This window comes from Amycolatopsis sp. MEPSY49 (assembly GCF_051337345.1).
GTDB lineage: Bacteria > Actinomycetota > Actinomycetes > Mycobacteriales > Pseudonocardiaceae > Amycolatopsis.
This window is the reverse complement of the sequence record NZ_JBDLYJ010000019.1, coordinates 1-46,906: the sequence shown is the minus strand read 5'-3', so window position 1 is coordinate 46,906 and position 46,906 is coordinate 1. Positions and strand designations below refer to the sequence as shown.

The 46,906-nt window shown below is 72.2% G+C and carries 43 protein-coding genes; 19 read left to right on the top strand and 24 right to left on the bottom strand.

Annotation, left to right across the window (positions count from 1 at the left end; genetic code table 11):
- Positions 1-378, top strand: a 378-nt coding sequence (locus tag ABFJ78_RS45590) for a GNAT family N-acetyltransferase (RefSeq protein WP_436393686.1), incomplete at its 5' end; no start/stop codon positions are given.
- Between the two features lie 108 nt (positions 379-486).
- Here ABFJ78_RS45590 and ABFJ78_RS45585 read toward each other — a convergent pair.
- The 3 genes from ABFJ78_RS45585 to ABFJ78_RS45575 form a co-directional block, all read right to left on the bottom strand.
- A complete protein-coding gene (locus ABFJ78_RS45585; protein WP_436393685.1) occupies positions 487-1,995 on the bottom strand; it encodes a DUF6461 domain-containing protein in 1,509 nt (502 codons plus the stop codon).
- Positions 1,996-2,380: 385 nt separating this feature from the next.
- Positions 2,381-3,214: a MarR family winged helix-turn-helix transcriptional regulator gene (locus ABFJ78_RS45580; RefSeq protein ID WP_436393684.1), complete on the bottom strand. Its 834-nt coding sequence runs from the start codon at positions 3,212-3,214 to the stop codon at positions 2,381-2,383.
- Between the two features lies 1 nt (position 3,215).
- The gene (locus tag ABFJ78_RS45575) at positions 3,216-6,155 is read right to left on the bottom strand and encodes a BTAD domain-containing putative transcriptional regulator (RefSeq protein ID WP_436393683.1); all 2,940 of its coding nucleotides are present in this window, start codon (positions 6,153-6,155) and stop codon (positions 3,216-3,218) included.
- Between the two features lie 399 nt (positions 6,156-6,554).
- Here ABFJ78_RS45575 and ABFJ78_RS45570 point away from each other — a divergent pair, with 399 nt between their 5' ends.
- Positions 6,555-7,985, top strand: coding sequence for an amidase (locus tag ABFJ78_RS45570; protein ID WP_436393682.1), 1,431 nt, complete (start codon positions 6,555-6,557; stop codon positions 7,983-7,985).
- Positions 7,986-8,320: 335 nt separating this feature from the next.
- Positions 8,321-9,328 (top strand): ABC transporter substrate-binding protein, encoded by a 1,008-nt coding sequence (locus ABFJ78_RS45565; RefSeq protein ID WP_436393799.1) that lies wholly within the window; start codon positions 8,321-8,323, stop codon positions 9,326-9,328.
- A gap of 84 nt (positions 9,329-9,412) precedes the next feature.
- Here ABFJ78_RS45565 and mdlC read toward each other — a convergent pair whose 3' ends face one another.
- The gene (gene mdlC / locus ABFJ78_RS45560; protein WP_436393681.1) at positions 9,413-10,999 is read right to left on the bottom strand and encodes a benzoylformate decarboxylase; all 1,587 of its coding nucleotides are present in this window, start codon (positions 10,997-10,999) and stop codon (positions 9,413-9,415) included.
- Positions 11,000-11,008: 9 nt separating this feature from the next.
- Positions 11,009-12,271, bottom strand: a complete 1,263-nt coding sequence (locus ABFJ78_RS45555; protein ID WP_436393680.1) for an MFS transporter — start codon at positions 12,269-12,271, stop codon at positions 11,009-11,011.
- A 98-nt stretch (positions 12,272-12,369) separates the two neighbouring features.
- On the opposite strand from ABFJ78_RS45555, the gene ABFJ78_RS45550 reads away from it, so the two are divergent.
- Both ABFJ78_RS45550 and ABFJ78_RS45545 read left to right on the top strand, forming a co-directional pair.
- Entirely contained in the window at positions 12,370-13,446 is a 1,077-nt protein-coding gene (locus ABFJ78_RS45550) for a DUF5937 family protein (protein ID WP_436393679.1), read from the top strand.
- A gap of 47 nt (positions 13,447-13,493) precedes the next feature.
- Positions 13,494-13,889 (top strand): hypothetical protein, encoded by a 396-nt coding sequence (locus ABFJ78_RS45545; protein WP_436393678.1) that lies wholly within the window; start codon positions 13,494-13,496, stop codon positions 13,887-13,889.
- A 75-nt stretch (positions 13,890-13,964) separates the two neighbouring features.
- On the opposite strand, the gene ABFJ78_RS45540 is transcribed toward ABFJ78_RS45545, so the two are convergent.
- The 3 genes from ABFJ78_RS45540 to ABFJ78_RS45530 are packed head-to-tail and all read right to left on the bottom strand — an operon-like array spanning position 13,965 to position 17,321.
- Entirely contained in the window at positions 13,965-15,263 is a 1,299-nt protein-coding gene (locus tag ABFJ78_RS45540; protein WP_436393677.1) for an NAD(P)/FAD-dependent oxidoreductase, read from the bottom strand.
- Positions 15,253-16,107 (bottom strand): alpha/beta hydrolase, encoded by an 855-nt coding sequence (locus tag ABFJ78_RS45535; RefSeq protein WP_436393676.1) that lies wholly within the window; start codon positions 16,105-16,107, stop codon positions 15,253-15,255. Before ABFJ78_RS45535 ends, ABFJ78_RS45540 begins: the two co-directional genes overlap by 11 nt.
- Positions 16,104-17,321 carry an amidohydrolase family protein gene (locus tag ABFJ78_RS45530; protein WP_436393675.1) on the bottom strand — a complete coding sequence of 406 codons (1,218 nt, stop codon included), beginning with the start codon at positions 17,319-17,321 and terminating at the stop codon, positions 16,104-16,106. Before ABFJ78_RS45530 ends, ABFJ78_RS45535 begins: the two co-directional genes overlap by 4 nt.
- A gap of 51 nt (positions 17,322-17,372) precedes the next feature.
- Here ABFJ78_RS45530 and ABFJ78_RS45525 point away from each other — a divergent pair, with 51 nt between their 5' ends.
- The gene (locus ABFJ78_RS45525) at positions 17,373-17,933 is read left to right on the top strand and encodes a TetR/AcrR family transcriptional regulator (protein ID WP_436393674.1); all 561 of its coding nucleotides are present in this window, start codon (positions 17,373-17,375) and stop codon (positions 17,931-17,933) included.
- Between the two features lie 50 nt (positions 17,934-17,983).
- On the top strand, positions 17,984-18,562 hold the full coding sequence (locus tag ABFJ78_RS45520; protein ID WP_436393673.1) for a hypothetical protein: 579 nt from the start codon (positions 17,984-17,986) through the stop codon (positions 18,560-18,562).
- Between the two features lies 1 nt (position 18,563).
- On the opposite strand, the gene ABFJ78_RS45515 is transcribed toward ABFJ78_RS45520, so the two are convergent.
- From ABFJ78_RS45515 to ABFJ78_RS45485, 7 genes are read right to left on the bottom strand one after another with little or no spacing between them, the layout of a single operon-like run.
- Positions 18,564-20,048 (bottom strand): hydroxysqualene dehydroxylase, encoded by a 1,485-nt coding sequence (locus ABFJ78_RS45515; protein WP_436393672.1) that lies wholly within the window; start codon positions 20,046-20,048, stop codon positions 18,564-18,566.
- The gene (locus tag ABFJ78_RS45510; protein WP_436393671.1) at positions 20,045-20,752 is read right to left on the bottom strand and encodes a class I SAM-dependent methyltransferase; all 708 of its coding nucleotides are present in this window, start codon (positions 20,750-20,752) and stop codon (positions 20,045-20,047) included. Before ABFJ78_RS45510 ends, ABFJ78_RS45515 begins: the two co-directional genes overlap by 4 nt.
- Complete coding sequence (locus tag ABFJ78_RS45505; RefSeq protein ID WP_436393670.1) at positions 20,749-21,066, bottom strand: lycopene cyclase domain-containing protein; 318 nt, start codon at positions 21,064-21,066, stop codon at positions 20,749-20,751. The genes ABFJ78_RS45510 and ABFJ78_RS45505 overlap by 4 nt, the downstream gene beginning before the upstream one ends.
- The gene (locus ABFJ78_RS45500; RefSeq protein ID WP_436393669.1) at positions 21,066-21,422 is read right to left on the bottom strand and encodes a lycopene cyclase domain-containing protein; all 357 of its coding nucleotides are present in this window, start codon (positions 21,420-21,422) and stop codon (positions 21,066-21,068) included. The genes ABFJ78_RS45505 and ABFJ78_RS45500 overlap by 1 nt, the downstream gene beginning before the upstream one ends.
- A gap of 1 nt (position 21,423) precedes the next feature.
- The gene (locus ABFJ78_RS45495) at positions 21,424-22,368 is read right to left on the bottom strand and encodes a phytoene/squalene synthase family protein (protein ID WP_436393668.1); all 945 of its coding nucleotides are present in this window, start codon (positions 22,366-22,368) and stop codon (positions 21,424-21,426) included.
- Complete coding sequence (gene crtI, locus ABFJ78_RS45490; RefSeq protein WP_436393667.1) at positions 22,365-23,834, bottom strand: phytoene desaturase family protein; 1,470 nt, start codon at positions 23,832-23,834, stop codon at positions 22,365-22,367. Before crtI ends, ABFJ78_RS45495 begins: the two co-directional genes overlap by 4 nt.
- The gene (locus ABFJ78_RS45485) at positions 23,831-24,913 is read right to left on the bottom strand and encodes a polyprenyl synthetase family protein (protein ID WP_436393666.1); all 1,083 of its coding nucleotides are present in this window, start codon (positions 24,911-24,913) and stop codon (positions 23,831-23,833) included. Before ABFJ78_RS45485 ends, crtI begins: the two co-directional genes overlap by 4 nt.
- 179 nt (positions 24,914-25,092) lie before the next feature.
- Between ABFJ78_RS45485 and ABFJ78_RS45480 the strand changes: the two genes are divergently transcribed.
- Positions 25,093-26,103 (top strand): DUF5914 domain-containing protein, encoded by a 1,011-nt coding sequence (locus ABFJ78_RS45480; RefSeq protein WP_436393665.1) that lies wholly within the window; start codon positions 25,093-25,095, stop codon positions 26,101-26,103.
- A gap of 544 nt (positions 26,104-26,647) precedes the next feature.
- Here ABFJ78_RS45480 and ABFJ78_RS45475 read toward each other — a convergent pair.
- Positions 26,648-27,175, bottom strand: a complete 528-nt coding sequence (locus tag ABFJ78_RS45475) for a MarR family winged helix-turn-helix transcriptional regulator (protein ID WP_436393664.1) — start codon at positions 27,173-27,175, stop codon at positions 26,648-26,650.
- 165 nt (positions 27,176-27,340) lie between these two features.
- Between ABFJ78_RS45475 and ABFJ78_RS45470 the strand changes: the two genes are divergently transcribed.
- Positions 27,341-29,353 (top strand): phosphocholine-specific phospholipase C, encoded by a 2,013-nt coding sequence (locus ABFJ78_RS45470; RefSeq protein ID WP_436393663.1) that lies wholly within the window; start codon positions 27,341-27,343, stop codon positions 29,351-29,353.
- Here the strand turns inward: ABFJ78_RS45470 and ABFJ78_RS45465 are convergent.
- On the bottom strand, positions 29,343-30,269 hold the full coding sequence (locus tag ABFJ78_RS45465; RefSeq protein ID WP_436393662.1) for an AraC family transcriptional regulator: 927 nt from the start codon (positions 30,267-30,269) through the stop codon (positions 29,343-29,345). The genes ABFJ78_RS45470 and ABFJ78_RS45465 overlap by 11 nt on opposite strands.
- Positions 30,270-30,349: 80 nt before the next feature.
- On the opposite strand from ABFJ78_RS45465, the gene ABFJ78_RS45460 reads away from it, so the two are divergent.
- Together ABFJ78_RS45460 and ABFJ78_RS45455 are read left to right on the top strand one after the other, a co-directional pair.
- Entirely contained in the window at positions 30,350-31,126 is a 777-nt protein-coding gene (locus ABFJ78_RS45460; protein WP_436393661.1) for an NAD(P)H-binding protein, read from the top strand.
- 70 nt (positions 31,127-31,196) lie between these two features.
- Positions 31,197-32,522 carry an MFS transporter gene (locus ABFJ78_RS45455; protein ID WP_436393660.1) on the top strand — a complete coding sequence of 442 codons (1,326 nt, stop codon included), beginning with the start codon at positions 31,197-31,199 and terminating at the stop codon, positions 32,520-32,522.
- Here the strand turns inward: ABFJ78_RS45455 and ABFJ78_RS45450 are convergent.
- Together ABFJ78_RS45450 and ABFJ78_RS45445 are read right to left on the bottom strand one after the other, a co-directional pair.
- Positions 32,474-33,976 carry a DUF2235 domain-containing protein gene (locus ABFJ78_RS45450; RefSeq protein ID WP_436393659.1) on the bottom strand — a complete coding sequence of 501 codons (1,503 nt, stop codon included), beginning with the start codon at positions 33,974-33,976 and terminating at the stop codon, positions 32,474-32,476. The genes ABFJ78_RS45455 and ABFJ78_RS45450 overlap by 49 nt on opposite strands.
- Before the next feature lie 111 nt (positions 33,977-34,087).
- Positions 34,088-34,786, bottom strand: a complete 699-nt coding sequence (locus tag ABFJ78_RS45445; protein WP_436393798.1) for an ArsR/SmtB family transcription factor — start codon at positions 34,784-34,786, stop codon at positions 34,088-34,090.
- 80 nt (positions 34,787-34,866) lie between these two features.
- Between ABFJ78_RS45445 and ABFJ78_RS45440 the strand changes: the two genes are divergently transcribed.
- Both ABFJ78_RS45440 and ABFJ78_RS45435 read left to right on the top strand, forming a co-directional pair.
- The gene (locus tag ABFJ78_RS45440; protein ID WP_436393658.1) at positions 34,867-36,051 is read left to right on the top strand and encodes an MFS transporter; all 1,185 of its coding nucleotides are present in this window, start codon (positions 34,867-34,869) and stop codon (positions 36,049-36,051) included.
- A 100-nt stretch (positions 36,052-36,151) separates the two neighbouring features.
- Entirely contained in the window at positions 36,152-37,111 is a 960-nt protein-coding gene (locus ABFJ78_RS45435; protein ID WP_436393657.1) for a threonine ammonia-lyase, read from the top strand.
- Here ABFJ78_RS45435 and ABFJ78_RS45430 read toward each other — a convergent pair.
- Positions 37,108-37,602: a hypothetical protein gene (locus ABFJ78_RS45430; RefSeq protein ID WP_436393656.1), complete on the bottom strand. Its 495-nt coding sequence runs from the start codon at positions 37,600-37,602 to the stop codon at positions 37,108-37,110. The two genes, ABFJ78_RS45435 and ABFJ78_RS45430, sit on opposite strands and share 4 nt — an antisense overlap.
- Before the next feature lie 104 nt (positions 37,603-37,706).
- Here ABFJ78_RS45430 and ABFJ78_RS45425 point away from each other — a divergent pair, with 104 nt between their 5' ends.
- Genes ABFJ78_RS45425 through ABFJ78_RS45400 form a run of 6 tightly spaced genes read left to right on the top strand, consistent with a single transcriptional unit; the run spans position 37,707 to position 42,969 of the window.
- Positions 37,707-38,342, top strand: coding sequence for a helix-turn-helix domain-containing protein (locus ABFJ78_RS45425; protein WP_436393655.1), 636 nt, complete (start codon positions 37,707-37,709; stop codon positions 38,340-38,342).
- Positions 38,343-38,379: 37 nt separating this feature from the next.
- Positions 38,380-39,525 (top strand): NAD(P)/FAD-dependent oxidoreductase, encoded by a 1,146-nt coding sequence (locus ABFJ78_RS45420; protein ID WP_436393654.1) that lies wholly within the window; start codon positions 38,380-38,382, stop codon positions 39,523-39,525.
- On the top strand, positions 39,525-39,776 hold the full coding sequence (locus tag ABFJ78_RS45415; RefSeq protein WP_436393797.1) for a (2Fe-2S)-binding protein: 252 nt from the start codon (positions 39,525-39,527) through the stop codon (positions 39,774-39,776). The genes ABFJ78_RS45420 and ABFJ78_RS45415 overlap by 1 nt, the downstream gene beginning before the upstream one ends.
- Positions 39,773-41,059, top strand: coding sequence for an NAD(P)/FAD-dependent oxidoreductase (locus ABFJ78_RS45410; protein ID WP_436393653.1), 1,287 nt, complete (start codon positions 39,773-39,775; stop codon positions 41,057-41,059). The genes ABFJ78_RS45415 and ABFJ78_RS45410 overlap by 4 nt, the downstream gene beginning before the upstream one ends.
- Positions 41,056-41,967: a dihydrodipicolinate synthase family protein gene (locus tag ABFJ78_RS45405; protein WP_436393652.1), complete on the top strand. Its 912-nt coding sequence runs from the start codon at positions 41,056-41,058 to the stop codon at positions 41,965-41,967. The genes ABFJ78_RS45410 and ABFJ78_RS45405 overlap by 4 nt, the downstream gene beginning before the upstream one ends.
- Positions 41,968-42,969, top strand: a complete 1,002-nt coding sequence (locus ABFJ78_RS45400) for a proline racemase family protein (protein WP_436393651.1) — start codon at positions 41,968-41,970, stop codon at positions 42,967-42,969.
- On the opposite strand, the gene ABFJ78_RS45395 is transcribed toward ABFJ78_RS45400, so the two are convergent.
- The 4 genes from ABFJ78_RS45395 to ABFJ78_RS45380 form a co-directional block, all read right to left on the bottom strand.
- Positions 42,966-43,316, bottom strand: coding sequence for a darcynin family protein (locus ABFJ78_RS45395; protein ID WP_436393650.1), 351 nt, complete (start codon positions 43,314-43,316; stop codon positions 42,966-42,968). The two genes, ABFJ78_RS45400 and ABFJ78_RS45395, sit on opposite strands and share 4 nt — an antisense overlap.
- Complete coding sequence (locus ABFJ78_RS45390; protein ID WP_436393649.1) at positions 43,301-44,203, bottom strand: NAD-dependent epimerase/dehydratase family protein; 903 nt, start codon at positions 44,201-44,203, stop codon at positions 43,301-43,303. The genes ABFJ78_RS45395 and ABFJ78_RS45390 overlap by 16 nt, the downstream gene beginning before the upstream one ends.
- A gap of 95 nt (positions 44,204-44,298) precedes the next feature.
- Entirely contained in the window at positions 44,299-45,738 is a 1,440-nt protein-coding gene (locus tag ABFJ78_RS45385) for a glucuronyl esterase domain-containing protein (protein WP_436393648.1), read from the bottom strand.
- A 123-nt stretch (positions 45,739-45,861) separates the two neighbouring features.
- Positions 45,862-46,906, bottom strand: a 1,045-nt coding sequence (locus ABFJ78_RS45380) for a family 2B encapsulin nanocompartment shell protein (protein WP_436393647.1), incomplete at its 5' end; no start/stop codon positions are given.

The window sequence follows — 46,906 nt, the reverse complement described above, 5'->3', positions numbered from 1 at the left end:
CGCGCCACCGACGAGTACGCCGAGCTCTTGCCCGAGGGCGTGGCCACCCCCGGCCATCACCTCTACACCGCGCGGACCGGCGACCAGGAGATCGGCATGATCTGGTTCGCCGAACGAACCCACGGCGCCGACCGGGTCGCCTACCTCTACGACATCAAGGTCGAGACAGACCTGCGTGGCCAGGGGCATGGTGAAGCACTCATGCGGGCGATGGAGCGCGAAGTCCGCTCCGTCGGTCTGAAAACCGTGCGGCTGCAGGTGTTCGGCAACAACTCGGTCGCCCGATCGCTTTACCGGAAGCTCGGCTACATCGAGACCAACGTCGTCATGGCCAAGGTTCTCGACCAACAAACGCAGGCACGCACGCCGCTACGGTGATCCCCGCGTCGCAAGAGGAGAACGCGAGTTGATCACGACGACCATCAGCTCGCTCGTCGGCAGTAGCGGACGTTCGATCGCCGATGCCGCGATGCCGGGCAACAGCCTTCAGCCAGGGCGGAGAAGTGTGTGATGCGCGTCGAGTCCTTCCGGGGTGAAGGCGATGCCGGTGACGGCCTCACCCAGCGCGAGCAGCCACACGGCGGTGTTGCCCGCTGGTGCTGGAAGGGACGTTGTGTGGGAAGCCAGGGATGCCGGGACGTCGCCTTGGCCCGGCCGGATCACGGCGACGTCGTGCCCGGGTTGGGCGTAGTAGGCCAGCTTGTTGCCGCGCGTCTCCCAGCCGACGTTGAGCACGGTCGTGTGCGAACGAAGGGCGTCGACGATCTCGTGCGCGAACGGGCTCCGGTTGAACGCGATCGCGATCGTCCAGTCGCCTTCGCGCCGCAGCGCGACCTGTGGTGTGTCGGTGAGGGATACCGGTCCCGCGCCGACCGCGATGCCGCCGAACGCCGCCGCGACCGTGTCGAGTGGGACACCGCGTGCGTAGGTGATGGAGGCCGCGAGACCGAGCCAGTGATCGGCGATCCACGCATGGCGTTCCAGCGGGCCACCGGTACCGGCGCGGGCGCCGTCCGCGCCGGACGGTGCCGGCGGGTTTCCCACCAGGTCCAGGAAACCGGCGAGCATCGGGGCCGGATCCAGGCAGTCGAGTTGCTTGGCGAGTTTCGCCGCGTCGATCGTCTTGAACGCGGCAGTGAGCGGGTTCGGCGCGGTTTCCAGCGCGCGTACGGCGTCCAGGGCGAGGAGCCGGAGGCGGTCGGCATCCGGTGCGTAGCCGCCGTAGCGGCTCGCGCCTGCCTCGTAGCGGGCCATCCGGACCAGCTCGTCGAACTCGATCCCGCCGCCGGGGACCCCGGTCAGCCCGGCTGCGGCGACCACTTCGTCGACGGCGGCACGGGCGACTGTCAGCAGCGGCTCGTCCTCGGCGCGATGCAGCGCGGCGGCGAGCACCGGGTGCTGGTACTCCAGCGGTTCGAATCCCGGTGTCACCGGGTGCACGTCCTCGAGGTGTTCGGCGATCGGCGCGACGAGGACGTCGCCGGACAGCCAGTCTTCGGTGAACGGCTGCCCGGTCAGCCGGGCGGCGAGCAGGAGCAGGCCCGTCCGCCAATGACCTGCCTCCCAGTCGATCTCCGCGAGCAGCGGCGCCAGGCAGTCGGGGTCCTCGCCGTTCTTCCACGAGTGGGCGCCCGCTTCGAACGCCGTCTTGATGCGGCCGTCGACGGCGTAGCTGAACCTGGTCAGTGCGTTGATGTTCCAGAAGGTGCTCACCGTCTCGCCCAGCCGTGACACCCGGCGCAGGACCTCGGGCCGCGAGCCTTGGAAACCGTTGACTTCGATCGCGACGACGTACTCGCCCCGGCGGCACACTGCGATCGCGTACGCTTCTTCGAGGTCGTTCCCCGCTTCGGCGAATGGGATGGTCCGGGCCTCGCGCGCAATTCCGCCGAAGCCGCGCACCACGGCGTCGACGTCCGCCGTCTTCACCATGGTCACGCAGGCGGCTTCACCCAGTGCGCTCGTCGACAGCCAGTCGAAATCATCCCCCGTCACCACTCCTTTGTAGCGGCCTGGACGCGGAGTTGCGAGGCGGCACGGCATGAGCGGAGGTTCGCCGTGGGAGAGTGCTTGTCATGACAACCGGGCCGACACCGAGGCGTGAAGTCCACCTCGAGACGGATCGCGTGCTGCTCAGGCCTTGGTGCCGCCTCATCGCCGGATCGATGCGGAGGGGCACCCCACGGTCGCGGAGCTCGAGGACGTAATCCGCGCCGAAGGTGACGTCATCGGCTACTGGGGCCGGGGAAACGCGACCGAGGCCTCGATGGCGATCCTGGACTGGGCCGGAGCCCGCGGGTACGCACGGCTGTGGGCCACCGTCTGGGATTGGAACACCGCTTCCCGTCGTGTGCTGACTGACCTGAGCGCGTGTCGGCTGCTACATCGGGAAGACCGCCCGGAAGGCACCCGAAATCGGCTCGAGGTCCGCGACGAGGCAGTCGAGCTCCTCAGGACTCAAAGCGTTGTATGGCGCCTCCGCGAGCCGGTCGGTCAGCGCTTCGACTCGCTCCTTCGTGGCCCGGCCCTCAGCGGTCAACCAACCGTCGGCCCCGACGAGACCGCGGGCCTTCATCCCGTCGATGACCGCGGTCAACTGCGCGGCCGGGAGGTGCCAGACGCGGCCGAAATCCTTCGCCGGCATCCCGACGGACAAGGCGTGGAGCACGTGCGCTTCCGTCCCGCCGACACCCTCGGCCACCAACGCGACGGTGTGGCCGTCGCCGCGGTGCTCGCGCAGCAAGGTTGCCGCGTGCCACAGCCGGGCCAGCGGCTCCTGCGGCACCGGGACCGCCCGCAAGGCGGCGTACAGGGGGCGTCCCTCGAAAGGCGCGCTGGTCGCCGCCTTCAGCAGGAGGTCGGCGGTGCGGGCGACGCCCGGGTCGGCGGCGCGTTCGCCGAGGATCCGGCGCATGCCCGCGACGCAGCCCCGCTCGCGGGCGGCCAATGCCTCCTGGGGGGTGGTTATCTCCCAGACCCGCGGGATGTGGCGGGCCACCTCGCCCGGGGCGAAGTTGTAGAAGACGGCGTGGACCACCTCGGCGGGCACCGTCGGGCCGAACGGCGCGGCGCGGCCGGCGAAGTAGGCGTCCCACGGGTTGCGCAGGCCCAGCGCCATCAGGGCGTCGTCCGACTCGTCGGCGAAATAGGGCGTCAGGCCGATGGGCTCGACCAGGTCGTACATGCGGCGGGCGACGGGTTCCGGGTGCGACATCTCATCCCCTGTGGGTTCCGGCGGCGCTCCCTCGTGGTGGCCGCTCACCTCCTCCACGAACGGCACCCGGCCGATCCGACAGCAGCCGGCCGAGCAGTTCTTCCACGGCTCGCGCGTGGTGGCTCTTGAGCTCGGTGTAGATGTCCAACGCCCGGTTCGCGTGGTTCCGGCTCGCGACGCGGTCGCCGAGAACGTGCTGGAGCCGGGCGATTCCGTGGTGCGCGTGCGCCTGTTCGAGGGGCAGGCCGATTTCGCGGGCGAGCCCGAGCACCTGCCGGAACCGCTCGAGGGCGCGGTGCGGGTCGGGGTCGGCCGCCGCCATCCGGTTCAGGATCTCCACTTCGAGGCCGCGGTCGCCGGCGAGCTGGGCGAGCTCCAACGCGCGGGTGTAGCAGTCGTGCGCGTCGTCGTGGTCGCCCTGTGCCCGGTGCAGGTCGGCGAGGCTGGTCAACGTGACCCCGCCGAGTCCCGCGGACTTCAGCTCCTCCGCGATGGCGATGCTGCTGCGCAGGTGAGCGATCGCGTCGTCGTGGCGGCCGAGCTTGCGGTAGCAGTCACCCAGGTTGTTGAGAGCGATTCCGTAGGTGGACCGGCCCGCCAGGAGACGGCTGGCGTCGAGAGCGCGGGTGAAGTGCGCCAGTGCCGTCTCCCGGTCACCTCGGTCGTCGTGGATGAACCCGAGGTTGGTGTTGGCCGCGTAGTCGACGAGCGGGTCGCCGTGGGAGTGGTCGAGAGCCCGGCGCAGGTCGCGGAGCGCCTCGTCGGGCCGGCCGAGGCGGATGAGCGCGAACCCGCGGCTGCAGAGTGCGTGGGCCTGGTTGACGGAGCCGGGGGCCGCCGCGTCTCGGGCCGCGGTGTGCAACGCCAAGGCGTCCCGGTAATGGCTGCCGTTGTCGAGGTACCGGTACAGCGTCGTGGACAGGTGCGTGACCGCCTTCGCCTGGCCGAGGGCGGCCGCGTGCCGGGCCGCGGCGACCAGGTTCTCGCGCTCGGCGTCGAGCCAGGCGAGGGCGGCGTGGACGTCGGGCAACACCACCGCGGGACCGGTGGGGGAGGGGATCGGTGGCCGGCGGTGCCGCTCGCCCGGCGAAAACCGTTCCGCGGCCACGGAAGCCACGTAGCAGTAGTGGTCGAACAGGCGGGCCGGCGCGTCCCGCCGCTCGGCTTCCGTCGTGGGGGTGTGCGCGAGTTCGGTGGCGTAGAGGCGGGTGAGGTCGTGCATGCGGTAGCGGCCCGGACGGTGTTGCTCGACCAGGCTGGCCGTCTCGAGGACGGTGAGAGCGCTGCGGGCGGCCGCGAGGGGCAACCCGGTGAGCGCGGCGACCGCCGGCAGCGCGATGTCCGGTCCGGGCGCGAGGCCGAGCAGCCGGAACGCGGTCGCGGCCCCCGGGTCGAGCACCCGGGTGGAGGCGGAGAACACCGTGCGGAGGTTCCACGGCAGCTCACCGGTGTCGAGCGCATCCAGCCGTTCGGCGGGCACGCGCAGTTCGGCGGAGAACGTGGCGAGCGGGAAGTCCGGGCGGGTTGCGGCCCGGGCGGCGACGATGCGCAAGGCCAGGGGCAGGCCCGCGCAGTGTTCGAGCAGTTCGTCCGCGGCGCGCGGGTCGGCGGCCACCCGGGTCTCGCCGACGTGACGGACGAGGAGCTCGCGCGCTTCCTCGGCGGCGAGGACGTCCAGCGGCAGCGCTCGCGCGCCGTGCGTGGCCAGCAGGCCGCCCATCCGGTGCCGGCTGGTGATCAGCACCGTGCCGGCAGACCCGCCGGGCAGCAGGGGAGTGACCTGCGGGGTGTCGCGGGCGTTGTCGAGCACGACGAGCATGCGCCGGTCGGCGACCAGGCTCCGGTACAACGCGGCCCGGGCGTCGACGTCCGCCGGGATCGTCGCGGACGGCACGCCGAGCGCGGTCAGGAATCCGTGCAGCGCCGCCTCGGCCGGCACGACGTCCGCGGCCGGGTCGAAGCCGCGCAGGTTCACGAACAGCTGGCCGTCCGGGAACTCGGAGAGGTGCTCGTAGGCCCACCGCAGCGCCAGCCCGGTCTTCCCGACCCCGCCGCCACCCGACAGCACCCACGTCACCGCGGTCGATCCGGGCCGGTCGAGCGCGGCGAGTTCGCGTGCGCGGCCGACGAAAGCGGCCGGAGCGGCGGGCAGCTGACGGGGCGTGACCCGCGGCGACGCCGGCCGTGCTTCGGCGGGGACGTCGAGTTCGTGAGCCGCGGCCAGGATCTGCCGGTGCAGCTGCCGCAGAGGACCGCCGGGGTCGGTGCCCAGCTCGTCGGCCAGCCGCAGCCGGACGTCCTGGTAGTGCGCCAGGGCCTCGGACCGGCGGCCGCCGCGGTAGAGCGCGAGCATCAGCTGTCCGGCCGCTCGTTCGTCGAGCGGGTCCCGGTCCGCCTGCGCGGCCAGCGCCGGGACCAGGCCGGCGTGGTGCCCGAGCCGCAGCGCGAGGTCGTGACGATCCAGTTCCGCGGCCCTTCGCAGCTGCCGCAACCGGTCCCGCAGCGCGCACATCCAGGGCGTGTCCACGACCGCCATCGGCTCGCCGCGCCAAGCGTCGAGAGCGGCGGTGAACAGTTCCAGGGCACGGCCGGTCTCACCGCAGCCCCGCGCCACGGCGAGGTCGTGTTCGAACCGGTGCAGGTCCACGGTCAGCGGATCGGCGGTCAGCACGTAGCCGCCGGGCTGCCTGTCGATGGCCACGTCCCCGGCGGGCGCCAGGATGCCGCGTAGCCGCGACACATAGCCGTACAACGCTTCCCGGGGGCGACGCGGCAGGCGTTCACCCCAGACGCGGTCGGCGAGCTCGTCGGCGGACACCGGCCGGCCGAGGTCGGCGAGCAACGCCACCAGCACCGCCCGCTGCCGGGCGAACCCGGCGCCCACCGGCTGCCCGTCGACGCGGAGCTCGAGACCGCGCAGCAGCCGGAACTCCACCGGCATGGCGCCCCCTCCGCGCACTCGTCAGATGGCTTGGACCTGCGACTTCAAGGTTTCTCACCAGACTCCCACACAGAGCGGGGCGTGACCATCGGACGCCACGACGAGAGGGGATCCGATGATCGGACTGCTGGAGATCGAAGCCGCCGCCCGGCTCGCCGCCGAACGCGAGCGGGAAAGCGCGGAACGCCGAACCGAAGACGAGCACCCCGCCGGCGATTGAGACGTCCGTCCCGTTGCTCAATCCGGCGTTTCATGGCTTGCGCGTGCGGAGTGGCTTGCCGTCGGCGCTGTGACCTGCGGTAAGTCACCTTCCGCGGCGGCGAAAGCCGACCCTTCGGCTTTTCTGTTGCGCTAACCACAATTTCGTGTCTTCCCCAGCGCGTGGATAGCTTCGCATTCATGGAATGGAGCTTTCACACCGCCGAAGAACTCATTGCCGCATTGCGCGCCGGGGCGGTCACCTCGGCGGAACTGACCGATGAGGCGATCGCCCGCATCGAGCGCGAAGACAAGGTGATCAACGCGATCTGCGTGCCCGACTTCGACCGCGCACGCGCCGCCGCCCGCCGTGCCGACCAAGCCCGCGCGCGGGGCGAAAACCGGCCGCTGCTCGGCGTGCCGGTGACGGTCAAGGAGTCCTACGACATCGCCGGGCTGCCCACGACCTGGGGCATGCCCCCGTACCGCGACCACGTGCCGGCCGAGGACGCGGTCCAGGTGTCGCGGCTCAAGGCGGCGGGCGCGGTGGTGCTCGGCAAGACCAACGTCCCGCTGGGGCTGCAGGACATCCAGAGTTTCAACGACATCTACGGCACCACCGTCAACCCGTGGGACCACGCGCGCACGTCGGGCGGATCCTCCGGTGGGTCGGCGGCGGCGTTGGCCTCCGGGTTCGGCGCGCTGTCCATCGGCTCCGACATCGCCGGCTCGCTGCGCACCCCCGCGCACTTCTGCGGCGTCTACGCGCACAAGCCGACGCTCGGGCTCGCGGCCAACCGCGGCATGGTCGCACCGTCCGAGCCGGCGTTGCCGGTCGACCTCGACCTCGCCGTCGTCGGTCCGATGGCGCGCACCGCCCGCGATCTCGCGCTCCTGCTCGACGTGATGGCCGGACCGGACCCGCTGACGCGCGGCGTGGCCCACCGGCTGGCGCTGCCGCCCGCCCGCCACGAGCGGCTCGGCGACTTCCGGGTGCTCGTCATCGAGGAGCACCCGCTCATCGCGACCGGGGCCGCCGTGCGGGCGGGGGTGAACCGGGTGGCCGACGCGCTCGTCGAGGGCGGCGCCCGCGTCGCACGGCACAGTTCGCTGCTGCCCGATCCGGCCGGAGCCGCGACGCTCTACATGCAGTTGCTGATTTCCGGTTCGGTGGCACGTTTTCCCATCGACTCGCTCGGCCGGCCGAGCGCGGACGACGAGAGTCTCGACGCCGTGCGGCTGCGCGCCATGGCGTTCAGCCACCGCGAATGGGTGGAGGCGGACCACCGCCGCGAGGTCCACCGCCACGGCTGGCGGCAGCTGTTCGCCGAGTTCGACGCCGTGGTGTGCCCGGTCACGCCGACGCCCGCGTTCCCGCACGACCACCGCCCGAATCCGATGGAACGGCGCATCGACATCGACGGCGCCGAGTACCCGTACTTCGACCAGCTCGTCTGGGCCGGCTTGGCCACCATGCCCGGTCTGCCCGCCACCGCCGTACCCGCGGGCCGGTCCCCGGAAGGCCTGCCGGTCGGGGTGCAGCTCATCGGTCCGATGTCCGAGGACCGCACCCCGCTGAGGCTGGCGGAACTGCTCGAGCGGCAGATCGGCGGCTTCCGGGCACCGAAGTAGGACAGGCGTTGTCGAGAAGCGGGATATTCGACAATTTCGATTGCTGGTCCGATTCGGTGAATTCGGCTGCGTGAAGCCCTGATCGTCTTGCATTCACAAACCCGGCTTAACGCTGAGTGAGCCTTTACGGCGAGTGGAGCAGCGCGGGTAGGCCATAGGCTAAAAGAGTGACGCGGATCACTCCTGTAGGTGTTGATCGCCCCCATTGTGAGCGGGCAGTCATTTTCTCTACAGTGTCCCGCGTGACTCTCGGGAATGAGTCACTCACTCCCTCCCACCGGTTCGGTTCACGAGCCGTTACTTTTTCCAAGGAGCAGTCCTTGCTTGCAAACGCCATGAGCAGTGGCCGGGGTCGTACTCGTCGCGCCGTGCTCGGGCTCGCCCTCACCGTCGCAGCCGCCACGGCCCTGACCGGCTGCAGTGCGCTCGGCTCGGACAACCCCGGCACCTCGTCCAGCGGGGGCGGCCTGGAGAAGACGAAGATCAAGGTCGCGATCCTGCCCACCGTCGACACCGTCCCGCTGTGGCTCGCCCAGGACAGCGGCTACTTCAAGGACGAAGGTCTCGAGGTCGAGGCTGTCGTGGCCGCGAGCGGCCAGGCGGCGATGACGAAGGCGATTTCCGGCGAAGCCGACATCGCGATCTCGAGCTACATGCCTTTCTTCGTCGCGAAGAACACGGGCTCGGCCGATCTGGAGCTCGTCGCGGACGCGACTTCGATCAGCCCGAAGTCGATCGCGATCGTCACGGTGCCGAACTCGCCGGTCAAGACGGTCAACGACCTCGCCAACCGCAAGATCGCGATGACGGCCCGGAACACGGCCAGTGACCTGCTGGTCAAGTCCATCATGAAGGACCACGGCCTCGACCCGGCGAAGGTGAACTGGGCCCAGATCCCGTTCCCGAACGTCGCGGCGGCGCTGCAGCAGGGCCAGGTCGACGCGGCTCTGCTGCCCGAGCCGTTCATTTCGCAGGCCGCCAAGGCCGCCGGCGCGATTCCGCTGATCGACGTCAACACCGGCGCCACGCAGGACTTCCCGCTTTCGGGCTACGGCGCGAACCGGAAGTGGGTGCAGGCGAACCCGAAGACCCTCGCCGCGTTCCAGCGCGCGCTGCAGCGGGCGACCAGCGAGACGAACAAGGACCGGTCGAAGATCGAGCCGCTGCTGGTCAAGTACGCCAAGATCGACGAGGACACCGCCAAGCTGCTCACCCTGCCCAGCTTCGGCGTCAAGCTGGATCCCCGGCGCCTCCAGCGGGTGCCCGACCTGATGCTCCAGATGGGCGCGATCACGTCCTCTGTGGACGCCGCGTCGATGATCGCCCCGCAGGCGACCAGCTGACGTAGCGGAAACGCTCCTCGACCGGGCCGGTCCGGTCGGCGACCTCGCGGTCGCCGGCCAGGCCGGCCCGGACGCGTTTCCGGGTCAGTACAGCGACTTTTCCGACGAGGTGACGCGGACGTGCACCAACGTCGGGCGCGGGTCGGCCAAGGCGGCGGTCAAGCCCGGGACCAGGCCGGCGGGCTCGGTGATCGTCACGCCCTGGCAGCCCATGCTCGACGCCAGCGCCGCGAAGTCGATGCCGCCCAGCTCGGTGCCGGGGAGCTTGCCGCCGCCGATCGAGTCGCCGAAGATGCGGACCGCCGCGTACTCCGTGTTGTCGAGGATCAGGATGGTCACCGGGAGTTCCTGCCGCGCGGCCGTCCACAGTGCCTGGATGCCGTACATGCTGGACCCGTCGCCGACGACGCCGACGACCTTGCGGTCCGGCCGGGCGAGCGCCGCGCCGACCGCGCCCGGGACGCCGTAGCCGAGCGTGCCGCTGGCGACCGTCAGGAAACCCGTGTCGGTGCTCTTGATCGGCAGGTGGTCGTGCAGGACGCCGCGGTGGCTGGGCGCCTCCTCGACGACGATCGCGTTGTCCGGCAGCAGATCCGCGAGTGTCGAGTAGACGAATCCGCCGGTCAGCGTTTCCCCGCTTGGCTTTTCGGGCCGGTCGAGCGGTGCCGGCGCGGGCCGCTCGCTTTGGCCGACCGCGTCGAGCAGGGCGCGGATGCCGAGCTTCGGCGTCGCGCGGATGCCGGTGCCTTCGAAGGCGCGGGCGAGGATCTGCTCGTCGTCGTTGACGATGAACAGCGGTGGCAGCGGAGCTTCGCCGCGTCCGCGGTCGACGTGGTAGGTGAAGGCGGGCGCCCCGAGCGCGAGCACGAGGTCGTGGGCCGTGAGCCGGTCGGAGACCGCACCGCGCTCGGGTTCGAGAAAGCCTTGGAAGAGCGGGTGATTCTCCGGGAAGGAGCAGCGCGAGGACATCGGCGCGACGTACACGCCGGCGTTGAGGCGTTCGGCGAGGGTGACGGTTTCCTCGACGGCGGCGTCCTGATCGACCGCGCTCCCGACGACGATCGCCGGTCGCTCGCTCGCTTCCAGGGCGGCGACGAGCTCGTCGATCGCTTCGGGGTCGGGCGCGTAACCGCGGATGCGTGGCCGGGAAATGATCGGGCGTTCGGTGGTGGCGGTCCAGTCGTCGGCGGGAACCGAGACGAAGACGGGACCGGACGGCGCCTGCGTCGCGACGTGGTAGGCCCGGGCGAGTGCGGCCGGGACGTCCTCGGCGGTGGCGGGCTCGATGGACCACTTGACGTAGGGCTTGGGGAAGTCGGGCGCGTCGATGGCGCCGAGGAAGGGGTCGTGGGGCAGGAGGTTCCGCGTCTGCTGCCCGGCGACGATGATCAGGGGGGTGCGGTTGCGGTAGGCGGTGTAGAGGCTGCCGAGCCCGTGGCCGACGCCGCCGGCGGAATGGAGGTTGACGAGGACGGCTTGGCGCGTGGCCTGGGAGTAGGCGTCGGCCATCGCCACGACGGCGGACTCCTGCAGGCCGAGGATGTAGTCGAAGTCGTCCGGCCAGTCGGTGAGGAAGGGGACTTCCGTGGTGCCGGGGTTGCCGAAGACTGTGGTGAGGCCGAGTTCGCGGAGGAGTTCGCGGGTGGCGTCCAAGACCGTGCGCTTGTTCATGGCGACAGACTAATGCTTAGTCTTGCGAAGGAAATCCCCCAAAAGGCCGCCCCGCCGACGATGGTGCACTCGAGTACCCGGCCACAGTGGACAGAGCGGAAAGCGCTCCTTCTCCGTGGCGACGGCGGACGCGGAAGCCAGCGTCGCCGCGGCCAGGCTTCCCCAAAGGACGGCCGGGCCGCGGGCGGCGAGCGCGGTGATGGCCGCGGGGGAGACGGCGAGACCGAAGCCCGTGGAGAGCTGGAAGCGAGCGAGGGCGCGCCCCAGGACGTGGGCCGGGGCGAGGGTCGTGACCAGCGCCGTGGCGCTGCCGGCGTAGATGATCTCGCCGAAGGTGCAGACCACCGACACCACGGCGACGGCCGGGGCACCCCACGAGGTGGCCGCGAGGAAGCCGAGGTAGGACGCGGCGAGCACCGCGCCGCCGAGCGCCAGCGCCGTCCGCCGGGCGAAGCGGGCCATCAGGACCGTGACCGGCACCTGCAGGGTGACCACCAGCACCGTGTTCGCGACGAAGATCGCCGCCGGCCACACCGGGGACGCGTGCAGCTGGGTCACCAGGACCAGCGGGAGCGCGATTTCGGGGACGTTGAGGCAGAAGACGTAGACCACGTTGGCGGCCAGCAGCGTGCGCAGCCGGGGTGCGGGCGCGTCGGCGTCAACCGGGGTGGCTGCCGGCTGCGCGCGAAGGCGCACCGACCACGCCAAAGCCGCAGCGACGAGATAAGCGAGCCCGGTGATGATGGCCGACGCGCGCAACGCCGTCGTGCCGCCCGCCAGGCACGCGGTGGCGAGGAGCCCGCCGGCACCCAGGCCGGCGTTGCGCAGGGCGCGGCCTCCCGCGAGCGCGGCGTCGCGTTCCCGCCCGTGGGCGACGGTGGCCACCAGTGCCGCATGGGCGGCCGGCCACGCCTGGTTGCCGATGCCGAGGAAGAGCGCCGCCGTCGCGAACAGCCCGGCGTGACCCGCGGGCGTCGCGAGCAGCACCGCGACACCCAGGACCCGCACCAGCATCGACGCCGCCACGGCCGTGCTGCGTGCGCCCCGGTCCAGCCAGCGGCCCACCGCCGGCATGCACGCCAGGCCGACGACGACCCCGGCCGTCATCGCGATGCCGGTGGCCGACGCGGACAGCCCCAGCACCGTCACCCCGTAGAGCAGCAGGAACGGCCGCAGCAGGCCGGTGCCGAGCGCGTCCACGACCAGCGCGACGGCGTAGCGGGGGCCGCCGGAAGCCCGGACGAGGGCGTGCGGCCGGATCTTGGTCGTCATGCGTCCACGGTGCGTCCGGCCGGTCGGGTCGCCGCGTCGATTGACGAACACCGTCAACCGGCGTGGTCGCCGGCGGGCCGACCGGCGAGAATGCGGGAATGACGCTGCGGATCGACATCGGCGGCCTGCCGGCCGGGCGGCTGAGGTTCGCGGTCTCCCCGCTGGCCGAGCTGACGGCGATGCTGCACGTCCTCGCCGAGCCCGGGCACCACCCGCAGCTCGCCGGCTGGGCGGCGGACGTCTGGGCCGGGCTGCGGCCGGAGCCGGCCGAGCGGCTCCGGGAGGCGGAGTTCCTCTGGCGGTCCTCGCGAGCCGACTTCCTGGTGCCCGCCCGGCCGCGGGCGACGCTCGCCGAGGAACTGGACGATGTGGACCGGATCGACGACGAAACCTACGTGACCGCCGCGCTCATCACGACGTGCGGCAGCAACCGGGTCCACTTCGGAGCGCCGTCCCCGCTCGCCGACGCGACGGCCCGCGAGCGCGCCCTGGACCTCGCCCAGGCTCGCGGCGCGCTCCAAGAGGCCTTCGCGGAACGGCTGCTCGCCGACCCGGCAGCCGTGCGGGCGCGGGTGCGGGACACGCTCGAACAGTGCGCCGAGGCCTTCTTCGACGCAGCCTGGACGGGCGTCGCCGGGCAACTCGCCGCCGACCTGCGCCGGAAGAACGACCTGCGGAACCGCCAGGGCACCGGCGCGGCGCTCGCGTCGATCTCCAGCGCCGTCACCTTGTCGCCGGACGGCGAGTGCATTGTCGTGGACAAGCTGCAGGACAACGCGACCACGGCTCGCGGCACCGGCGTCACGTTCCTCCCGAGCGTCTTCGGGCACCCGCACCTGGTGGCGGTGCACGCGCCCGGGTGGCAGCCGGTGGTGCAGTACCCGATCGCCGGGTCGGAGCCGGTCTCGCTGGAGACGGTGACGTCCCGGCTGGAGGCGCTGGCACACCCGGTCCGGCTGCGGCTGCTGCGCACCCTGGCCCGCGGCCCGCACACGACCGGCGAGCTGGCCCACGCGTGGGCGCTTTCGCCGCCGGAGGTTTCCCGCCACTTGGCTGTGCTGCGCCGCGCGGGCTTGCTGACGGCCCGGCGGCAGGGCCGGTACGTCCGGTACACCGTCAACCTGCCTGATCTGACGGCGCTGGGCTCCGACCTGGTGGCGGCCGTGCTGCGTTGAGTAACTCCGTTGCTCCGCGGCCTCCGCTGCCGGCACGATCACCGGCCATGACCACGGATCCGGCCGTCAACTTGCGCAACGTCGCGACGGAGTGCGTCGGGCTGGTGGCGACCCGGTTCGGCCGCGAGCTGGACTGGAGTGTGCCCAGCCTCGACGAACTCGACGCCGTGTGCGCGGAACTGCGGTCCGAGGGGCCGTTGGCAGAGCAGCGGTTCGACCTGTGGTGGAAGCTGATCGGGGCGTACACCGGCGAAGTACTCGTCCGCGCGTACGGCGGCGAGTGGACCACCCACGAGGAGACGCCGGGCGCGTTCGTCGTGAAGGTGAACGGGGCTACCGCGTTTCCGTTCGGGATCGCGGAGCGGGTTTTGTCGGGGGAACCGTTCAAGAGCCTGGCGTCGTTCGGCCGCGCTCTGCCCGCGATCATTCACCGAACGCCGTGACCGGTGACGGGCCCCGGCGTCGGGCGGGCCGGGGCCTTCTCTTCGCTCGAACTGCGGCCCGCCCTGCACACCGGCTCAGCCCAGCACCGTGCCCGAGTTCGCGGTGTTTCGCTTGCGCTTACGGGAAAACGCACCCAGGTCGATCTCCGAACCGGTGCGCGGGGCCCGGAACCGAACCGGCACCGCGTCGTGGTCGGCGCCGTTCTCCACCTGGTCGATCAGCTCCGTCATCAGCTGCCCGACGACCGGCGCGTTCTTGAACTGGTTGCCGCTCGTTCCGATCGCGACGTAGAAGCCCTCGAGCTCGGTGCGGTCGTAGATCGGCGTCCAATCGTCGGCGACGTCGTAGACGCCCACCACCCCGCGTGCCCGGTTGGGCACCGCCAGCTCGGGCAGCCGCCGCGCCGCCCGCGTCACCTGGGCCTCGAAGACCGCGGCCGTCGGGTGGATGTCGACGGTGTCCGGGTCGTCGGTCCACTGCAGCGGATCGCACTCCGGTTCCGTTCCGCCGACGAGCAGGCCCCCGCCTGCCTCACCGCGGAAGTAGGTGCCCAGATCCATGTCCGCCACGACCGGCCCGCGATAGCCCGCCGGCACCGGCACGTGCGCCACTTCCTGCCGCATCGGGCGCACGCCGACCGTGAAGCCGGAACCCACGCCGGCCAGCCGGTTCACCGCGCCCGACCACGGACCGGCCGCGTTGACCACGATGGCACCGGAAATCCGGGTGCCGTCCGAGAGCCGCACCGCCGTCACGCGCCCGCCGGCTTCTTCCACCGCCGTCACCGTGCTGCGGAAGCGGAACTCCGCCCCGCACGCCGAAGCCGCGGCGGCGAGGTTCACGGCGGCGAGGCCCGGGTCCGAGACGTAACCGGCATCCGGGGTGTACACGCCACCGAGGGAGTGCTTCGCGTCCTCCCAGAATTCCTCGTCGTCGAGCCGTTTCGGCGGCCAATAGCGGCCGACGTCGATACCGGGAACGCGCTCGGCCAACGTCGCGCTGTCCCACTCCTCGTAGGGGACACCGATCTCGTCGAACAACGGCAGCCACGACGTACGCGGAGCCGCCTCGACGTCCAGCATGACCAGCCCGCTCTTGCGGAACACCGCGAGGTCGCCGACGTCGTGCCCGAGGTGGCCGGCCCAGTCGAGCCAGCCGAAGTGCGCCTCCCACGCCGTCGCCACCCCGGCGGTCGTGGAGAAGTTGAACCGGACGATCGCACTCGATGCCGACGTCGACCCCTGACCGGCCCCGGCGGCCCGATCGAGCACGATCACCCGGTGCCCCGCCCGGGCGAGGTCGAGGGCGATCGACGAACCGATCACCCCGGCCCCGATCACGACCACATCGGCACTCGGGCGCTTACCGGGCACGGCAGGTCCTGAGGTAGCTGAGGAACGAGGCCTGCAGGCCGGTCACGTGCGTTTCGCGCAGGACCGCGCTGGTGACGGCGCCGCCGCGGGCGGTCAGGCGGTGCAGGACGGTGGCCGCGTTCTTCGCGAGGTTCTGGTAGACGGCCAGGTCTCCGAGAAGCTCTTGGTCGTTGACGGTCAGGTGGAGCCGGGCGGATGGCAGGCTGTCGCCCGTCTTCTCGAGCATCGCGAAGATCTGGCTGTCTTCGCCGACGACACCGGGGCTGCCCGCTCCGACGCTCTCGAAGAGCGTGCTGCCGGTGAGCCACGCGTAGAGACTGAAGAGCCCGCCGTACGAATAGCCGAAGAGGCCGTGGCCGCTCGCGGCCGTGCCGTAGTCGCGTTCGATCCGCGGGTGCAACTCCTCGACGAGGAAGCCCAGGAACGCGTCGGCGTGGGTTTCGTTCAATTCGGCGAGGTAGGCGTCGGCTTCCTCGCGGGTCATCGCGCCCGTTCGGATTCCCGTCTCCACGGCGTCGACGAACTCCTGGGCGATGGGCTCGCCGGGTGGCACGAGGTCCCGGTTGCGCAGCCGTGCCCAGTGCTGGGCGTCCTCGCCCGCGTAGCCGACGCTGACCTGGATGTAGGGCTGGATCCGCTGCATGGGGTCTTTCTGGGTGACGATGAGCGGAGCCGTCTGACCCACGGCGAAGTTGCCGTCGAGCACGTACACGACCGGCGCTTGCGTCGTGGCGCGGTCGTGACCCGGTGGCGTGGTGACCCAGACGCCGTAGTCGTGCCCTCCGCCGGAACGCAGCTCGAAGTAGTCGGTGTCGGCGAGGCAGCCCTGCCACATGGTGCTCATCGGATGTCCTTCACGATTCGGCCGGCCTTGAGAACGAGGACGGCGTTGGCGGGATCGGCGAACAGCTCCGGGTCTTCGACCGGGTTGCCGTTCCACAACACGAGGTCCGCCTGGGCGCCGGGAGCGATGACCCCGACCTGGCCGGACAGGCCGAGGATCTCGGCGTTGGTCTTGGTGGCCGCCACGAGAGCGTCCATCGGTGTTTCGAGCTTCGCGCGCAGTCTGAGTTCCTCGCCTCGGCGATCCTGAGCCGGGCCGATGAGATCGGAACCCAGCCCGATCCGCACTCCGGCCTCCTTGGCGACGGCGAGCGCTTCGGTCATCCGCTCGCGAACACCCAGCACGCGATCGCGGGTCGATGCGTCGAGGCCCGCTCCGGCGGTGTCGTGCAGCAGTTGCTCGACGACGGCGAACGTGGGCACCAGGGCGACGTCGTGGGTGGCCATCAGGGTGGCCGTGGCTTCGTCGAGGTCGGTGCCGTGCTCGACACAACGCACTCCGGCCTCGACGGCGTTCCGGATGCCGTCGTTGTTGTGGGCGTGCACCGTCACGTACGTTCCCCGCGCCGCGGCTTCCTGGACCGCGACGGCGATCTCCTCGACGGTGAACTGGGTGTCGGTCAGCCGGTCGTGGGCGCCGACCACGCCGCCGGTCACGCAGAGCTTCAGGAAGGAGGCTCCGCGACGGAAGGCCTCGCGCACGTTGTGCCGCAGCTCGTCCGCGTTGCCGGACATCGTGGACAGGGCGCACAGGCCGGGCAGGTGGTGGCTGCTCCACAGCTCGGTGGGTTCCCACTCGGCTCCGTAGTAGCCGTGCCCGCCGATCTGGCACTGAACCGGTCCGCACGACAGCACGCGCGGCCCCCGGACCTTGCCCTTCGCGATCGTGGTGACGAGGCCGCCGTCGACCCCGCCGGTGTCCCGGACGGTGGTGAAGCCGGCGTCGAGCGTCGCGCCGGCGGCGGCGAAGATGTCCGCCGCGAGCTCGGCGGTGCTGATCCGGAACGAGAACTGCGGCTGGATCGGGCTCGACAGTCCCAAGTGGACGTGGGCGTCGATCAGGCCGGGCGTCATCGTCAAGCCGGTGGCATCGAGGCGCTCGCCGGAGCCACCGTGCTGGGTGATACGCCCGTCTTCGATGCCGACGTCGACGTCGACCGGGTCGCGACCCGATCCGTCGACGACCGTCGCCCCGACCACTTGAAACCGTTCCACGAGTCGTTCCCTCCACTGGCGCGTCTCTTTTCCAATGGATAAACTGTGGGAGTGATCCTGTCAAGCACGGAACGCAACGGCGACGCTCGCGAGCGTCTGCTGGCCCGGCTCCTCGACGCCTTCGGCGAGGCCCTTCCCGCACCGGAGGTGTCGCTCCGCGAGATCGCCGCCAGGGCCGAGACCAGCCACGCCCTCTTGCGCTACCACTTCGGGTCGCTCCCGGGCGTCTTGGCGGCCATGCTCAAGGCGCAGCGATCTCGCGACAACGAGGTGCTGCTCGAGGCCGCCCGGGAAGACACCTTCGACGACCTCGTGATGGCGATCTGGCGGGCCTACACACGCCCGGAGCAGCTGTCGCGGATCCGCGGCTTCTTCCACGTCGTGGGACTCGCCGCGTACCGCCCGGAGGACTTCCGCGAGTTCATCGACTCGCTCGACGACCTGACCAAGACGCTGGCGTCACTCGCGGAACGCGAGGGGCTCGACGCAGCGGAAGCGCTGACTTTGGCCACCGTCACCGTGGCCGCGATACGTGGCCTGCTCTTGCAGGAGGTGCTGACGCCGACCGGCTACTCGGAGGAGGCGGTCGCCGTGATCCTGCGCATGAGGTGACGGCGACCTTCACGCACCGACCCGGTGAGCACCGCGGCTACGCTGGCACGATGAGCAGTTTCCCCGCCTCCGCCGGCCGGGTTCGTGACAGCGGCCGCGCGTCGCGGGACCGGTTGCTCGCGTTGCGCGAATGCGTCCTCTGCTTCCAGCCCTACGGTTTCCGCGCGACCTGGCACCACCTGATCGTCGGTGCGGGCGTGCCGCGGAACCTCGACGACGACCCGCGATCGTTGGTTCGTGCGGTGGACGAACTGGAAGAGGCCCGGCTGGTCTGGCGGGCGCAGAGCGAGGACTACGCCGCGCGCCGTCGCCGGGAGAAGGCCGACGGGCGCCGGGACGCCTCGCGGGCCGACCACTGGCGCAGCTGGGCCGGGCTCATCGCCTACTGTCCCGATTTCGAAAAGCACCCCACCGAACGGCTGGCCGTCGTCGTCCGGCGGGTGATCGCCGCTTACGAGTCCGGTGTCGATCCGCTGGTCACCTGCCGTGCCTGTGGGTCGTCGCCGACCACGGACGCCCCTTGTCCGAGCTGCGGGGTGGATCCCGCCGGTCCGGCCGCGAGCCGCCCCGGGATCCGGGTGCGCACCTCGTACCGGTGGCGCGCGGTGTGGCAGCGGACGGCGCGCTGACTCACGCCAGGCGGTCGAGCAAGCGGAGCCGGCCACGGTTGGGGACCGACCGCAGCGGGTGCCCGGCCACGCCCCATCCCGTCAGCAGCTCGTTCGCCGCCGCCCAGCCCGTCGTCGCCGCTCTTTCCATCAGCGCCACCGGCAGGTCCACCCGGATCGCGTCGCCCGCCAGGACCAGCGACGGCTCCGGCGTCACCACGCCCGGCCGCGAGGCGAACCCGCCGACCGGGAACAGCGGACAATCCCGGCGCGTCACCGTGATCTCGCCCAGCACCCGCGCCGCCGCCGTCTCCGGGTACAGCTCGTGCAGCCGCGCGTCCAGGCCCGCGCCGTCCGAGGACGCGTACGCGTGCACCTCCACCACCGAGCCGCCCGTGCGCGCGGCCCAGCGGCGGGCTTCGCCCTCGTACCGGTTCAGGACGCTGATGTTGTCCAGCGGCGGCAAACCACCCGTCCCGAGGAACGCCGGCCTCTCGGCACGCACCGGACGGTCGAGCCACAGCCGGCGGACCACGAACGGCGGTGCCGTGCGCAGTCCCGCGATCGCCGCCCGCCACGACGGCGTGCCCAGCCCGGGTGACGCCGCCACGATCCGGCGCAGTCCCGCGACGTCGCACGCGAGCACGACCGCGTCGAACCGGGCTCCGTCGACGACGAACCCGTCGTCGTCCCGCGAGATGCCGCGCACCGCCGTGCCGAGGCGGATGTCCGCGCCGCGCCCGGAAAGGTAGTCGCCGAGCGGGTTCCACAGCGCCTGCGGGAACGGCTCGGCCGGCACGTCGAAGAGCAGCCCCTCCGACGAGCCCAGGAAGTACAGGTGGAACATCGTCGCCAGCTCGGCGGCGGAAAGCTCGCCCGGGTCGGCGAAGAAGCTGCGCGAGAACACCTCGAACGCCAGGTGCCGCGCCGCCGCGGGGAAGTTGATGCGGCTGAGGAACGTCGCCGCGTCGAGGTGGTCGAGCTGTTCGTAGACGCGGGGAACGCTGACCGTCGCCAGTGGCAGGGCCTGCCGGCCGGCCAAGCGCACCAGATCGCGCGCCCGGAACGTCGGGCTGCGCAAGGCGAACGCCAGCGCGTTCAACGGCGGTGTCAGCGGCAGGCCGGCGAACGTGTCGGTGCGCCCGTGCGGGTCGACCAGCGGGTAGTCGGGCACCGGCACCAGCCGCGCCAGGTCCGGGTCGGTGCGCGAAAGCAGCGCCCGCAGGTTGTAGTACTGGCGGAAGAACGCGTGGAACCCGCGGCTCATGGTGACTTCGGTGCCGTCCGGCAGCCGCTCGGGCCAGCCGCCGGCGCGGCCGCCCAGGTGGCCTTCCCGCTCGAACACCGTGACGTCGACCCCGCGCTCGGCGAGCCCGGTCGCCGCGGTGAGCCCGGCGATGCCGCCTCCGATCACGGCCGCGCGCGGACGGCGGCCGAGCCGTCCGGCGTCGGGAAGCCCGCCGGGCGCGGGGTGGGTCTCCGCCCGGCGGTCGCGACCCGCGATCACGGCGCGGTGCCCAGTACCGTGTGGACGATCCCGCGGGACCAGCCCGGCATCGTGCCGGTGCGGACGTCGGTGAACCCCGCGCGCGACAAGCGCGAGCACAACTCGGTGACGCCGTCGAACGCCACGACGCTGCGGCGCAGGTGCCGGTAGAGCGTGGCGTCGCCGGTGGTGACCCGGCCCAGTGGGATGACGATCGCGCCGCACACCGCGTTCCACACCCAGCGTGCACGGCGGGAGTCGCGCACGGAGTACTCGTGCAGCGCCAGCTGCCCGCCGGGCCGCAGCAAGCCACGCAACGTCCGCAGGGTGGCGTCGGGATCGTCGACGTTGCGCAGCAAGTACGCGGCGAGGATCGCGTCGAACGGGCCCGCGACTCCCGCCAGTTCCTCCACCGGTGTGTGCCGGAACTCCACTGTGGACGGCCAGGTCTTCGCGCGGGCACGGGCGAGCATCGCGCCCGACGCGTCGATCGCGGTGACGCGCGCGTCCGGGACGATCGCCAGCAGCGCGGTCGTCGACGCGCCCGTGCCGCAGCCCGCGTCGAGGATCCGCCGCCCCTGGTGCCCCGGCCGGATCAGCCGCCGCGCCGAAAGCCGCAGGTCGCGGTGGTAGCCCGGGTTCAGCCCGACGAGCCGGTCGTAGGCCGCCGCGCCCGCGTCGAACGCCGCCGGCACTTCGGCTCGGGGCAGGCCGTTGCCTTTCATGCACTGTCCTTTCGCGACTTCCCGCGCTCCCACAGGAGCAGGACCGCGGTGACGAGGGCGTAGCCGAACAGGAAGTCCTCCACCGGGATGTCCCACGGGAACCGCCAGCCGGTGATGCCCGCGGGGGAGTAGCGGACGATCGGCGCCGACAGCTTCGTCAGCCACCCGTCCACCGGGATCTGGAAGGCGATGACGATCACCATGGTGACCCAGTACGTGGTCCGCCGGAGCAGCCCGGTGCGCAGGAGGAAGACCTCGGCCGCGACCACCGCCAGCACGGCGGCGACGGCGGGAACCGTGTAACCCCACGGCATCAGCGCCGCACCCGCCGCCGGTCGAGCAGCGGCCGGACGAGCCGGCGCAGCAGGTTCCCGGTCAGTTCGACGGCTTCGTACGTCAGGACCCCGCAGACCGGCACGACGACGAAGAACAGCACCTCTTCGAGCGGAATCCCGAAGGGCGCGCTCAGCCCGGTGACGAACGCCGGGTCGAAGTCCCAGACGCCGGCCGCGATGGCCAGCGCGTCCCATATCAAAAACGCCACGGCCACCGGCAGCACCGCGCGCGCCAGCCGTCGCGGCCGGCGGTAAACGCGGGCGCCGGCCAGCTCCAGCGGCAGCGTCACCAGTACGCACGCGCCGAGGACGACCAGGTATTCCCATTGGCCCACTTCACGTCACCGCCCGGTGGCGCCGCCGCGCCCATTGCGCCCGGACGAGCGCGTCGCCGGCCGCGGCCAGCCGCCGGTACCGGGGCACGCGGGCCCGTCCGGCGAACACGTTGTAGTCCAGGGCTTCGATGCGGTCCAGAATCCCTCCGTAGAGGACATACGCGGTCCGGACGCACGGCCGCGACGCCGGGTGCAGCATGGCGATCCCCGGCCGGGCCTCGGCGTAGACGCGGCGGGTGGCCGCGACCTGCTCGGCCAGCGCCCGCCGCACCGCCGGGTCGAGCCGGCGCGTCCGGGCGCACCAGCCGAGCCGGTCGCGGTCGACGCCGGCCGCGGCCAGCTCGTCGGCCGGCAGGTAGACCCGGCCGCGCTCGAGGTCCTCGGCGACGTCGCGCAGGAAGTTGGTCAGCTGGAACGCCTTCCCGAGGGCGGCGGCCCGCGGGGCGGCTTCGGAACGGTCGACCACCGTGCCGAGGATCGGCAGCACCTGCAGCCCGATGACCTCGGCCGAGCCGTGCACGTACTCGTCGAGCGCGGCGCGGGTCGGGTAGCCGGTCACCGTGAGGTCCATCCGCATCGAGGCGAAGAACGCGCGGAAGTACGGCTCCGGGATGGCGTACCGGGTCGCGGTGTCGATGACGGCGGTGCGCAGCGGGTCGTCGCTCGTCCCGGCGGCGAGCTCCTTCAGGAATCCCTCTTCGACGTCGAGCAGGGTCGAGGCGATCGAGTCCGGAGTGGCGCCGGGTTCGGGTTCGTCGACGAGGTCGTCGAGGCGCCGGGCGAACCCGTAGAGCGCGTGGACGGCGGGGCGCTGCGCGGGCGTGAGCATGCGGGTGGCGAGGAAGTAGGTGCGGCCGTGCCGGGCGTTGAGCTTCCGGCAGTGCCGGTAGGCGTCGCGCAGCTCGGGGCCGGTGATGCCGGCGGCGTCCAGTTCGCGGCGGGTCATCGGGCCTCCCCGGTGATCCGGTCGGCGGCGAGCCGCCCGGAGAGCAGCACGGTCGGGACGCCGACCCCCGGCACGGTCCCACCGCCCGCCAGCACGACGTTCTCCGTGCCCGGCGGGAGGTTCCGCGGCCGGAACGGTCCCGTTTGGACGAACGAGTGCGCGTAGCTGAACGGCGTGCCCGCGACCATCCCGCGCCGCGCCCAGCCGGCCGGGCCGATGACGTGCCACGCCTCCGGCTCGAAGCCCGGCAGCAGGTCGGCGCGGACGTGGTCGAGGATCTCCTTGGCGTACGGTTCGGCCTCGCTGTCCCAGTCCCGCGGTCCCCGCTCGAGGTTCGGCACCGGCGCCAGGATCGAGAACAGCTGCCGCCCGGCCGGCGCCAGCCCGGGGTCGGTCGCGGTCGGGCGGGTGATCAGCAGGGACGGGTCGGTCATCCGGCAGCCGTCGGTGATGAGCTTGCGGAAGGTCGACGCCCAGCCGTGGCCGAAGGAGATGGTGTGGTGCCCCACCGGCCAGTCCCCGGGACCGCCGGTGTGCAGCACCAGCGCGGACGGCGCCGGCCGCAACCGGACCGGGCGGCGCGGCGTGCGGCCCAGCAGCCGGTAGGACTCGTGCGGTTCCGTCGTCAGGACGACGGCGTCACACGGGATCCGGCCCGCGGCGGTGCGGACGGCGGTGACCCGCGCCCCCCGGCGTTCGAGCGCGATGACCGGTTCGCCGAACCGGAAGTCGACGCCGGCTCCTTCCGCGACCCGGGCCATGGCCCGGGGCACCGCGGCCATTCCGCCCTCGGGGAAGTACACGCCGCCGACGGTGTCCATGTAGGAGATGACCGCGTACAGCGCGAGCGCCCGCATCGGCGACTCGCCGGCGTACAGCGCCTGGAAGGTGAAGACGCGCTTGAGGCGTTCGTCGCGCAGGAACGCGCCGATCTTCCGGTCCAGCCGCCGGAAACCGCCGAGCGCGACGAGCCGGGCGAGGTCTGCCGACACCAGCCCGAGCGGCGAATCGATGTTGCTCGCGACGAACCGGCCGAACTCCGCCGCGTACAGCCGCGTGAGCCAGGCGCGCAGCCGGCGGTACCCGGCCGCTTCGTCCGGTCCCGCGAACTCGCGGACGGCGTCGGTCATCCGGTCGGCGTCGGAGTGCACCGGCAGGACGGACCCGTCGGCGAAGCGCGCGGTGTAGGCCGGGTCGAGCCGCGTCAGCCGCAGGTGGTCGGCCGGTTCCGCACCCGCGGCGGCGAACGTGCCGTCGAGGATCGACGGCATGGTCAGCACCGTCGGCCCGGTGTCGAAGTGATAGCCGCCGGTCTCGACGCGCCCGGTCCGGCCGCCCGGCCCGGGATCGCGTTCGACGACGGTGACTTTCCGGCCGCGGCCCGCCAGGTGGAGCGCGGCGGACAGCCCGGCGAGGCCGGCCCCGACGACCACGACGTGGCCGGTCCGCCCGGTGACCGTCCTCATCGGACGCGCTCGGTGCAGCGGTTCGCCAGGACCGTGAGCGCGGCGGCCGCCTGCTGGGGCAAGGGAACCAGGTCGATCGCCTCCAGCGCGCGGCGGACGCGTTCGTCGACGAACTTCTCCAGCTGGTCGCGCGCGCCGGTCGCGGTGATCAGCTCCCGCCAGCGGGCGACGGCGCCGTCGTCGACCGCTTCGAGGGCGAGCAGGTCGGTCAGCTCGGCGCGCTGCCGGCGGTCGGCCAGGTCCCGGGCGAGCACGACCACGCTGGACGCCTTGCGCTCGCGCAGGTCGTCGCCCGCGGGCTTGCCGGTGACCGCCGGGTCGCCGAAGACCCCCAGCAGGTCGTCGCGGAACTGGAAAGCTTCGCCCAGCAGGCCGCCGTAGGTGCCGAGGGCGGCGACGACGTCCTCGGGGCAGCCGGCCAGCGCCGCGCCGAACTCCAGCGGGCGGCGGACGGTGTAGTTCCCGGACTTGCGGCGGATCACGTCGAGGACGTCGGCCCACGACGGCAGCGTGCGGGCGTCGTTCACCAGGTCGCCGAGCTGACCGACGGCCAGCTCGGACCGCAGCAGGTCGTAGCCGGGCCGGCCGCGGGCGAGGACGCGGACGTCGAGCCCGCTTTCGTGCAGCAGCTGCTCGGACCAGACGAGGAACAGGTCGCCCATGAGCACCGCGGCCGACTCGCCGAACCGGGCCGCCGGGCCGCTCAGGCCCTGCTCTTCGTGCCAGCGGGCGAAGCGGACGTGCATCGACGGACGGCCGCGTCGCCGCGCCGAGCCGTCCATGACGTCGTCCTGGGCCAGCGCGAAGCAGTGCAGCAGTTCCAGGCTCGCCGCGGCGCGCAACGCGGCGGCGTCTTCGGGGCCACCGCAGCGCCAGCCGGTGTAGGCGAACATCGGGCGGAGGAACTTGCCACCGGTGACGAACTCCGGCAGCGCCGCGACGGCCGGGGTGTCCGCCGCGCGCCCGGTGAAGTGCTCGCGCACCCGTTCGGTGACGAAGGCGTGGACGTCGGTGGCGCAACGCCGGCGCAGCGCGTCGAGCCACGCCACCGATCCGGCGGCCGTGGAGGTCGCGGTCATCCGGGCTCCTCTCTCGCCGTCTTGCGATGCAAATTCGATGCACGCTGAGCGGGCATCAAGGGACACGTCGGATGGTCAGGGTGTTACCCTGGTTCTACCGTGATAAACGCGCCTGCGCTCGCTGGGCAGCCGAATTCGGTGACGTTGCGAGCCCGATGCGGATCGGCCACGATGGACCGATGAACGTCAGCCGCCGGATCGCCGCGCGATGGCCGCGGCGCTGGCCCGTCCAGCCGTTCGCCGAACCCCGCTGGGCGAAGCAGGAGCCGACCTACCGCGACTGCTCGCCCGCCCTCATCGAAGCGGCGGGCAAGCGCGCATCGGCCCGCCCGTCGGGCAACTGGTACGTCGTCGCGGCCAGTCGCGAGGTGCGCGCGGACCGCCCGTTCGGCGTGACCGTCGGCGGCCGCGAGCTGGTCGCGTGGCGCGGGCCGGACGGCGACGTCCGGATCGGCCCCGGCGCGTGCCCGCACCTGGGCGCCCCGCTCGCCGACGCGCGGGTCGACGCCGGCGGGCTCGTCTGCCGCTGGCACGGCCTGCGGATCGACGGCACCCGCTGCGGGACGTGGTCCCCGGTGCCGGCGCACGACGACGGCGTCCTCGTCTGGGCGCGCCTCGACGGCCTGGGTGGCGAGCAGCCGTCGGAGGCGCCGGTGGTGCCGGCCCGCCCGGCGAACCCGGCCCGCATCGACGCCGTCGCGACGCTGACCGGGATGTGCGAACCCGAGGACGTGGTGGCGAACCGCCTCGACCCGTGGCACGGCGCCTGGTTCCACCCGTACTCGTTCAGCCGCCTGCGGGTGCTCGAAGCGCCGCAGGGGATCGACGTGCCCGATGACGAGGACCGGTTCCTCGTCGAGGTCACGTTCCGGCTCGCGGGCCGCTGGGGCGTGCCGGTGCTGGCGGAGTTCACGTGCCCCGAGCCGCGCACGGTCGTCATGCGGATCGTCGAAGGCGAGGGGGTGGGCAGCGTGGTGGAGACGCACGCGACCCCGCTCGGCCCGGGCCCCGACGGCCGCCCGCGGACGGCGGTCATCGAGGCGACGATCGCGGCTTCGGAGCGGCCGGGCTTCGCGGTGGCGGCGAAGCTGGCGCCGGCGATCCGCCCGTTGATGCGCCACACCGCGGCCCGGTTGTGGCGCGACGATCTCGCCTACGCCGAACGCCGCTACGCGTTGCGCGCCGGTTGAGTTTGCCGCGCCGCGCGCCGGGTACACGGCTCGCGGCGGTGCCCCGCCCGTGTTCGAGCTCAGCTCGTGGTCTCCGCAAACCCGGGCAGTCGGGCGGGCACCGCTGTCACCGCCGGGCCGCGGTTCCGCCGAACGACGTGGATGAGCTTCATTCACGTCGCCGGCCGGCAGAGCTCCGGCAAAGCCGGCGGGACCACCGCCCGGGGCCCGACCGGCCGGTCGAACCCGAGTGAGGCCGGGCCGAACGGGCGTTTCGCCGAGATCCCGGGTTTCGGAGGTCATGAACGACCCGTTCACCGCGTCCGGCGACAGGGTCCCGGCAAAGTCAGGTCAGCGCAGCCGATCCGGTCGCCCGCACGTCATGAACGGGTCGTTCACCTCGTCAGACGACATGAACGACCCTTTCATGACATCGCCGCGACGCCGGGCAGACCACGCGGCCACGACTTTGCCGGAGCCCTGGCGTCCGGCGAGGTGAACGACTCGTTCATGACGTTGCGGGCGGCCGGACCGACCACACCGATCCGACTGTGCCGAGACCCTGTCATCGGTTCTCCAGGTGGCGGGCGAGCTGCTGCTGGTTCTCCACCAGCCGCAGGCAGAGGTGGCGCAGCCGGGTCGTTTCGGCGGCGGTGAACCCGCGGAAGAGTGCCGCCATGGCCAGCTGCGACGGCCGCCGGAACTCCTCGAGCCACGTCCGGCCGTCGTCGGTGATGCGGACCAGGACCGACCGGCGGTCGCGGGGATCCGGGACCCGCACCGCGTGCCCGGCCCGTTCCAGCGTGTCGACCAGGCCGGTCACGTTCCGCGAGCTGACCCCGGCCGACGCGGCGAGGTCCTTGATGTTCGCTTCGGCCGCGCTGAGCCGGATCAGGATGTCGAGGGCGCCGGGGCTGAGGCCGCGGCTGTCCGTGCCGTGCGAGCGCAGCTGGTCCAGGCTGCGCGCGGCCGCGCGGACGGCGGCCGCCGCTTCGAGTGCGCCGGTGTCCTCGCCGTGGGTGAAGCCGGCGAGCGCGCTTCGGACGCCGGGGGAGTAGAGGGAGTCGTCGGAGTCTTTCGGGAAGTCGTTCATTGTGAAGCACTACATTAGTACGTACTTCAGTATTTGTGTCAAGAGCTCGTCCGCCCGAAGCCGTTTACCGGAGTTTCGCCCGGAGTTAGCCTCGGGCCCGGCACAGGTTCTCGTAGGCCCACGCACAATGGCCCGGCTCTCCACCCCGACACCCCCGGAGTCCTCATGACGGACGTCAACCGACGGCGTTTCCTGCAGCTGGCCGGCGGCACCGCCGCCCTTTCCGCGCTCTCCACGAGCATCGCCCGAGCGGCCGAGATCCCCGCCGCCCGGCGTACCGGGACGCTGCGGGACATCGAGCACATCGTGGTCCTCATGCAGGAGAACCGGTCGTTCGACCACTACTTCGGCACGCTGCGCGGCGTACGCGGCTTCGGCGACCCGCGGCCGGCGACCCTTTCGAACGGCAAGCCGGTGTGGGCGCAGTCCGACGGCAAGCGCGACATCTACCCGTTCCGCCCCGAAGCGGACAACCTGGGCCTGCAGTTCATCCAGGACCTGCCGCACGGCTGGAACGACACGCACGCGGCGTGGAACGGCGGCAAGTACGACAAGTGGGTGCCCGCCAAGGGCTCGACCACCATGGCGTACCTGACGCGCGAGGACATCCCGTTCCACTACGCGCTGGCCGACGCGTTCACCATCTGCGACGCCTACCACTGCTCGTTCATGGGCTCGACCGACCCGAACCGCTACTACATGTGGACCGGGTACACGGGCAACGACGGCAAGGGCGGCGGCCCGGTCCTCGGCAACGACGAAAAGGGCTACTCCTGGACGACCTACCCCGAGCGGCTGGAGCAGGCCGGCGTCTCGTGGAAGATCTACCAGGACATCGGCGACGGCCTCGACGCCGCCGGCGGCTGGGGCTGGATCGAGGACGCCTACCGCGGCAACTACGGCGACAACTCGTTGCTGTACTTCGATTCCTACCGCAACGCCAAGCCCGGCGACGCGCTCTACGAGAAGGCGCGCACCGGCACGAACGCGAAGGCCGGCGAAGGGTACTTCGACCGGCTGCGCGCCGACGTCAAGGCCGGGAAGCTGCCGCAGGTCTCGTGGATCACCGCGCCGGAGGCGTTCTGCGAGCACCCGAACTGGCCGGTCAACTACGGCGCCTGGTACATCGCGCAGGTGCTCGACGCGCTGACCGCGAACCCGGACGTGTGGAGCAAGACCGCGCTGCTCATCACCTACGACGAGAACGACGGCTTCTTCGACCACGTCGTCCCGCCGTACGCGGCGGCCGGCCAGTCCACTGTGGACACGACGGGCGAGATCTTCGCGGGGTCGGCGTCGAACCCGGCCGGGCCGTACGGACTCGGCCAGCGCGTCCCGATGCTCGTGGTCTCGCCGTGGAGCAAGGGCGGGTACGTCTGCTCGGAGACGTTCGACCACACCTCGATCATCCGGTTCATCGAACGCCGCTTCGGTGTCCAGGAACCGAACATCACCCCCTGGCGCCGTTCGGTCTGCGGCGACCTGACCTCGGCGTTCGACTTCGCGCGCACCGACGCGCGGGTGCCGGCGCTGCCGGACACCGCGGGTTACGAGCCGCCGGACCGCGTGCGGCACCCGGACTACGTGCCCGCGGTCCCGGCGCACAACGTGCTGCCGAAGCAGGAACGCGGGCTGCGGCCGGCGCGGGCGCTCCCGTACGACCTGTCGGCCGACGCCCGCCTGGCGGACGGCAAGCTGACGGTGACGTTCGCCAACCACGGCCGCGCGGGGGCGGCGTTCTACGTGGTGACGCCGTCGGGGGAGCCGCGCACGTACACGGCCGGCGCGGGCAAGTCGCTGGCGGCCGCGTTGCCCGCTTCCGGGGCCTACGACTACACGGCCTACGGACCCAACGGGTTCGTGCGGCAGTTCCGCGGTGGCGCCGCCGGTCCCGAGGTGAGCCTCCGCCGGGAAGGCGGCGACCTCGCGCTCGTTCTGACCAACAGCGGCACGACGACGGTGCAGCTGACGGTGGCCGACGCCTACGGCCACCGCTCGACGACGCGCCGGCTCCGCCCGGGCGCGCGGGTCGTCGAGCACGTGGACACCCGCCGCAGTGGCAACTGGTACGACGTGTCGGTGACTTCCGACCGCGACCCGAAGTTCCTGCGCCGCCTGGCGGGGCACGTCGAGAACGGCCGGCCGAGCACCAGCGACCCGGCCACGCTCACGGACTGACGTCCACCCGGCCGCGGCGCCAGTCCGACGGGCTGGCGCCGCGGTGGCGTTTGAAGGCCACGCTGAACGCGAACGGATCCTCGTAGCCGACGGCTTTCGCGACCGCCGCGACCGTGTCTTCGGTGTCGCGCAACAGATCCGCGGCGAGCGTCATGCGCCAGCCGGTGAGGTAGGTCAGCGGCGGCTCGCCGACGAGGAGCGCGAAGCGCGCGGCGAACGCGGCCCGGGACAACCCCACCCGCGCGGCCAGCGAGGCGACCGTCCACCGGTGCGCGGGTTCGGCGTGCAGCAGGCGCAGCGCCTCCCCGACGCTCTCGTCATCGAGGGCCCGGTACCAGGCCGGCGGCGTGTCCGTCCCCGCGCACCACGCCCGCAGGGCCAGCACGAGCACCAGGTCCAGCAACCGGCGGAGCACCGCGTCCTGGCCCGGTTCGTCGCGGGCGATCTCGCCGGCGAGGAGTTCGAGAGCCGCTCGCGTCCGGGCTCCGGCGCGCACGACCGCCAGCGGCGGGAGCGCGTCGAGGAGCCGTTCGGCGGCGGCGCCGTGGAGTTCGTAGGCGCCGCGCAGCATCGTCGTCGCGCCGGGTGCGCCGTCGCCGTACGTGCGGGGCGCCCGCGGGCGCGCGTCCGCGGTGATCGGGTACTTCTTCGCGCCCCGGATCACGACCTGGGGCGCGGTCGCCGGGTCGTCCGCGATCGTGTGGCCGGCCGCGGCCACCAGAGCGATGTCGCCGGCGGCGAGGCGGACCGGCGCGGCGTCGCGGAGACTGACGAACGCGTGCCCGCCCAGCGTCGCGACCAGCGTCAGCGGCGGGGCGTCGGCGAAGGTCATCGACCACGGCGGCCGCTGGATCAGCTGCCGCACCAGCGCGTCCGCGGCGTGCGCCCGCTGCAGCAGGTCGCTCAGCACGTCCATGCCCAGACCGTAGACGACCACAAAGGAATCCTCGACTTCCGCCCATGGATCGTCTCGGGCTTTCGCGGTTGCCTGAGGGCATGACCACCTTGATCCTCGGCGGTACCGGCAAGACCGGCCGCCGCGTCGCCCGGCGAATCGACCACGCGCGCGTCGCCTCCCGCTCCCGAGGTTTCGACCTCGACGACCCGGCCGGCTGGAAGCTGGCCGGCGTCACGGCCGCCTACCTCGTGGAACCGGATCTGCAGGCGGCTTCGCGGCTGCCGCGGTTCGTCGACCACGCGGTCGCCGAGGGCGTCTCCAGGCTGGTCCTGCTTTCCGCCCCGCGGGCGGGGGAGGAGGGTCATCCGCTGCACGCCGCCGAGCAAGCCGTGCGAAATTCCGGCGCGGCCTGGACCATCCTGCGCCCGCAGTGGTTCGCGCAGAACTTCAGCGAAGGTCCGTGGGCGCCCGGAATCCGCGAGGGCGCCCTGGCCCTGCCGGCCGGAGGCGGTGGAGCGCCCTTCGTCGACGCGGAGGACATCGCCGACGTCGCCGCGGCGGCGCTGACCGACGACCGGCACGCCGGCCAGGTCTACGACCTGACCGGCCCGCGGGCGGTCGGGTTCGCCGAGGCGGTCGGGCTCATCGCCCGGGCGGCAGGACGGGAGATCCGGTACGTCGACGTGGAACCCGAGGCGTTCGTCGAGCGGCAAATCGCCTACGGCGTCCCCGGAACCGTGGCGCGGCTGCTCACCGGCTTGCTCACGGATCTGCGCGAAGGCCGGGGCGCCGGCCTCGGGGACGGTGTCGAACGCGCCCTCGGCCGGCCGCCCCGGACGTTCGAGGAGTTCGTCCTCGCGACCACTTGGGCCTGACGGGGTTGCCGATCATATCGGAAACCATATACGATCCTCGCCACCATTCGCGGACACCGAAGGAGCCGTCATGGCGAGAGGGATCGATCGTGAGCACCGCCGGGTCGTCCTCGCCGCGATGGCCGGCACGACCATCGAGTGGTACGACTTCTTCGTCTACGCCATCTCGGCCGGGCTGGTCTTCGCCACGCAGTACTTCTCCGCGCTGGGGAAGGACGCGCTGATCCTGTCGTTCGCGACCGTCGGGATCAGCTTCCTCTTCCGGCCGATCGGCGCGGTGGTCGCCGGGCACCTCGGCGACCGGCTCGGCCGCCGGGCGATGCTCATCGCGACGCTGCTGCTGATGGGCGTCTCGACCGTGCTGATCGGCCTGGTGCCCAGCACCGCGTCGATCGGCGTCGCGGCCCCGATCCTGCTGGTGGTGCTGCGGATCGTGCAGGGACTGTCGGCCGGTGGCGAATGGGGCGGCGCGGCGCTGCTCGCCGTCGAGCACGCCCCGGCCGGCCGCCGCGGGCTGTACGGCGCGTTCCCGCAGATCGGCGTCCCGATCGGGCTCTTGCTGGCCAACGGCGCGCTCGCGCTGGCGGCCGCGGTGACGACGCCGGCGCAGTTCCTGGCCTGGGGCTGGCGCATCCCGTTCCTGCTGAGCTTCGTGCTCATCGTCCTCGGGTTCGTGATCCGCAGCCGCGTCGCGGAAAGCCCGGTGTTCGAAGAGGTCCGCCGGACGCGCAGCCGGTCCAGCCTGCCACTGGTGCCGTTGCTGCGCCACCACGGTCCGCTGGTCGTGCTGGGGGCGTTGCTGTTCGCGGCGAACAACGCGGTGGGCTACATGACGACCGGCGGGTACGTGCAGTCGTACGCGACGAAGACGCTGCACCTGGACCGGTCGGTGGTCCTGGTCGCCGTGATGATCTCGGCGGTGGCGTGGCTGGTGAGCACCCTCGCCGGCGGCTACCTCGCCGACCGCGTCGGCCGGATCACCGTGTACCGCATCGGGTTCGCCGTCCAGCTGGTCTGGATGGTCCCGTTCTTCGCCCTGCTGGACACGGCGAACGTGGGCTTGCTGGTGCTCGCGCTGGTGCTGTTCTCGGTCGGGCTGGGCTTCACGTACGGTCCGCAAGCGGCGCTGTACGCCGAGATGTACCCGACGCGGGTCCGCTACAGCGGCGCGGCGTTGTCGTACGCGATCGGCGCGGTGCTGGGCGGCGCGTTCGCGCCCACGATCGCCGAGGCGCTGCAGTCGGGCACGGGCATGGTCTACTCGGTGTGCGCGTACCTCGCGGGCATGACGCTGATCGGGCTCGTGGCGACCTTCTTCGTCCGCGACCGCCGGGACGTTCCCCTGGGTCAGAGCCGCGAGACGGTCAGCCTCAGCGAACCCCGGTTGCTGGAGTAGCCCAGCCAGCTGTCGTTGGCGTAGGCGTAGAAGTAGCCCGGCTTCCGGTTCGTCCACCGGTCGACCCCGCCGCCGATCGGGACGGCGTCGTACGGCTGCTGGACGTCGTGGGCGTCGAGGTTCGGGGCCGCCACCGCGCCGATCAGGGCCATCCAGTTCGCGGCTTCGCAGCGGCGGCCGCCGAACGAGCGGGCGTCGGCGTCGTTGAGCCGCGCCAGCTGCGTCTGCAGCCAGGCCGACGTCGTGGCGAGGGCGTGGAGCACGTCCTGGAAGTCCAGCCGGGCGTCGGCTTCCGTGCCGTCGGGGCGGTGTGCGACCTTCCCGTTCAGCCAGGTGCCCTCGGCGGTGAACGCGTAGTCGCCGGGCTCGAGGTAGAGGCCGGTCCAGTTCCACGGCTTCCCCGCGTAGACGTCGACGGTCGCGGAGTCGCCCACTTCGAGCCGCCGCCCGGGGCGGTACGGGCCGGTCGTGATCGGCGGCGTCGCCTGCCGGTCCACAGTGGACTGCGAGACGCCGGAACCGGCCTCGATGAACGGGAAGGCCCGCGGCGCCGGGCACAGGACCGAGTAGACGCTGTGGAGCGAGTTGTGCAGCACGTCCTGGGCGTCCGGCGCGATCTGCTTGTACATCGAGTCGTCGAAGACGAGGTCCGGGACGGCGGCGCGGCACTCGTCGATCATCCATTGCAGCGCGGCGTCGGAGAGGCCGGTGCGGTCGTGGCCGCCGCCGACGTCGCAGTGGTCACCGGGGAACCAGACCTGCTTGACGTCGCGGTCCTGGTCCAGATCGGACCACAGCGTCGGCATGAACGGCCCGCGCATCTCGTCGATGGCGAGCGCCTGACGGGCGTGCCGGACGTGGCCGCCGAGCTTCGTGTCGTGGAACCGGGGGAGGTGCCCGACGTGGTCTTCGACGAGCTTCAGCGGGCCGAGCCAGTCCGGGATGCCGAGCGAGCCGACGGTGTCCCAGACGCCGAGGAATTCGATCGGGACCGCCTCGGCCGCTTCGCCGGACTCTGCCCGGTAGACGTCGGTGAAGAGCCGGTCGACCTCGGCCCAGAACTCGGTGGAACCGGCCGTCTTGAGCGCCGCGGGCAGGCCGCAGCGCTTGAGCATGCCGGAGAGGCTGCGGACGGTGAACGCCCCGCGGCTGAACCCGAACAGGTGAATGGCGTCGCCGGGTTCGTAGGTGCGGGCGAGCCAGCCGTAGGCGCTCTTGATGTTCTCGGACAGTCCTTTGCCGACCAGCCCGCCTTCGAGGTGGTCGAGCAGGCCGGGCCCGGTCCCGACGCCGGGGTGGTAGTACCGCAGCTGGTTGTCGCGCTCGGCCACGGTGTGGTGGAGCCGGGCGACGTTCGTCGGGGCCGGCCGGCCCTGTTGCTGCTGGTCCGGCGTGTTCCACGTGCCGTCGCAGCAGACGACCAGGTGCCGCCGTCCGCCGTTCGCCTCGCTCATCCGATCCACCTTCGCTCCACTCGGGATGCTTGGGAGTCGTTTCGATCCCGGCCGCGGTTACAGTCCCGAGGTCTGTAGGAGGCGGAAAGGGGCCCGCCGGATACGGCCGGCTCAGAAGCCGGGCAGCAGGGCGCCGAGTTTCCGGCGGCCGAGCGGGGTGACGGTGAGCTCACGGCCGGTGTCCCCGCGCCGGACGAACTCCGCGTCGAGCAGCGCCGCCAGCACCCGCCCGCCGAGGACGCCGCCGAGGTGGGGGACGCGGTTGGTCCGGTCGAGGCACGCCGTCGCCCAGCGGCGGCGGCCCGGGTCCACCGTGGCCGGGTCGACGCCGAGGTCGTGGAACGCCGAGACGTCGCCGCCCAGGGTGAGGTCGGCCGCCGAGCCGTCCGGGGCCCGCAGCGCGCCGCGGTCGACCAGCATGGCGAACACCGCCACGCCGAGCCGGCCGGCCGCGTGGTCGTAGCACGTGTGCGCGATGTCCACAGTGGATTCCGCCGGGCGCGGGGGTGTCACCGAGTCGTTGCCGCCGTAGCGGGCGAGCGCGGTGAGCACCGGCAGGAGGTCGTCGCGGCCGACGCGGTACAGCGCGTGGCGCCCCGTGTGCTCGACCGTCACCAGCCCGGCCGCCCGCAGCCGCGCCAGGTGGTTGCCCAGCCGTGGCGCGGTGACGCCCAGCGCGTCGGCCAGCTGCACCATCGTGTGCGGGCCCTCGGCCGCCAGCAGCTGCAGCGCCGTCAGCCGCACGGGGTCCGACAGCTCCCGCGTCAACCCGACGATGGCGGCCTGAACCGCGTTCTCCGGTTCCACCATTCCGCGCACCCCCGGATCCTAACACCCTTCACGAGAGCCTGAATGATGATACCGTTCAGGCTCTCGTGAAGGGTGGTCGCATGAGAAGTCTCCTGTGGGGCCGCGGCGTTTCCGCGCTCGGCGACGGCCTGTGGTTCACCATCTGGGCGCTCTACTTCACCCGGATCCTGGGGCTGCCCGTGGTGACGGTCGGCGCGGGCATGGCCGTGGCGAGCGCCGTGGGCATGGCCGCCGCGGTGCCGCTGGGCGCGTTCGCCGACCGCGCCGGCCCCCGGGCGGTGCTGGTGGCGGTGACGCTCGTGCGCGCCGCCGCGATGGCCGGCTACCTGGTGGTGGACGGCCCGGTCTCGTTCCTGGCCGTGACGGTGCCGTTCACGGCGCTCGCGACCGGCGGGACCGCGGTCCGGACGGCGCTGGTCACCGGGCTGGTCGCCGACCCGGCGGGCCGGCTGCGCGTGCTGGCGCAGCAGCGGGTCGCCCAGCACGTCGGGTACGCCGCCGGCGCCGGCCTCGGGGCGCTCGTCCTGACCGCCGACGCGCCGTGGGCGTACACCCTGGCCATCCTCGGCAACGCGCTGAGCTTCCTGGTCCTGGCCGGCACGACGCTGCTCGTGCCCGCCCCTTCGGGACGCCCGGACCGGCGGCCGGGTGCCCGGGCGGTCCTGCGCGACCGGCCGTACCTGTGCGTCGCCGGCGTGACGGCGGTGCTTTCCCTGTGCTGGGCGATGTTGTCGGCCGGGCTGCCGCTGTGGCTGTCCGGCTCGACGCGGCTGCCGCTGGGGCTCGGCGGCGTCGTGGTCGTGCTCAGCTCGGTGGGCATCGCGGTGTTCCAGGTGCCGTTCGCCCGCTTCGGCCGCACGGCGCGCCAGGCGGCCCGGACGGCGGTGGTGTCCGGTGTGGTCCTGGCGGCGAGTTGCCTGCTGCTGGCGACCACCGCCGGCGGCGCGGGCGCGGGCGCGGTGACGGTCGTCGTCCTGGCCGCGGTGCTGCACGTCGTCGGCGAGCTGAGCTACGTGGCCGCGAACTGGGGGCTTTCGGTGCGGCTCATGCGCGAGGAGGCGAAGGGGGCCTACCTTGGGGTGAGCGAGGCGGCCACGGCGACGGTCCAGATGGTCGGGCCCGGGGTGTTCACCCTCGCGGTCGGCGGCCTCGGCGCGCTGGGGTGGCTGCTGGTCGCCGCGGTGTTCCTGGTGGCCGTCGCGCCGATCCCGCGGCTGACCCGCTGGGCGCTCCGGACCCGGGAACCCGCGCTCGTCAGTCGGTGAGGGCCGCGGTGTCGATGATCGGCTGCCGGGACACGTCGGGGACGACAGTTGCCGGGCTCCCCGCGCCACGACCGAGTTTCCGCGTCTAGGCTTGCCGACCGTGCCGGAAACGCGTCTCGACCTCGACCGGATCCGGGCCGCCCGCCGGGTGATCGACCCGGTCTTCCTCGACAGCCCGCGCTACCGCTGCGAACCCCTCGAACGCGAACTCGGCTGCCGGGTCAGCGTCAAGCTCGAAACCGCGAACCCCGTCCGCAGCTTCAAGGGCCGCGGTACCGAGCTCGTCGCGCACGGTCTCGCCGAACGCGGTGAGCGCGCCGCCGTGTGCGCCAGCGCCGGCAACCTCGGGCAGGCCCTCGCCTTGTCCGGCCGGGCCCGCGGGATCGACGTCACCGTCGTGGCGTCGCGGTCCGCGCCCGCCGCGAAGCTCGAGCGCATCCGGGCTTTCGGCGCCCGGTTGGAGCTGGTGGACGGCGACTTCGAGCTGGCCCGCTCCCGCGCAGCCGACCTGGCGCGGGAGCGGGGCGTCCGGCTCGTCGAGGACAGCCTGGACGTCGAAACGTGCGAAGGCGCGGCGACCATCGGCCTCGAACTGGTCGAGTCCGGACCGTTCGACGCCGTCCTGATCGCCCTCGGCGGCGGCGCGCTCGCCACCGGGGTCGGTCACGTCCTGAAGTCGCTCGCCCCGGGCACCGAGGTGATCACCGTCCAGCCCGAGCGCGCGCCGGCGATGACACGGTCGTGGCGCGCACGCCGCGTCGTCACCACGGATTCGGCCGACACCATCGCCGACGGCGTCGCGGGCCGGTTTCCCATTCCGGAGGTGCTCGACGACCTGCTCCTGGTCGCCGACGACGCCGTCCTGGTGCGGGAGACGTCGATCATCGCCGGGATGCGGCTGTTCCTGGAGCAGGCGGGTCTGGTCGTCGAGCCTTCCGCGGCGCTCGGCTTGGCGGCGGTTCTCGAAGACCGCGAGCGCTTCGCCGGGCGGCACGTGGCCACGATCGTCTGCGGTGGCAACGTCGACCTGGCCGCCTACCGCGGCTGGCTCGGCTTTTAGCGCTTCAGCAGGCCCTCGTCCCGCATGACCGCCCGGAACGCTTCGGTCTGCGCGGCGTCGAGGACGTTCGCCGGGAACGCGAGCGTGCCCTCGGACTCCGTCTTCAGCACCCAGAACCCCCGCACCAGCGCGGCGCTCTTGAACGTCGGCCACAGCCGGCTGACCGAGCGCCCGGCCGCCTCGGCCGCATATCCGGCGTCGGTCAGCGCGAGCCGGGTGGTCGCCGGCTCGGCGAAGGGCCGCAACGCCCGGGCGACGCGCCGCGCGTAGAAGGCCGGCCAGCCGAGGCCGAGCAGGAGGACCACGACGCCGACGGCGAGCCCGGCCGGGTCCACCTGCGCGCCCTGGAGAGCTTCGGCCAAGGCCAGGATCCCGAGCACCACGTAGATCCCGGCCGGCAGCCACCGGGCCAGCGGGGCCCGCGGGTGGCAGGCGCGGAACGACTGCTTGGCCAGTTCGGGCGTGAAGACGAACGACAACGAGATGTCCACGGAAACGGTCCCCCAGGGTGGTGATCGTGCGCGGTCATTCTGGCACGGCGGTCCGGCGTGGCATCATGGGCCGCGATCGGCGAACCGAACGGAGACCGAGCTCGATGGACGCTTTACCGAACGGCGGGACGACCGCGACCGAGCCGTCGATCCGGGACATGCTCGCCGTCAACCTGCGGGCCGCGCGGGCCGCCCGGGGCCTGTCGCTGTCCGAGCTGTCGCGGCGGTCCGGCATCGGCAAGGCGACCCTCTCGCAACTCGAGGCGGGCAGCGGCAACCCGACGATCGAGACCGTGTTCAGCCTGTCCCGCGCCCTCGAGGTCGCCATCTCCGACCTGCTCGACCACCGGCCCCGCGGCGGCCTGACCGTGGTGCGCGGCGCCGACGTCGAAGTGCTCCGCGGCGAGGGGATCGACCTGCGGCCGTTGCGCCGGATCGAGGCGGAGAACAGCGTTTTCGAGGTCTACGACCAGGTCGTCCGCGGCGACGCGCCCCAACGGTCGCAGGGCCACGTCGGGGTCGAGCACACCGTCGTGCAGACCGGCGGGCTGCGCGTCGAGGTGGGTGGCCGGACCGTCGACCTCGGACCCGGTGACTACGTCGCCTTCGACGCCCGCGAGCCGCACAGCTACACCGCGCTGGCCGCGCCTGTGCACTCGGTGCTGCTGCTCCAGTACCGCGACGGCGAACGCCTCGACGGGCGGCCGCACCCGTTGACACCCCCGGCCCCGGAGACCTAACCTCCGATCGTTCGCTTTACCGAACACCGGAGGGTCGATGAACCGAACGCGGGTGGTGGTGATCGGGGCCGGTGTCGTCGGTGCGGCGTGCGCCCGGGAGCTGAACCTTGCCGGTTTCGACGTCCTGGTCGTCGACCGCGGCCGCCCCGCGGGCGGCACCACCTCGCACGGCGAAGGCAACCTCCTCGTCTCGGACAAGGGCCCGGGCGCGGAGCTGCGGCTCGCGCAGCTGTCGGCCCGGCTGTGGCCGGAGATCGCGGCCGAACTCGGCGACGCCTGCGAGTTCGACCCGAAGGGTGGCATCGTCGTCGCCACCACCGAAGCCGGCGCCGAGGCGCTCACGGCGTTCGCGGCGTCGCAGGCCTCGGCGGGGGTGCTCGTCGAGACACTGTCCACAGAGGACCTCTTCGCCGCCGAACCCGCGTTGACCCGTTCCGTGACGGCGGCGGTCCGCTACCCGGAGGACGCGCAGGTCCAGCCGGCCGGCGCGACGCTGGCCCTGCTCGGCTCGGCCCTGGCGCGCGGTGCCCACCTGCGCACCGACGCCGAGGTCACCGGCGCGGTCGTGGCCGGTGGTCGGATCACCGGGGTCCGCGTGCCCGGCGAGGTCCTCGAGGCGGACGTCGTCGTCAACGCGGCCGGCCCGTGGGCGGGCGAGGTCTCGGCGCGCCTGGGGGCTCCGATCGCGGTCCGGCCCCGGCGAGGCGAGGTGCTGGTGACGACGCCGATGCCCGGAGTGGTCCGGCACAAGGTGTACGACGCGGACTACGTGGGCGCGGTCGGCTCCGGCGACGGCGAGCTGCAGACGTCGGCCGTGGTCGAGTCGACGCGGGGCGGCACGGTCCTGATCGGCTCGTCGCGCCGCCGCGTGGGGTTCGACGACGCGATCGTGCCATCGGTGCTGAGCGCCATCGCGGTCAAGGCCTTGCGGCTGTTCCCCTCGCTGGCGGACGCGGCGGTGATGCGCGCGTACGGCGGCTTCCGGCCCTACGTGGACGATCATCTGCCGGTCCTGGGCGAGGACCCGAGGCTCGGCGGCCTGTGGCACGCGACGGGACACGAAGGCGCGGGCATCGGCCTGAGCGTCGGCACGGCCCGGCTGCTGCGTGAACTGCTGACCGGGACTTCGCTGTCGATGCCGGTGGAGGAGTTCACAGTGGACCGTCCGGCGGTGGTGGTGTGATCGAGATCAGCGTCGACGGCGAACGTCTGGCCGGCATCGACGGGCAGACGGTGGCGGGGATTTTGCTGGCGGCCGGGCGAGCATCGTGGCGGACCACTCGGTCGGGCGCGCCGCGCGGGGTGTTCTGCGGGATCGGCGCGTGCTTCGACTGCTTGGTGACGGTGAACGGGGTGCCCGACGTCCGCGCGTGCCGCCGCCGCGCTGCCGACGGCGACGAGATCCGCACCCAGTCCCGCCAGGAGGAAACGTGACGCGGGTGGTGATCGTCGGTGCCGGGCCGGCGGGGTTGGCGGCCGCCGAGCACGCGCTGCGGGCCGGGGCCGAGGTGACGGTGTTGGACCAAGCGGAGGCGCCGGGAGGGCAGTACCACCGGAAGTTCCACGCGGACCCGCACGGCTTCGGGGAAGTGGTGAGCCGCTGCGAGTGGTGGCCGGAAAGTGCGGTGTGGGCGATCCACGGACGACAGATCCACGTCCTGCGCGGCCCGGCCGACGGCTCCGCCCGCGAACGACTCATCCTCGAACCCGACGCCCTCATCCTCGCCACCGGCGCGCACGATCGCGTCCTCCCGTTTCCCGGCTGGCAGCTGCCCGGCGTCTACACCGCGGGCGCCGCGCAAGCGCTTGCCAAAGGGGAGCGGATCGCCGTCGGCAAGCGCGTCCTCGTCGCCGGGGCCGGACCCTTCCTGCTGCCGGTCGCCGAATCGCTGCTGGCCGTCGGCTCCGATGTCGTCGCCGTCCTCGAAGCCAACACCGCGTCCACCGTCCTCAAAGGATGGTCCAAGAACATCCACCTCGGCAAAGCCGCCGAACTCGCCCGCTACGTCGCCACCCTCGCCAAACACCGCGTCCCGTACCGCTTCGGCCGCGTCGTCGTCGAAGCCCGCGGGGACGACCGGGTCCGCGAAGTCGTCACCGCCCGGGTCCGCGCCGACTGGTCGGTGATCCCCGGCACCGAACGCACCCACGCCGTCGACGCCGTCTGCGTCGGGCACGGCTTCACCCCGCAACCCGAGCTGGCCGTCGCCGCCGGCTGCCTGCTCGACGACGGCTTCGTCCGGATCGACGACGACCAGCGCACCACCACCGCCCACGTCTTCGCCGCCGGGGAGATCACCGGGATCGGCGGAGCGGACGCCGCACGAGCGGAAGGCGCGATCGCCGGGTGCGCCGCCGGCGGGGGCACGCCGAGCCGGGAACTGCTCCGGAACCGGGACCGCACGCGGGCGTTCGCGCACCGGTTGAAAGCCGCCCACCCGATCGGCGCCGCGTGGCCGGGCTGGCTCCGCGACGACACGATCGTCTGCCGCTGTGAAGAAACCACCTACGGCCAGCTGAAGAACGCAGCCGCCGACCCCGTCGTGCCCGGTCCGCACGCGCTCAAGCTGGGCACCCGCGCCGGCCTCGGCCCGTGCCAGGGCCGGATGTGCGGCCCCACCGTCGCCGAGCTCTGCGGCGGCGCCGAACGCCACCACCGACCCATCGCCCAGCCGATCCGCCTGGGCGAGCTCGCCGCACCCGAAGGAGAGTCATGAGCACCCGCGATCTCGGCGGCGTGGTCGTCGCCGCCGCGCTGCCGTACAAGACCGACGACGCCGCCCCGGCCGGGCTGGCCGTCGACTACGACGCCTACGCCGAACACTGCCGCTGGCTGGTCGGGAACGGCTGCCGCGGGGTCGGCCCGAACGGCTCCCTGGGCGAGTACTCCTCGCTCACCGACGACGAACGCCGCCGCGTCGCCCGCACCGCGATCGAAGCCGTCGGCAGTGACGGGATCGTCGTCGTCGGCGTCCACGGACCCGGCGCGCACCAGGCCAAGTACTGGGCCGAAGCGGCGGCCGAAGACGGCGCGCACGGTGTGCTCTGCCTCCCGCCGACGCTCTACCGCGCCAACCGCGGCGAGGTGCTCGCCCACTTCGAAGCCGTCGCGTCGGTCGGCCTGCCGGTGATGGTCTACAACAACCCCTTCGACACGAAGGTCGACCTCACGCCCGACCTCCTCGCCGAAATCGCGCGGATCGACAACGTCGTCGCCGTCAAGGAGTTCTCCGGCGACGTCCGGCGCGTGCTCGAGATCCGCGAACGGGCGCCGGAGCTCGCCGTGATCAGCGGCGCCGACGACGTCGTCGTGGAGAGCCTGCTGATGGGCGCGACCGGCTGGTTCGCCGGGTTCCCCAACGTGTTCCCGGCCGAGTCGGCGCGCCTGTTCGAGCTGGCCACCGCGGGCAAGCTCGACGAGGCCCGCGCGCTGTACGAGCCGCTGGTGGCCGCGTTCCGCTGGGACTCGCGCACCGAATTCGTCCAGGCCATCAAGCTCGGGATGGACATGGTGGGCCGCTACGGCGGGCCGTGCCGGCCACCGCGCGGGCCGCTTTCCGACGTCCACCGCGAGCAGGTCCGCGCCGACATGGGCCGGGCGCTGGCCGCGCTGGGGGTGGCGTAGGTGCGGTCTTCACGCGCGATCACGGCGGTCGACTCGCACACCGAGGGCATGCCGACCCGGGTGGTGACCGGCGGCGTCGGCCCGATCCCCGGGGCCACGATGGCCGAGCGCCGCCGGTACTTCATGGCGCACCTCGACCACATCCGGCAGTTCCTGATGCACGAGCCGCGCGGGCACTCGGCGATGAGCGGCGCGATCCTGCAGCCGCCCTGCCGCGACGACGCCGACTGGGGTGTCGTCTACATCGAGGTCTCCGGGTGCCTGCCGATGTGCGGCCACGGCACGATCGGCGTCGCGACGGTGCTGGTCGAGACCGGCATGGTCGAGGTGACCGAGCCGACGACCGTGGTGCGCCTGGACACCCCGGCCGGGCTGGTGCACGCGGAGGTCACCGTCCGCGACGGGCGCGCGGAACGGGTCAAGCTGCGGAACGTGGCGTCGTTCCTCGCCGAGCGGGACGCCCTCGTGGACGTGCCCGGCTTCGGCGAGGTCCGCTACGACTTGGCCTACGGCGGGAACTTCTACGCCATCCTCGAACTGTCCCAAGTGGACATCTCCTTCGGACGGTCCGAAAAGGACCGCATACTGGGCGCGGGCCTGGAGATCATGGCCGCGATCAACGAGCAGCGGCCGCCGAAGCACCCCGCCGACCCGCTGATCGGCGGCTGCAAGCACGTCCAGTTCCTCGCGCCCGGCTCGGATGCGCGCACATCGCGGAACGCGATGGCCATCCACCCGGGCTGGTTCGACCGTTCGCCGTGCGGCACGGGCACGTCCGCCCGGATGGCCCAGCTGCACGCGCGGGGCGAGCTGCCGCTGCACACACCGTTCGAGAACAGCTCGTTCATCGGCACCACGTTCACCGGCGAGCTGGTGGGGGAGACGGAGGTGGGCGGCGTGCCGGCGGTGATCCCCGAGTTCTCGGGCCGGGCGTGGATCACCGGGACCGCCACCTACCTGCTCGATCCCGATGACCCCTTCCCGACGGGTTTCGTGCTCTAAGAGGTGATGCTCGCGACCGCGTCGACGCCGTAGCTCCTGGCGTACCCGTTCTCGACCCCGACCAGGATCTCGGCGACCTCGAACCAGCGGTCCCAGAACGGGGTTTCGCGCAGGGCGTCGACCAGGAACTGGTAAGCCTCGTGGTCGGCGGCCTCCCACACCCAGACGTCGGTCACGCGCGCCGAGTAGAACTCGGTGTCGTAGAAGCGAGACCGGACGCCCTTGGTCTTCTCCTCGACCGCCGGGACGATCTCGGTGCGGAACGCTTCGATCCGCTGCTCGACCGTCATGGCCAGCCACTCGGGTGTGGTCTTGACCAGCATGAAGGCGGTTACCGTCGCGTACACGCGTACGCACCCGCTTCGATGTCCTCGACCAGCGTCGGCCCGGACGGCGTCCAGCCGAGCAGGTCGCGCGTGGCCGTGCTCGACGCGGCCATGTCCGTCGCGAAGAACCGGCCGACGAACCCGAAGTGCTCCGCCGCGTCCTCCGGCGCGACCGAAACCACCGGCAGGTCGAGGGTCCGCCCGATCGCCTCGGCGATCTCGCGGGTCGTCACGGCTTCCTCGGCGACGGCGTGCAGGCGCGCCCCCGGCGGAGCGGCCTCGAGACCGAGCCGGACGAGCCGGGCCGCGGCCGGGCGGTGGACCGCCGACCAGGCCGCCGTGCCGTCGCCGACGTAAGCGGAGACGCCGTGCCGGCGCGCCGCCGCCGTGATGGACGCGAGGAAACCGTGGTCGCCGACGCCGTGCACCGAAGGCGCGAAGCGGACGCTGATCACCCGGACGCCCTTCCCGACGTATTCGAAGGCGAGGTTCTCGCCGCCGCCGCGCATCGAGTCCGGGCCCACCGCGGGGGAGACGTCGGATTCGAGCGCGGGCCGGCCCTGGACCAGGCCGGCGAGTGCACCGGCGAGCAGGAACGGCCGGTCGGTGCCCGCGAGCGCGCCGGCCATGGTCTCGATGGCGGCCCGCTCGGTCCGGTTGTTCTCCGCGGGGTTCGCCCAGTCGTGCTTGTTGCCCAGGTGGACGACGGCGTGGGCATCGATCGCGCCGTCGCGGAGGCCGTCGAGGTCGTCGAGGTCGCCGCGGCGGACCCGGGCACCCTTCTTGGCGAGCGCGAGGGCCGCGGCGTCCGAGCGGGCGAGCCCGGTGACCTCGTGCCCGGCGCCGAGCAGTTCGTCGACGACGGCGGTGCCGATCCACCCCGTCGCCCCGGTAACGAACACGTGCATGGTGCTGCTCCTTCTTCGGGGAACTCGTTGACAAGTCCGAAGTTAGGAGCCGCGGCACTGGTCGTGCCACGCAACTTTGGCAATCGACGATTGCGTTAGACGCAAGTCGCGGTCGTCCCGGTGCCGGTGTCGCCGCTGCGCCCGGTGTTCCACGCGGAAGTGACCGCCGCGCCCGCGGGCAGCACCGCGGTGACTGTCCAGCCGGTGATCGCGGCGGACCCGCCCGTCCATTGGTTCACCGACACCGAAGCCGTGCAGGTGCCGGTCGGCGGCGGGGTGGTGGGAGTAGTCGGCGTGGTGGTGTCCGGGCCGTCGGTGAGGACCGGCGTCGTCCAGTCGCGCCACTCGGCCAGGTTTCCCGCCTTCTTGCCCGAGATCCGGAAGGTTCCGGCCGCGCTGCCCGTCTTCAGCAGGAACTTCTGGATGTTCTGCTGCAACGGCGTCCGCCATTCGGGCCGCGACGCGCAGTGCGTGCCGTCCTGGACGTCGGACCAGTAGCTGATGTTGCCGCCCGCGCCGAGTGCTTTGTAGACTTCCGCGCCGGCCAGTGCCGCGACACTGCCGGAGCGCGCGCCCAGCCAGTCGATGTGCGGGTTCTCCATCACGAACAGCCCGCGCGGCGCCACCATCGCGACCAGTTCGTGGGTGTCCACCGGCAGTGCGGCCGGATTCCCGGTGTACGCGCTGAAGGCGTCGCCGAACCACGGCTGCTCGCCGTAGGCGTTGCCGAGCGGCTGCGAGCCGCTTTCGCCGGGGATCCCGCGCAGGATCGGGACGCCGGCGGTGCCCGACTCGATCGGCATGGTGAGGGCGATCCGCTGGTCGAGTGCGCCGATCGCGAAGGCGCTCTTCCCGTAGCGCGAGCACCCGGTGACCCCGAGCGCGTCGGCCTTGAGGAACCGGCCGCCGGACTGCTCGACGACGTCGATGAGCCGGCTCACGCCCCACGCCCACGCGGCCAGCAGCCCGGTGCCGCTGGTGGCGCCGTAAATGCTGTAGAACGCGCCTTGCTTGTTGTTCCGGGGCGTGCCTTCCTTGCCGACGGCCAGCGGGTCGTAGGTGATGACGGCCGCGCCGGACGCTTTGATCGTGGCGGTGTCCGCGCCGAACCCGCCCACGACGAAGACGGCCGGGAACGGTCCGGTCCCGCTCGGCAGCTCGACGCCCGCGGAGAAGCTCGCGCTGCGGCCGTTTTCGGTCACGGTCACGGTGATCCCGGTGGCCGACACGGTGCCCGCGACACCGGCCGGTTTCGCCGGCTTCGTGCCGTAGACCGTCCGCTCGGCGAGCTTCTTGATCTCCTCCCGCCGGCACCGCCAGTCGGACCGGTTCGTGACGCGCGTGCCGTCGATTCTCTTGAAGGGATCGGGAAGCTTGGCGGTGGCGGGCCACGAGGCCGGCACGGAGACCGGGCAGTCGGCACCGTCGTCCTCGACCGCCGCGGCGGCCCCGGACGCCATGGTGACCACCCCGGCGAGCGCGAGCAACGTGACGGCCGCCAGGACGACGGCCGAGCGGATCCGTGAACCGCGCACCGGGTGCCCCTTCCGGAAGGAAATGTCCCCGGAAAAAACGGTAGGTCCGTTTCGCTGGCGCAGTCAATATGGCGGCCGTGTCCGAAACTTTCGGATTCAGGGCAATTTCGAAAGTTTCGTGAATCAGGATCCCGTCTCGACGTGGTCCAGCACGCCGAGCGCGTCCGGCACCAGCACCGCGGCCGAGTGGTAGGCGCTGACGAGGTACGACGTCACCGCGCGGTCGTTGATGCCCATGAACCGGACGTTGAGCCCGGGCTGGTACTGGTCGGGAAGCTCCTTCGGGCGCAGGCCGATGACGCCGGCGTCGTCCTCGCCGGTGCGCATGGCGAGGATCGACGTGGTGCCGGTGTCGGTGATCGGGATTTTGTCGCACGGCAGGATCGGCACGCCACGCCAGGCCATGACGCGTTTGCCGTCGAGGAGGGTGGTGTCGGGGTAGACGCGGGCGCGGGTGCATTCGCGGCCGAACGCGGCGATCGCGCGGGGGTGGGCGAGGAAGAACTTCGTCTTGCGGCGCCGGCAAAGCAGGTCGTCGAGGTCCAGCGGGGTGGGCGGCCCGGTGCGGGTGGTGAGGCGGTGTTTGAGGTCGGCGTTGTGCAGGAGCCCGAAGTCGGTGTTGTTGACCAGGTCGTGCTCCTGCCGTTCCCGCAACGCTTCCACGGTCAGCCGCAGCTGTTGCTCGAGCTGGTTCATCGGGTTGTTGTAGAGATCCGTGACGCGGTTGTGGACGCGCAGGACAGTTTGCGCGACGGCGAGTTCGTATTCCCGCGGCGAGGGGTCGTAGTCGACGTACGTGCCGGACAGGATCGGTTCGCCGTCGTGGCCGGCGGACAGGTCGATGCTGGCTTCACCCTTGGCGTTCTGGGGTTTGCGGGGGCGGCCGATCGCTTCGGCGACGTGGGCGCGGAGTGACTCGGACCGGCCGTTGAGGCGGGCGTAGGCGTCCGCGGGCAGGACGAGCGCGATGACGTGGGTGGCGGCGCGGGCGGTGAAGCGCCAGGTGGCGTCGTCGCGGGCGAGGAGTTCGGCGCCGAAGTGGTCGCCGTCGGTGACGGTGCCGAGGTGGGTTTCGTCGCCGTATTCACCGCGGCCGTGCTGGGTGACTTTGCCGTGGGCCAGCAGGAACAGGGTGTCCAGCGGGGTGTCGGCGTCGACGATGGTGGCG

Coding starts and splice junctions, on each gene's coding strand:
- ABFJ78_RS45580 (WP_436393684.1), bottom strand. CDS start 3,214: ATGTCGCACCCGGAACCCGTCGCCCGCCGCATGTACGACCTGGTCGAG.
- ABFJ78_RS45575 (WP_436393683.1), bottom strand. CDS start 6,155: ATGCCGGTGGAGTTCCGGCTGCTGCGCGGTCTCGAGCTCCGCGTCGAC.
- ABFJ78_RS45570 (WP_436393682.1), top strand. CDS start 6,555: ATGGAATGGAGCTTTCACACCGCCGAAGAACTCATTGCCGCATTGCGC.
- ABFJ78_RS45565 (WP_436393799.1), top strand. CDS start 8,321: ATGAGCAGTGGCCGGGGTCGTACTCGTCGCGCCGTGCTCGGGCTCGCC.
- mdlC (WP_436393681.1), bottom strand. CDS start 10,999: ATGAACAAGCGCACGGTCTTGGACGCCACCCGCGAACTCCTCCGCGAA.
- ABFJ78_RS45555 (WP_436393680.1), bottom strand. CDS start 12,271: ATGACGACCAAGATCCGGCCGCACGCCCTCGTCCGGGCTTCCGGCGGC.
- ABFJ78_RS45550 (WP_436393679.1), top strand. CDS start 12,370: ATGACGCTGCGGATCGACATCGGCGGCCTGCCGGCCGGGCGGCTGAGG.
- ABFJ78_RS45545 (WP_436393678.1), top strand. CDS start 13,494: ATGACCACGGATCCGGCCGTCAACTTGCGCAACGTCGCGACGGAGTGC.
- ABFJ78_RS45535 (WP_436393676.1), bottom strand. CDS start 16,107: ATGAGCACCATGTGGCAGGGCTGCCTCGCCGACACCGACTACTTCGAG.
- ABFJ78_RS45520 (WP_436393673.1), top strand. CDS start 17,984: ATGAGCAGTTTCCCCGCCTCCGCCGGCCGGGTTCGTGACAGCGGCCGC.
- ABFJ78_RS45510 (WP_436393671.1), bottom strand. CDS start 20,752: ATGAAAGGCAACGGCCTGCCCCGAGCCGAAGTGCCGGCGGCGTTCGAC.
- ABFJ78_RS45505 (WP_436393670.1), bottom strand. CDS start 21,066: ATGCCGTGGGGTTACACGGTTCCCGCCGTCGCCGCCGTGCTGGCGGTG.
- ABFJ78_RS45495 (WP_436393668.1), bottom strand. CDS start 22,368: ATGACCCGCCGCGAACTGGACGCCGCCGGCATCACCGGCCCCGAGCTG.
- crtI (WP_436393667.1), bottom strand. CDS start 23,834: ATGAGGACGGTCACCGGGCGGACCGGCCACGTCGTGGTCGTCGGGGCC.
- ABFJ78_RS45485 (WP_436393666.1), bottom strand. CDS start 24,913: ATGACCGCGACCTCCACGGCCGCCGGATCGGTGGCGTGGCTCGACGCG.
- ABFJ78_RS45480 (WP_436393665.1), top strand. CDS start 25,093: ATGAACGTCAGCCGCCGGATCGCCGCGCGATGGCCGCGGCGCTGGCCC.
- ABFJ78_RS45475 (WP_436393664.1), bottom strand. CDS start 27,175: ATGAACGACTTCCCGAAAGACTCCGACGACTCCCTCTACTCCCCCGGC.
- ABFJ78_RS45470 (WP_436393663.1), top strand. CDS start 27,341: ATGACGGACGTCAACCGACGGCGTTTCCTGCAGCTGGCCGGCGGCACC.
- ABFJ78_RS45465 (WP_436393662.1), bottom strand. CDS start 30,269: ATGGACGTGCTGAGCGACCTGCTGCAGCGGGCGCACGCCGCGGACGCG.
- ABFJ78_RS45460 (WP_436393661.1), top strand. CDS start 30,350: ATGACCACCTTGATCCTCGGCGGTACCGGCAAGACCGGCCGCCGCGTC.
- ABFJ78_RS45455 (WP_436393660.1), top strand. CDS start 31,197: ATGGCGAGAGGGATCGATCGTGAGCACCGCCGGGTCGTCCTCGCCGCG.
- ABFJ78_RS45450 (WP_436393659.1), bottom strand. CDS start 33,976: ATGAGCGAGGCGAACGGCGGACGGCGGCACCTGGTCGTCTGCTGCGAC.
- ABFJ78_RS45445 (WP_436393798.1), bottom strand. CDS start 34,786: ATGGTGGAACCGGAGAACGCGGTTCAGGCCGCCATCGTCGGGTTGACG.
- ABFJ78_RS45440 (WP_436393658.1), top strand. CDS start 34,867: ATGAGAAGTCTCCTGTGGGGCCGCGGCGTTTCCGCGCTCGGCGACGGC.
- ABFJ78_RS45425 (WP_436393655.1), top strand. CDS start 37,707: ATGGACGCTTTACCGAACGGCGGGACGACCGCGACCGAGCCGTCGATC.
- ABFJ78_RS45420 (WP_436393654.1), top strand. CDS start 38,380: ATGAACCGAACGCGGGTGGTGGTGATCGGGGCCGGTGTCGTCGGTGCG.
- ABFJ78_RS45405 (WP_436393652.1), top strand. CDS start 41,056: ATGAGCACCCGCGATCTCGGCGGCGTGGTCGTCGCCGCCGCGCTGCCG.
- ABFJ78_RS45390 (WP_436393649.1), bottom strand. CDS start 44,203: ATGCACGTGTTCGTTACCGGGGCGACGGGGTGGATCGGCACCGCCGTC.